Origin of the sequence: Extensimonas perlucida (genome assembly GCF_007655255.1) — a bacterium.
Classification (GTDB): domain Bacteria; phylum Pseudomonadota; class Gammaproteobacteria; order Burkholderiales; family Burkholderiaceae_C; genus Extensimonas; species Extensimonas perlucida.
The window spans coordinates 1-56695 of sequence record NZ_VMYE01000018.1 but is presented as its reverse complement, the minus strand read 5'-3'; the positions used below and the strand labels follow the sequence as shown (position 1 = coordinate 56695).

The window sequence follows — 56695 nt, the reverse complement described above, 5'->3', positions numbered from 1 at the left end:
GGTCCTGGCGCACATGGTGGTCCAGGAGGCACGCATGAAAACCCTGCGCCGCATGATCCACCGCGAGGCCCTCGTGTCCGTCGCGTATGCCACGCTGGTCTTCCTGGCGCTGTTCTTCTTTTTCGACCTGGTCGATGAACTGCGCTCGGTGAACCGCTACAGCACGCAAGGCTACGATTTTGCCCGCGCGCTCCTCGTCACGGCGCTGACCGTGCCCGGCCATTTGTATGAGCTGCTGCCCATCACGGTGCTCATTGGCACCATTTTTGTGATGGCGCGGTTCGCGCAAAGCTCCGAATTCACCATCATGCGCACCAGCGGCATGGGGCCGGGGCAGGCCTTGCGCACGCTGCTGCTGCTGGGCGGATTCTTCGTCGTGCTGACCTTCGTCGTGGGCGACTACGTGGCACCCCAAAGCGATCGCCTGGCCGAGACCCTCAAAATGCGTTTCACCGGGCGCATCAGCTCCAAAGCCATGGGCGCCTGGCTCAAGGAACGCCAGCAGGAAAACTCCTTTGCCGTGAACGTGCGCGCCCTCACACCGGACGGCAAGATGCTGGACGTGCGCATTTTCGAGTTCGACGCCACGGGCCAGCTCGCTTCCCACACGCACGCAGCGTCTGCGCAGTTTGGCGAAGATGGGGCGTCCTGGATGCTGGAGCAGGCGCAGCGCAGCCGCTTTCACCTCGAGGACGAGGCCCACGCCTGGGTCGAGCGCACGCAGGCGGCCAGCCTGGCCTGGCCCACGCACATCAAGGCCGAAATGGTTTCAGCCACCTTGCGCAAGCGCGAGCGCATGACCACGCTCGACCTGTTCGAATACATCCGCCACCTCAAGGCCAATGGCCAGACGGCGCAGCGCTACGAGATCGAACTCGGCCGCAAGGTGTTTTACCCGCTGAGCTGCCTGGTCATGGTGGTGCTGGCGCTGCCGTTTGCGTACCTGCACTTCCGCTCGGGCGGCATTTCGGCGCAGGTGTTCGGCGGCATCATGGCGGGGCTGAGCTTTTTCCTGCTCAACAACCTGTTCAGCCACGTGGGCAACCTGCAAAACCTGTCGCCCTGGATCGCCGCCGCGGCGCCCAGCCTGATTTATTCGCTGCTGTCGCTCGCGGCCTTCGGCTGGCTGGTGTTGCGCCGCTGAAGAGACGCCCATGCCGCACAGTGCCCCGGCCATCGTCCTGTTTGCGCACGGCTCGCGCGATCCGCTCTGGCGTGCGCCCATAGAGGCGGTGGCGGCGTACATCCGCCAGCACCACCCCGAACGCCTGGTGCGCTGCGCCTACCTCGAATGCTGCGCCCCCACGCTGGCCGAGGCAGCATCAGAGTTGATAGCGCAAAGCGCGCAGCATGTCTGCGTCATACCGATGTTTTTGGGTACAGGCAGGCACGCCCGCGAAGACCTTCCGGCCTTGCTCGCGCAGTTGCAGGCGGCCCATCCGGCGGTGCGCTTCACGCTGCAGCCCGCCATCGGTGAAGACCCGCGCGTCACAGCGCTCCTCGCGGCCATCGCCTGCGAGTCGCCGCCATAGACACTCCTTGCATAATGATGCGATTCTTTAGAATCAAAACATCATGAACCTGCATCAATTCCGTTTCGTCCAGGAGGCCGTGCGGCGCAACCTCAACCTGACCGAGGCGGCCAAGGCCCTGCACACCTCGCAGCCGGGCGTCTCCAAGGCCATCATCGAGCTCGAAGAAGAGCTCGGCATCGAGATTTTTGCGCGCCACGGCAAGCGCCTCAAGCGCATCACTGAGCCGGGTCAGCAGGTGCTGCAAAGCATTCAGGTCATCCTGCGCGAGGTCGGCAACCTCAAGCGTATCGGCGACGAATTCAGCGCGCAGGACAGCGGCACGCTGAGCATCGCCACCACGCACACGCAGGCGCGCTACGTGCTGCCCGCGTCGGTGGCGCGCCTGCGCGAGGTCTACCCCAAGGTGAATATCAGCCTGCACCAGGCCACGCCGCAGGAAGTGGCGCGCATGGTGCTCGACGAAGTCGCGGAAATCGGCATCGCCACCGAGTCGCTGGCCGACTACCCCGACCTCGTCACTCTGCCCTGCTACGAATGGACGCACGTGCTGGTGCTGCCGCCCGCGCACCCACTGGGGCACAAAGAGCGCGTGGGCCTCGAAGACATCGCGCACGAGCCGCTCATCACCTACCACCCCTCGTTCACCGGGCGCGGCAAGATCGACCAGGCGTTTGCCACGCGCCAGCTGCAGCCGCGCATCGTGCTCGAAGCCATAGACTCGGACGTGATCAAAACCTACGTGCGCCTGGGCCTGGGCATAGGCATCGTGGCCGAAATGGCCATGAAGGAAGACCCCGTGGGCGACCTCGTGGTGCGTCCGCTCGGCCACCTGTTCGGGCAGAACGTGACGCGCGTGGCCTTCAAGCGCGGCGCCTACCTGCGCAATTTCGTCTATCGCTTTGCCGAACTGCTGAGTCCGCGCCTGAGCCGTGAGCTCATCGCCCGCGCCATGACCGGGCATGTGCACGACTACGAACTCTGACAGCCTCCTATCCATCACCCTCTCCAACACCATGACCGCGCCCATCGCCCGCACGCCCGCGCTGCACAGCAAACTGCCCGAAGTCGGCACCACCATCTTCACCGTGATGTCGGCGCTTGCCGCAGAAGTGGGCGCGGTGAACCTGGGCCAGGGCTTTCCCGATTTCGACTGCGACCCGGCACTCGTCGAGGCCGTGTGCCAGGCCATGCGCGCGGGCCACAACCAATACCCGCCCATGCCCGGCGTGCCCTCCCTGCGCAGCGCCGTAGCTTCCAAAATAGAAGCGCTGCACGGTCGCAAATACAGCGCCGATAGCGAAATCACCATCACCGCCGGGGCCACGCAGGCGATCCTCACGGCGATCCTCGCCTGCGTGCGCCCGGGTGACGAAGTGATCGTGCTCGAGCCCTGTTACGACAGCTACGCGCCCAACATCGCACTCGCGGGCGGCAGCGTGGTGCGCGTGCCGCTCACGCCCGGGAGCTTTCGGCCCGACTTCGACAAAATTGCCGCGGCGCTCTCGCCGCGCACGCGCGCGCTGCTCATCAACAGCCCGCACAACCCCAGCGCCACGGTCTGGAGCGCGCAGGACATGCTCACATTGCAGGAGCTGCTCGCGCCCACCGACGTGCTCTTGATCAGCGACGAGGTCTATGAACACATGGTGTTCGACGGCGCCGAACACCAGAGCGCCGCACGCTTTGCGGGGCTCGCGGCGCGCGCCTTCATCGTCTCGAGCTTCGGCAAGACCTTCCACGTCACAGGCTGGAAGGTCGGCACCGTGGCGGCGCCCGCAGCGCTCACGGCAGAGTTTCGCAAGGTGCACCAGTTCAACGTCTTCACCGTGAACACGCCCATGCAGCACGGCCTGGCCAGCTACCTGCAAAACCCCGCGCCCTACCTGCAGCTGCCCGCGTTCTATCAGGCCAAGCGCGACCTGTTCCGCGCGGGGCTGGCCGGCTCGCGCCTGCGCCTGCTGCCTTGCGCCGGCAGCTACTTTCAGTGCGTGGATATTTCGGCCGTGAGCGACTTGGGCGAGGCCGACTTCTGCCAATGGCTCACGCGCGAAATCGGCGTGGCCGCGATCCCGCTCTCGGCTTTTTATGGAGACGGTTTCGACCAGCGCGTGGTGCGCTTTTGCTTTGCCAAAAAAGACGAAACGCTGCGCACGGCACTGCAGCGGCTGCGCAGGCTGTAGCGCACGGCAGCTTCCCAGCTTACGGCATTTTCGCGCCAGACCTTCGTGCGCCGCGTCACTTCTTACTTCGGATCGAGCCCCATCAGCTTGGCGATGAGGTTGCGCTGCACCTGCGAGGTGCCCGCGGTGATCGTGGTCACGCGCGCATCGCGGAAGTGCCGCTGCATGTCGAATTCCTTGATGTAGCCGTAGCCGCCCATGATCTGCATGCCGTTGTTCGCGGCGCGCACGTAGGCTTCGGAGCCGAACAGCTTGGCCATGGACAGCACCTTGAGCGCGTCCTTGCCCTGCGCGAGCAGCCAGGCCGCGTGCAGCATCAGCAGGCGGCTCGCCTCGACCTCGGTCTGCATGTCGGCAAGCATGTGCGCGATCGCCTGGAAGTTGCCGATCGGCTTGCCGAACTGCTTGCGCTCCTTGGCGTAGGCGAGGGCCTGATCGACCACGTCCTGCGCCGCGCCGCAATAGGCCGCCGTGGTCATGAGGCGCTCGAGCTGCAGGCCCGAGAGCATGTAGTCCCAGCCGCGGTTGGGCTCGCCGACGATGCAGTCGGCCGGAATGCGCACATTGTCGAAAAACACCTCGTAGGTGCCCAGCGAGCGCCGCCCCAGCGTGTCGAGCTTGCGCAGCCGTATGCCCGGCAGCGTGTTGTCCACGAGAAACAGCGAGATGCCCTTGCGGTAGTGCACGCTGTTGTCGGTCTTGGCGTAGAGCGAGATGATGTTGTTCTTGGCGCCCGCGCCGGTGGAAAACACTTTTTGCCCGTTGATCACCCACTCGTCACCCTCGCGCCGCGCAAAGGTGCGCATGGCGCCGGCGTCGGAGCCCGCGTCGGGCTCGGTCATGGAGATCGACATGCGGATCTCGCCCGACATCAGCCGGGGCAGGTAGTGGCGCTTTTGCGCCTCGCTGCCGTTGTGCAGCAGATTGAGCCCGTTGAACACCGAGGTGCCATAGGCGCCCATGAGGTCGTAGCTCTTGCGCCCGAGCTCCTCGGCGATGATGGCGAAGTCGATCACGCTGCCGCCCAGGCCGCCGTACTGCTCGGGAAAGACCATGCTGATCAGGCCCATTTCGACGATCGCGTCATAGACCTCGTAGGGGTAGCGCGCCTCTTCGTCCATCGCGCGCACGTAGGCGGGCGTGGCGACGCGGTCGAGCATCTTGCGCACGCTCTCGCGCAGCATGTTCTGTTCTTCGGTAAAGCTGAAGTCCATCGGGTGTCCTTTCGTGCCGCTGCGGACAGGGCAAAACGCTACTTTTTCAATAGCAAATTTCTGACCATAAAAATGCCGATAAGCGCTTATTCATACAGCACAAGAAGCTCCTGTTTTTGAGTCAAAATCCTTGCATCAATCGCGCCGCTGGTTGAAGCTGCGGCCATAGACGATGGAGGCGATGGTGTTGCGCAGAATCTCCACCGTGCCGCCGCCGAGCGCAAAGCCGCGCGAGTCGCGCACCATGCGCTCGAGCGGGAAGTCGCGCGTAAAGCCATAGTGGCCGTGAATTTGCAACGCCTCGTTGGTCACGCGCTGCACCATCTCGTTCGCATAGAGCTTGGCCTGCGCCGCCGCGAGCGGGTTCGGAAAGCCGTTTTCGAGGTGCGTGGCCGCGTGGTGCACCATGAGCCGCGTGGCGTGGATCTGCGTGGCCATGTCGGCGATCTTCCACTGGATACCTTGGAATTCGCAGATGGGCCGCCCGAACTGGTGGCGCTCCTTGGAGTAGGCGACGGCGAGTTCGAGCGCCTCGTGCGCCACGCCCAGGCACATCGCGGCGTTGCCCACGCGCTCGGGGCCGAAGGAGCTCATGAGCACGCGAAAGCTCTTGGTCGAGTTTTCATCGCCGACCATGAGCACGTTTTCCTTGGGGATGCGCACGTTGTCGAAATACAACTCGGCCTCGGCCACGCCGCGCCCACCCATCTTGCGGTCCGGCTTGCCGACGGAAAAGCCCGGCATGCCTTTTTCGACGATCACCGCGCCTATGCCGTGCGCGCCCTTGGTCTTGCCAAAGCGCGCAAACACGAGGATGTGCGTAGCCAGGTGGCCGCCCGTGCAGAACACCTTGTGGCCATTGAGCCGCCAGCCGTCGCCGTCGGGTGTGGCGGAGGTGATCATGTCGGTGGTGGCCGAGCCTGCGCCGGGCTCGCTCATGCCGATGCCGAACATGTATTCGCCCGACACGCACTTGGGCAGCAGACGCTTTTTTTGCTCCTCGGTGCCCAGAATCTCGATCGCACGCGAGGGGCCGTTGATTGCCACCTGACACACCAGCGCGGTGTTGAAGCACACGCGCGAGATTTCCTCGAGGAACACCGTGGCGTGCAAGATCGACAAACCCGAGCCTCCGTATTGCTCAGGAATGACCAGGCCCAGGTAACCGAGTTTGGCGAGCAGGTCGCGGTTTTCTTGCGGGAATTCTTCTTTTTCGTCCCAGTACGCGGCCTTGGCGGCGAACGCATCGACGGCAAACTTGCGCACGGCCGCGCGGAACTCTTCGAGCTCGCCGGCGGGAATGTGGGGAGATGTCATGGTGTCTTGCTCTGAAAATAGGGACAGCCGGTTGCCACCAAGGAAAAAAGCGCAGTGGCAGTGCCGGCCGTATCTGCGGCGCCCAAAACTTCAGGAGCCAATGAACTTAGGCGGGCGCTTTTCAAGGAAGGCCGCGACGCCCTCTTTGTGGTCGTGGGTCACGAGCAGCTGGTTTTGCACATGCGATTCGAGCTCGAGGAAAGTGTCGAAATTCACCCCCGCCGCGCCCACGAACATGCACTTGGCCATGCCCAGCGCAAGCGTGGCCGACTGCGCCCAGTCGCTCGCGAGCTCCATCGCGCGCGCCTCGAGCCGCTCGTCCTCGACGAGCTCGGTCACGAGGTCGAGCTTCAGCGCCTCCTCGCCCGAGAGCATGCGCCCCGACAGCACCAGCTCCTTCGCGCGCAGCACGCCCACGTACTGGCTCAGCAAAAACACCGAGCCGCCGTCGGGCGCCAAGCCGACCTTTTTGAACACTTGCCCGAACCGCGCTTGCGGCGAGGCGAGGATGTAGTCGCACGCCATGGCCAGGCTCCAGCCCACGCCCACCGCGGGCCCACGCACGGCCGCGAGGATGGGCTTTTCGAGGTGCACCATGGCGCGCAGCATGGAATGCGCCACATGCAGCCGGTGCCGCCCGCCGCGAATGTCCGCCTTGCCCATGGAGCTCACGTCCGAGCCCGCGCAAAACGCATTCCCCGCGCCGGTGAGGACGACAGCGCGCACGGCGTCATCGTCGGCAAAGCCGCGAAAAGCGTCGAGCAGCTGCACCTTCATGTCGTTGGTGAGCGCGTTCTTCTGTGCCGGGTTGTCTATGGTGACCTTGGCGACACCGCCCACGGTTTCTACGCGAATCGTCATTGCTTTCGTCTCCTTGGCATGGCTTTCTCGAACGGCCGGGCACTTTTGCATGCGACAAGCACCCGTGTGCCGGCTTGCCGGCGAGCCCAAGGTGTTGGCTCAGCCGAATTGCGGCTTGCGCTTTTCGCGGAAGGCCGAGACGCCCTCTTTGACGTCCTCGGTCAGGAACAGGAACGGGAAGGCGTCGCTCGCATAGCGCATTTCTTCGCCGCCCAGGCCGCGGTTGTAGAACGACTTGGCCATTTCCACGGCCATGCGCGGTTTGGCCGCGAGCTTTTCGGCGAAGGCCGTGGCTTCTTCGAGCAGCTTTTCGTGCGGCACGGTGCGCAGCGCAATGCCCAGGCGCACGGCCTCGGCCGCGTCTATGGGCTCGCCGAGCATGCTCAGCTCCTTGGCCTTGGGGCGGCCGACGATCTCGTGCAAGCGCACCACGGCAAAGCCCGGCAGCAGGCCGAGCTGGATTTCGGGCACGCCGAACTTGGCGCGCTCCGAGGCGAGGATGAAGTCGCAGGCGATCGCGAGCTCAAAACCACCGCCGAAAGCCATGCCGTTGACGGCCGCGATCAAGGGCTTGCGGCAGCGCTCGGGCGACTGCAAAAAGGGCAAGATGGTGGCGATGAACTGGCGCGTCTGCTCGGGCGTGACGGGAAAGCCGCTGATGTCGGCCCCCGCGCAAAAGGCCTTGTCGCCGCGGCCCGTGATGATGCCGACACGGATTTCATCGTCGGCCTCGATCTTGGCCAGGCTCTCGGTCACGCCCTCGCGGATGCCCGCGGACAAGGCGTTGAGCTTGGAAGGCTCATCGAGGGTGATGTAGGCGATACGCCCCTTTTTTTCGAATTCGACGCTGCCGATGCGCATGGTGTGCTCTCTTTCTATGGAAAGCGCTTTTATAACAAACGTTCGGTAGTTTGTCACGGCACAACGTGGTGTTGCCGTTCGCAAAAACGAAGGGCCGGCAAGCCTTTTCAGCTTGCCGGCCCTCACTGTGGCGGCCGTGGTGGCGTCGCCCCTTCAGTCCGTCGTCGCCTCTTCGGGCTCCGCGGGCTCCGCGCGTGCCGAGCGGTCTTTCTTGGGCAGCGCCGTGATGTCGAGCACCACTTCGTCCTTGTCGTCCAGATCGACCGTGAGGCGCCCGCCCTCGGTCAGGCGGCCGAACAGCAGCTCGTCGGCCAGGGCACGGCGTATCGTGTCCTGGATCAGGCGCTGCATGGGCCGCGCGCCCATGAGCGGATCAAACCCTTTCTTCGCGAGGTACTTGCGCAGCTTGTCGGTGAAGGTGACCTCGACCTTCTTCTCGGCGAGCTGCTGTTCGAGCTGCAGCAGGAACTTATCGACCACGCGCAGGATGACCTGCTCGTCGAGCGGCTTGAAGCTCACGATGGCATCGAGCCGGTTGCGGAACTCGGGCGTGAACAGGCGCTTGATGTCGCCCATTTCGTCGCCGGGCTGGCGCTGCGTCGTGAAGCCTATCGTGGCCTTGTTCATGGTCTCGGCGCCCGCGTTCGTCGTCATGATGATGATGACGTTGCGGAAGTCGGCCTTGCGCCCGTTGTTGTCCGTGAGCGTGCCATGGTCCATCACCTGCAGCAGCACGTTGAAGATGTCCGGGTGCGCCTTTTCGATCTCGTCGAGCAGCAGCACGGCGTGCGGCTTCTTGCTGATGGCCTCGGTGAGCAACCCACCCTGGTCGAAGCCCACGTAGCCCGGCGGCGCGCCGATCAGGCGGCTCACGGCGTGGCGCTCCATGTATTCGGACATGTCGAAGCGGATCAGCTCGATGCCGAGGATGTAGGCCAGCTGGCGTGCGGCCTCGGTCTTGCCCACGCCCGTGGGGCCGCTGAACAGGAACGAGCCGATTGGCTTGTCCGGCTTGCCCAGGCCAGAGCGCGCCATTTTCACGGCGCTGGCGAGCACTTCGAGCGCCTTGTCCTGGCCGAACACCACGCTCTTGAGGTCGCGCTCGAGCGTCTGCAGCTTGCCGCGGTCGTCGTTCGAGACGCTCGCAGGCGGGATGCGCGCGATCTTGGCGACGATCTCTTCGATCTCGGTCTTGCCTATGGTTTTCTTGCGCTTGCTCGGCACGAGGATGCGCTGCGCCGCACCGGCCTCGTCGATCACGTCTATGGCCTTGTCGGGCAGGTGGCGGTCGTTGATGTATTTGGCCGACAGCTCGGCCGCGGCCTGCAGCGCGGTGGCCGAATACTTCACGCTGTGGTGCTCCTCGAAACGAGATTTGAGCCCCTTGAGGATGTCTATGGTTTCGGCCACGCTGGGCTCGACCACGTCGATCTTCTGGAAGCGCCGCGACAAGGCCGCGTCTTTTTCGAAGATGCCGCGGTATTCGCTGAAGGTGGTCGCGCCTATGCACTTGAGCTGGCCGCTCGAGAGCGCCGGCTTGAGCAGGTTGGACGCATCGAGCGTGCCGCCCGAAGCCGCGCCCGCGCCGATCAGCGTGTGTATCTCGTCGATGAACAAAATGCCCTTGGGCTTGTCCTTGAGCGCCTTGAGCACGCCTTTGAGGCGCTGCTCGAAGTCGCCGCGGTACTTGGTGCCCGCGAGCAACGCGCCCATGTCGAGCGCATACACCGTGGCATCGGCGAGGATTTCGGGCACATCGCCCTGCGTGATGCGCCAGGCCAGGCCCTCGGCAATGGCCGTCTTGCCCACGCCCGCCTCGCCCACGAGCAGCGGGTTGTTCTTGCGCCGGCGGCAGAGGATTTGGATGGTGCGCTCGACCTCGTAGTGGCGGCCGATCAGCGGGTCGATCTTGCCCTCTTTGGCGAGCTGGTTGAGGTTTTGCGTGAACTGGTCGAGCGGCGAGGCCTTTTCACTGCGCTCACTGCCTGCGCCCTCTTCTGCCTCATTCGAGCTTTCGGGCTTGGCAGGCTCGGACGGCTCGCCCTTGCGAATGCCGTGCGCGATGTAGTTGACCACGTCCAGGCGCGTCACGCCCTGCTGGTGCAGGTAATAGACGGCGTGCGAATCCTTCTCGCCAAAGATCGCGACGAGCACGTTCGCGCCCGTGACTTCCTTCTTGCCGTTGCCGGTGGACTGCACGTGCATGATCGCGCGCTGGATCACGCGCTGAAAACCCAGCGTGGGCTGCGTATCGACATCGTCGGTGCCGGCCACCTGCGGGGTGTTGTCCTTGATGAAGTTGGAGAGCGCCGCGCGCAGGTCGTCGATGTTGGCGGCGCATGCGCGCAGCACCTCGGCTGCGCTGGGGTTATCGAGCAATGCAAGCAACAGATGCTCCACGGTGATGAACTCGTGGCGCTGCTGACGGGCCTCGACGAAGGCCATATGCAAGCTGACTTCCAGTTCCTGGGCAATCATGTGAACTCCTTTGTGCTTGCGTGGAAGGGATATTTATAAACCGGTATGGATGAGCCCTCAATGCACGGGCTCACTGACACATTGCAAAGGGTGCCCGGCCTTGTTCGCGGCGTCGAGCACCTGATCCACCTTGGTGCCTGCAACGTCGCGCGAATACACGCCGCAAACGCCTTTGCCCTCAAGGTGGATTTTGAGCATGATCTGCGTCGCTGTCTCCAGGTCTTTCCCGAAAAATTCTTGCAACACCACGACGACGAACTCCATGGGCGTGTAGTCGTCGTTGAGCATCACCACCTGGTACATCTTGGGTGGCTCGGTTTTCTGCGGCACTCTTTCGAGCACGACGGCATCACCTTCATCCGGTGTGGGCCGGACGGCGGGCGGCGCGAGAGGTGAGGACGGAGATTGTGTAGCCATGAAAATGATTCTAGCGAGCCGCGAAGATCGCTGCCTCAGACGGGATGTAATGCCGGCAAAGGGGAATTCAAGCTGGGGGTAAGCAAAATTCGGGCCGCGGTCGGCTCTGCGCAACCGCAGCCTGGCAGCGCGGCGCCCCTAAGGTGCGGTCGCAGCGGCGCCAGCGCTATGCCGCTTTTGTCGTCATTCATACACAACCGACGCGGCCCGGCCCTCGGTGTGTGCGCTCCAGGCGGCCAAAGCCGCATCCGACGGAAAGGCGCGAAAGGCGTCACCCAACTGCAGCTCGGCCACGGCCGCGCCCTGTCCATCGGTGCAGCGCAACTCCAGGCGCACGCGCAGGCCGTGCAGCAGCTCGGCCTCGGGCGTAGTCTCGCGGCGCGGCGGAAATTCGCCGAGCAGGCGCCCTACGTCGGGCCGCTGCGCACCCAAAGGCACATGCAGGTATTTGCCGAAGCGGCAGCGCGCCGCAGGCAAGTCCCAGACCTGCTGCACCTTGAGGCGCAGGCCGCCGCTGAAATGGTCTTGCTGCACACGGCCGCTGACGACGATGAATTCATCGTCCTTGAGCTGGTTGCGGCAGGCGCTCAGCAGCGCCTCGTCGGCCGAGGCCTCGATCACGCCCGATTTGTCGTCGAGGCGAAACAGCCCCATCTTGCCGCGCTGGCCGTTGATCACGCGAAAGTCGCTCACGATGCCCGCCAGCAGCTGCGGCTCGCGGCTGTCCTGCAGCTCGGCAATGGCCGTGCGCACGAAGCGGCGCACTTCGGCGGCAACCTCGTCGAACAAGTGGCCCGAGAGGTAAAAGCCCACCGCGGTTTTCTCGTGCAGGAGACGCTCGCGCACGCCCCAGGGCGGCACCGCCACGAGCTCGGGCTCCTGTGTGCTCGAGCCCTGCGCGTCGTCGCCCATGAGGTCGAACAGCCCCCCCTGGTTGGCGTTGGCGAGCGTGGCGGCGGCAAACTCGAATGCGCGGTCTATGGACGCGACGAGCGCGGCGCGGTCGGGATGCAGCGCATCGAAGGCGCCGGCCTTGATCAGCGCCTCGACGGTGCGCTTGTTCAGGCGCGTGCGATCGACGCGCACGCAAAAGTCGAACAAGCTCTTGAACGGCCCCGCGGTCGCCGCTTGCGGCCCGCTGCCGCGCCCCTCGCGCGCCGCGACGATGGCCTCGATCGCCTGCTGCCCCGTGCCTTTGACGGCGCCCAGCCCGTAGCGGATGACCGTGTCGCTGACCGGCTCGAAGCGGTAGCTGCCGCGGTTGATGTCGGGCGGCTCGAAGCGGATGCCGAACTTCTGCGCGTCCTCGAACAACACCTTGAGCTTGTCGGTGTCGTCCATTTCGATGGTCATGTTGGCGCAGAAAAACTCGGCCGTGTAATGCACCTTGAGCCAGGCCGTGTGGTAGGCCAGCAGCGAGTACGCGGCCGCGTGCGACTTGTTGAAGCCATAGCCCGCGAACTTTTCCATGAGGTCGAACACCTCGTCGGCCTTTTGCTCGCTGATGCCGTTCTTGGCTGCGCCCTCGCGAAAAATGGCGCGGTGCTGGGCCATTTCCTCGGGCTTTTTCTTGCCCATGGCGCGGCGCAGCATGTCGGCGCCGCCGAGCGAGTAGCCGCCCAGCACCTGCGCGGTCTGCATCACCTGTTCCTGATAGACCATGATGCCGTAGGTCTCGGCCAGCACCTTTTCGACCAGCGGGTGCGGGTATTCGACGGCCTCCTTGCCATGCTTGCGCGCAACGAAGCTCGGAATCAGGTCCATGGGGCCGGGGCGGTAGAGCGCGTTCAGCGCGATCAGGTCTTCGAGCCGCGTGGGCCGCGCCTCGCGCAACATGCCCTGCATGCCGCGGCTTTCAAACTGGAACACGGCCTCGGTCTTGCCCTCCTGGAACAGCCGGTAGGTCGCAGGGTCGTCGAGCGGGATCTGCTCGAACGAAAAATGCGCCTGCCCCTGGTGGCGCTGCACGATGAATTCGCGCGCAAGTTCCAGAATCGTCAGCGTGGCCAAGCCCAGAAAGTCGAACTTCACGAGGCCGATGGCCTCCACGTCGTCCTTGTCGTACTGGCTCACGGCCGAGTCGCTGCCGGGCTGCTGGTACAGCGGACAAAAGTCGGTGAGCTTGCCCGGCGCGATGAGCACGCCGCCCGCGTGCATGCCCACGTTGCGCGTGAGGCCCTCGAGCTTTTGCGCAAGCGCGAGCAAGGTCTTGACCTCGTCCTCGCGCGCGAGGCGCTCGGCCAGCGCCGGCTCGGCCTCGATCGCCCCGGCGATGGTGATGTGCTGGCCCGGCTTGTTGGGGATCAGCTTGCTGATGCCGTCGCAAAAGGTGTAGCTCATGTCCAGCACCCGGCCCACGTCGCGGATCGCCGCGCGCGCCGCCATGGTGCCGAAGGTGGCGATCTGGCTCACCGCGTCCTTGCCGTACTTTTCCTTGACATAGTCGATCACGCGGTCGCGGTTGGCCTGACAGAAGTCGATGTCGAAGTCGGGCATGGACACGCGCTCGGGGTTCAGGAAGCGCTCGAACAGCAGGTTGTATTGCAACGGGTCGAGGTCCGTGATCTTGAGCGCATACGCCACCAGCGAGCCCGCGCCCGAGCCGCGCCCCGGCCCCACGGGGCAGGCATGGTTCTTGGCCCAGTTGATGAAGTCGCTCACGATCAAAAAGTAGCCCGGAAAGCCCATCTTCAGGATGGTGGCAATCTCGAACTCCAGGCGCTCCACGTAGCGCGGGTGCTGGCGTTCACGCTCCGCAGCATCGGGGTACCGCTGCGCGAGGCGCTGCTCCAGCCCCTCGAACGAGGCGATGCGAAAGTATTCGTCGATCGGCATGCCGCCCGGCGTGGGGTAGTCTGGCAGCTGGGGCTTGCCCAGCACCAGGGTCAGGCTGCAGCGGCGCGCGATCTCCAGCGTGTTTTCGAGCGCCGAGGGCACATCGGCAAACAGCGCCTGCATCTGGGCCTGGGGCTTGAAATACTGCTCGCGCGTAAACCTGCGCACACGCCGTTGGTTGCCCAGAATCTCGCCTTCGGCGATGCACACGCGCGCCTCGTGCGCCTCGTAGTCGTCCTCGGTGGCGAACTGCACCGGGTGCGTGGCCACCACGGGCAGCCCCAGCCGCGCCGCGAGCTGCACCGCCGCCGTGACGTGGGCCTCGTCGTCGTTGCGCCCGGCACGCTGCAGTTCTAGGTAAAAGCGGTGCGCATAGATGCCCGCCAGCCGCAGCGCCAACTGCGCCGCGCCCGCCTCGTCGCCCTTGAGCAGCGCCTGCCCCACGGGCCCAGCCTGCGCGCCCGAGAGCGCAATCAACCCCGCGTTCAGCTCCTGCAGCCAGCCCCAGGTGCACACGCCCTGCGCCTTGACCACGTTGCGCGTCCAGGCGCGCGTGAGCAGCTCGCACAGGTGGAGGTAGCCCTCACGGTTTTGCACCAGCAGCAGCATGCGGCTGGGCGTCGCGCCGGCTTCGCCCTCGACGAAAACCTCGGCGCCCAAAATCGGCTTCACGCCCTTGCCGCGCAGCGCCTTGTAAAACTTGACGGCGCCAAAAAGGTTGTTCAAGTCCGTGACCGCCAGCGCCGGCTGCCCATCCGCAGCCGCCGCCTGGGCCAGATCGTCGATACGCAAGGTGCCGTCAACGACGGAAAATTCAGTGTGCAGGCGCAGGTGGACAAACATGGCCGGCATTGTAGAAAACCGCCCTCCCGCGCAGCCACCAAAATTGGGGTCAGATTCCAATTAAGCGCTGATCGCCGGAGGGATCAAGTGTCTTCGCCCAGATCCACGAGAAGAAGCGGCGTTTGGAAGCTTCATGCGTCCAAAGGCAAAGAGCGGATGTATCGTTTTCTGCCTCAAGGACGGTGCGGGTTTGGCGCAGTCTCAATTGCTGGCCGGCTTCCAAAAAGTAATCGTGCGGATCGCCGGTTTGGGTAACCCAGAGTCGTCCCGACTTTACGGTTAGCACTGCGCCGTCTTGCGGCTTCAGGCACATCGTCTGGCCTGGGTGTATGACGCATTGGATTGCGCGTGTGGACATAGTGGCCTCCATGTGGATAGCGCCACTGTCAATCGAATCACCTCTGGAAAAAAGACACAGAAAACCGCCAGGCTGTGCTGCGCAAGAGGCTTTGTTCGACCCTCTGTATGGCCACAAACTCCGGCAATCTGTATTGGTTGATTGCTGATTTTGTGGCACATAGAACCAGTACATTTACTGCACCATGAACGCCGAGACGCAGCATTCCTCTCTGCCGCTCTATGCGCAGATCGCCCAGCGGATGGCGCACTTGATCGACAGCCGGGCGTTCAAGCCCGGTCAGCGCTTACCGTCGGTGCGTGACCTCGCGGCCACCAACGGTGTGTCCATCTCCACGGCCGTGCAGGCGCTGCGCTGGCTGGAGGAGCGCAAACTCGTCGCGGCAAAACCCAAGGCCGGTTATTTCGTGGCGCCGGCCGGCAAGGCGCCTGCATTGCCGGCGGTCAGCCGTCCGCCGCGGCACAGCCTGCTCGTGGAGCGCCAAAGCCGCGCAGAACTGATTTTCACGGTGACCGACACCACCCATGCGGTCAGTTTTGGTGGCGCTTGCCCCAAAGATCCGACTTTCTTCGATGAAGCCAGGGTGCGCACGGCGATCCAGCGCGCGACGCGCGTGCACCGCTTCACCTTGGTGGAGTACAGCGATTCCCCCGGTACTTCGGCTCTGCGTGAGGCGGTAGCCCAAAGGGCGTTTCACCTCGGATGCCAGCTCAAGGCCGACAACATCGTGGTGACGGCCAGCTGCATTCATGCCGTCAGTTTGTGCCTGCGGGCAGTCACCAAACCAGGTGACATCGTGGCCCTGGAGTCACCGACGCACTTTGGCTTTTTGGACTTGCTGGAATCGCTGAATCTGCGCGCGCTCGAAATTCCCACGCATCCCAAGGAGGGCATTTCACTGGCGGCACTGCAACTGGCCTTGGACACGCAGCCGGTCAAGGCCGTGCTGGTGGTTCCTACCCTTTCCAATCCGCTCGGGTCAGTGATGCGCCACAGCGATAAACAGGCTCTGGTCAAAATGCTGACCGAGAAGCAAGTCCCGCTGATTGAAGACGTAGTCTTCAACGACCTCCTGGCTTCGGATGAACGCCGCAGAGCGGCCAAATCTTTTGATGCCGATGGGGGTGTGATGGTCTGCGGCTCGTTTTCCAAGACGGTTGCGCCCGGTGTCCGTCTGGGCTGGGTCGAAGCAGGTCGGTGGAAAGAGTCTGTGCATCGACTGAAGCGGGTGCATGGCATTGCGACCAATCAGGTGCTCGAATATGCGCTGGCAGACCTGGTAACGCAGGTAGGTTATGAGTCCCGCATGCGCCGCCTGAGCGACCACATGCGCGTGCGTCTGGCAGAGGCGAGAAAGCTCATCGCCGCGAGTTTCCCAAAAGGAACGAGGGTCAGTGCGCCACCTTCCGGGTTCACTTTATGGCTGGAGTTGCCACAACCGTGCAACACCATGGTCTTGTTTCATGCGTGCCGGGAGGAAGGTATCGTTTTCAGCCCTGGCTCCCTGTTCAGCGCCACCGATCGTTTCGATCACTGCCTGCGCCTGAGCTTTGCAGGATGCTGGTCCGACACGGAGCGGCGAGCCTTGTGCCGTATCGGTGAGTTGGCCAGGCAATCTTTTTGACTCGGGAAAACCGGGGTGCGGCAAATTGGAATCTCCTCCAATGCCCCCATCAACCGCGCCCGCGCACCCAAGCCACGAAGCGCAGCCGGTATTCGGGCACCAGCCAGAAGATGGCGCCGGTCACCGCGGCATTGGCCAGGCCGGTGAGCAGGAATAGCTGCGCAATGGAAAAGCCGCTTTGCAGCAGCACCGCGGCGATGAGGGCGCTGGCCACCATGAACAGCGCGTTCAGGATGTTGTTGGCCGCGATGATGCGTGCGCGGTGCGTGGGCGCGCTGCGCAGCTGGATCAGCGCGTACATGGGCACGCTGTAAAGGCCCGCGCTGAGGCTGAGCAGCGCCAGGTCCGCCATCACGCGCCAATGTGCGGCCTGCGCCACGAAGCTGCGCAGCGTGTACGCCGCAGCAGCACCCCCATCCACACCCGCGCCCGCATCAAGGCCCGTCGGCGGCACCAGCCCGCGCGCGGCAAAGTAAAGATCGATGGCAAACACCGTCATGCCGATGGCACCCAGCGGCACGAGGCCGATTTCCACATGCCGGTGCGAGAGCCTTTCGCACAGCAGCGAGCCAAGTCCTATGCCCGCCGAAAACACCAGCAGCAAGAGCGACGCCACCTGCTCGTTGCCGTGCAGCACCTCCTTGGCAAAGGCCGGGAAATTGCTCAAGAACGTGGCGCCGAAGAACCACATCCACGAAATGCCCAGCAGCGCGCGGAACACCACCGCCTGCGCGTGCGCCAGCCGCAGGTTGCGCCAGGTTTCGCTGACCGGATTCCAGCAGATGCGCAGGCCCGGATCGGTCGCCGGCGCCGCAGGGATGCGCTGCGCCGCCGCGCGCCCCACCAGGGCCAGCGCCACGCAGGCCGCGGCCACATACACATGCCCCCGTTGCGGCACTGCCACCAGCATCCCCCCGGCGACGTTGCCAAGCAAAATAGCGACGAAGGTGCCCGCCTCCACCACCCCGTTGCCACCCGTGAGCTCACGCTCGTCGAGCACCTGCGGCAGGTAGGCGTACTTGACCGGGCCGAACAGCGTGGAGTGCAGCCCCATCAAAAACACGCAGGCCAGCAGCACTGGCACCTGTTCCTCCAAAAAGGCCCAGGCCGCCAGCGCCATGATGGCGATCTCGAGGTTCTTGACCAGGCGGATCACCGTGGTCTTGTCGAACTTGTCGGCGAGCTGCCCGCTGGTGGCCGAAAACAGCACGAACGGCAGGATGAACAGCGCCCCTATCACCACCCCCGCGAGCGCAGGCGGCAGCCACGCCACGTGCAACTGGTAGGTCACCAGCACCGTGAGCGCAAACTTGAACAGGTTGTCATTGGCCGCGCCGGCAAACTGCGCCCAGAAAAATGGCGCAAAACGCCGCTCGCGCAGCAGGGCAAACTGGTTGCTCGGGCGGGGTGGGGAAGGGGCTTCGGTCATGGCAATGGCATCGAAATGGTGGGGCAGGATCATTCTCGCGGTGGTGGCACTACACTCCAAGCGCTGCCACGCCACACCCGAATTCGAGCATCGATCATGCCGCTTTTTACCTGTCAAGCCGACCTCAGCCAATCCAGCTTGCTGGAGCCCACCACGTTCGAATCCGAACAGCTGCTGGAGGCGCGTTTACGTGATCTACTAGAGCAACACCTTCCCTGCCTACTACCTGCGCAACCGCTGATGGTGATCGCCGCCGAATATGGCGCCTGGAGCAACGCCAAGCAATCGATCGATTTGCTGGCCATGGACGAAGAAGCCCAGCTGTACGTCGTCGAAATCAAGCGCACCGGCGACGGTGGGCACGCGGAGTTACAGGCCCTGCGATACGCGGCCATGCTCTCCAACCACACCATCGAGCATGTCGTAGATGCGCGACATCATCAGCTTCTGAAAAAGCGCACCGATGCCCGTAGGGATGAGGCACAAGCGGAAATTTTGGAGTTTTTAGGCGAACCGGATATCTCCACTGTCAAGCTGGGCACGACGCCCCAGGTCATCCTGGTGGCACGCGACTTCAGCCCCGAAATCACCACGACCGCAATGTGGCTCATGGAGCGCATGGACGGCTTCAAGATGTATTGCTTCACGGTACAGCTGTACGCCTTGGGCAACGGAAACCATGCGCTATATATCGACTTGCTGATTCCACTGCCACAGCAAGAAGACTACTTGGTGCAGGTGCGCGATCGCAACGCCGCTATGGCACGACAAACCGCCGTTGCATCCGCCCGACGTCAGCGCACCTGCCCCTTGCTCGAGGCCGCAGGCAAACTTCGCACGGGCGACGCACTGTACCTCGTCAAGCCCATCCATAAAAACCTGCCGCCCCTGGCAGAAAGCGAGCGGCAGGCGATTTACCTGGGCGAGGGTAAGGTGCGCTGGAACGGCAGGGAGTTTTCATCCTTGACCGACTTGACGCTGCACTTGCGCAACCAGATCCAGCCTCCAATCAGCGCTATCCCTGGCACGGAATTTTGGGGGCTTCAGAAAGACGGGCCGTCACTCGCTCAACTGGCCAACACATTGACGGTGTAAGCGTCAGGTCCGCCACGCGCGCGCCGCGCCTGCTCCCAAAATTCACACGCCAGTTGCTCACGCCAACGCGAAGCGCCACACGCCTTGTGCGTCGCGCGTGCGGCGCAGCTCTCCCGCGTACCAGAGGCGGTGCAGATGCGCCACGGCCTCGCCCATCGCAAAGGTGGTTTGGTGCAAGTCGAGCTGGCGATGGAACAGCACCGGCAGCAGCTCGTGGGCCGTCACGGGGTGCTCGCGTGCCGTGACGAGCACGTCGGCCAGGCGCGCGCGGTGGTGCTCGTGCAGCTGCGCGATGCGCGTGTGCAGGCCCACGAAGGGCTTGCCGTGCGCGGGCAGCACCAGCGTGTCGGCGGGCAGCGCCTCGAAGCGGTCGATCGAGTCGAGGAACAGTGTGAGCGGGTCGGCCTCGGGCTCGCCCTCATAGACGCTCACGTTGGTGGAGATGCGCGGCAGCATCATGTCGCCGCTGATCAACAGGCCCAGCGCCGCGCAATACAGCGCCATGTGCTCGGGCGCGTGGCCGTAGCCGACGATGCAGCGCCACTCATGCGCGCCTATGCGCAGCACGTTGCCGTCCATGAGGCGCCGGAAGGTCGGCGGCACGGCCGGCACGTGGCTGCTGTAATAACTCTTGCGCTGGCGGATTTTTTCGAGCTCGTCCGGATCGCGCAGGCCGTGGCTCGCAAAAAACTGCGCCGAGCGCTCGGCGCGCACGTCGTCCACCACCGCGGAGTTGTAGAGCCCTGCCTGGTAGTCGGTGGCGCTGATCCACAGCTGGCATTCGTGCACGGGCGTGCTCCAGCGCTCGCACAGCCAGTGCGCGAGGCCGATGTGGTCGGGGTGCATGTGCGTGACGATCACGCGCAGAATCGGCAGCCCCTGCAACTGGCTTGCAAACACCTGCTCCCAATCGGCGCGCGACTCGGCGCGGTCTATGCAGCAATCGACCACACTCCAGCCGTCGCGCCCGTCGATGTGGTCGCGCAGCAGCCAGAGGTTGATGTGGTCAAGCGCATACGGCAGGGACATGCGCAGCCAGAGCACGCCCGGCGCCACTTCGATCGCACCGCCGCGCGGCGGCAGGCGGTCGGCAAGCGGGTAGTGCAAGGCACGTTCGAGTTCGGCAGCAGAGGACATGGGCAGGGACGTGCGGGAATGATGATGGGGCGCCGCGCGCTGGCCGGCGAGGGCGGGCCGCGGCGGTGCAAGGCCATTGTAGAAAGGATGCGCCGAGCGCGCTGTCCCGCACTTGCCAGCGCTCTTCGACGAGGCCGGCGACCACACCCCGGGCCCCCACCATCGAAAAGCCTTTCGGGCCGTGTCAGCCCTTGGCCACCAGCTTGATGATGCTCGAAAAGTCCTGCGCGCCGTAGCCCGCGAGGCTGTGCGCCGCGTACAGGCCGCGCACCAGGCCACCGAGCGGCGTCGCGGCCTTGACGGCGGTGGCGTTTTCCTGTGCGAGGCCCAGGTCTTTGAGCATCAGATCGGTGCCGAAGCCGCCCGCGTAGCCCTTGGAGGCGGGCGCGTTTTCCATCACGCCGGGCCAGGGGTTGTATTTTTCGAGCGCCCAGTTGCCGCCCGAGCTGCGGCGCATGATCTCCGAGAGCACCTTGGGGTCGAGCCCGTTGGCCACGCCGAGCGCGATCGCCTCGCTGGTGCCCGCCATGAGGATGCCCAGCAGCATGTTGTTGCAGATTTTGGCCGTCTGCCCCGCGCCCACGGCGCCGGCGTGGAAGATGTTGCTGCCCATTTTCTCGAGCAGCGGGCGCGCGCGCTCGAGGGCTGCCGCCTCGCCGCCGACCATGAAGGTCAGCGTGCCGGCAATCGCGCCGCCCGTGCCGCCCGAGACGGGCGCGTCGATGAAGTCGATCTGGCGCGCCGCCGCGGCCTCGGCCACCTTGCGCGAGGTGGCTGCGGCGATGGTCGAGCTGTCGATGACCAGCGTGCCCGCGCTCAATGCCGCGAGCAAGCCCGGCGCGCGCCCGTCGCCGAGGAACAGCGCCTCGACATGCGGGCTCGCGGGCAGCATGCTGATGACCACAGCTGCGCCCTGCGCGGCCTCTGCGGCGCTGGGTGCAATCACCAGGCCCTCGGCGGCGAGTTTGTCGCACGCGGGCTTGGAGAGGTCGAAGCCGCGCACGCTGTAGCCGGCCTTGTGCAGATTCAGCGCCATGGGGCCGCCCATGTTGCCCAAACCGATGAATGCGATGTGCATGATGAGGTCTCCTGAGTGCAAGTGGTTAAGTATCAAATATGCCTCCAGCGCTTGATATACCTGCGCAAGCAGCTATCGAAACAAAAGTTTTTTGGCAAGCCTGCCGTCGCGCCGGTCAACGCCGGTCAGCGGATCACCTCGGGCGCGTCGCCTTCGAGCATGCGCCGCGCGATGATCACGCGCATGATCTCGTTCGTGCCTTCGAGGATCTGGTGCACGCGCGCATCACGCACCAGGCGCTCGAGCGGAAAGTCGTTCAGGTAGCCGTAGCCGCCGTGCAGTTGCAGCGCCTCGTTGCACACGGCAAAGCCCGCGTCGGTGGCAAAGCGCTTGGCCATGGCGCAATAGGTGCTCGCGTCGCGCGCGCCGGCGTCGAGCTTGCAGGCCGCCAGGCGCACCATCTGGCGCGCCGCGACGAGTTCGGTCGCCATGTCGGCGAGCTTGAACTGCAGCGCCTGAAAGCTCGCGATCGGCTTGCCGAACTGCCGGCGCTCGTGCAGATAGCGCTGCGCGTGCGTGAGCGCGCCCTGCGCCGCACCGACCGAGCAGGTGGCGATGTTGATGCGCCCGCCGTCCAGGCCCTTCATGGCGATCTTGAAGCCCTCGCCCTCGCGGCCGAGCAAATGGTCCGCCGGAATGCGCACGTTGTCGAAGCTGATGGTGCGCGTGGGCTGGCTGTTCCAGCCCATTTTGTGCTCGCGTTTGCCATAGCTGATGCCCGGCGTGTCGGCCGGCACGGCAAAGGCCGAGATGCCGCCCGCGCCCGACTGCGCGTCGCCCGTGCGCGCCATGAGCACCAGCATGTCGGTGCTGCCCGCGCCCGAGATGAAGGCTTTGCTGCCGTTGATCACCCATTCGTGCCCGATGGCCTCGGCGCGCGTCTTGAGCGCGGCCGCGTCCGAGCCCGCGCCCGGCTCGGTCAGGCAGTACGAGGCGAGCTTTTCGCCGCGCGTGAGCAGCGGCCCCCAATGCTCGCGCACCGCGGGCGTGGCCCAGGTGCCGAGCATCCAGGTGGCCATGTTGTGGATGGTGATGAAGGCCGTGGTCGAAGGATCGACGGCGGCCATTTCCTCGAACACCAGCGTGGCGTCGAGCCGCGGCAGGCCCAGGCCGCCCGCATTCTCGGGTGCGTACAGGCCGCAAAAACCGAGCTCGCCGGCTTTGGCGATGGCCTCGCGCGGAAAAATGCCTTCGGCGTCCCAGCGCGCCGCGTGCGGTGCAAGCTCTGCCTGGGCAAACTGCCGCGCCGTGTCGGCAAAGGCCCGCTGATCGTCACTCAGCTCGAAGTCCATGGGGGTGCGTCTCCTCGTGGTGTGTGCAGTTGCGCAGCGGCAAAAATTCGATGTTTTTGCCACTTCAGGCAGACAGGGCGGGCACTGCAAGCTATCGAACCCATTGCAAGCAAGGCGCTGCCCTTGCTGCGCCCTGCCCTGCCTGCCGCGCTCGTTCAACGCAGGCTGATGGTGGTGTTGACGCCCTGCGCGGTGGTGCTGTCGTCGAACCAGCGCGCCGTGACGGTCTTGGTCTGGGTGTAGAACAGCACGACCTGCTTGCCATAGGGCCCGAGGTCGCCGAGCTTGGACGCGCGCGAGCCGGTGAACGAGAAAATCGGCACGGGCACGGGAATCGGCACGTTGATGCCGACCTGGCCCACGTCGATGTCCTCCTGGAACTTGCGCGCCGCAGCGCCGCTTTGCGTAAAGATCGCGGTGCCGTTGCCGTGCGGGTTCGCGTTGATGAATTCGATGGCTTCGTCGAGACTGTTGGCGCCTGCGATGCAAAGCACGGGGCCAAAAATCTCCTGGTCGTAGATCGACATGCCGGGCTTGACGCCCGAGAAGATGGTCGGGCCCACGAAGTTGCCCTTTTCGTAGCCGGGCACGTGCGGCTTGCGGCCGTCGAGCTCGAGCTTGGCGCCTTCGGCAATCCCTTTCTCGATCAGGCCCTCGACGCGCGCGAGCGCGGCGCAGGACACGACCGGGCCCACATCCGTGCCTTTTTCGGTGCCCGCGCTCACCTTGAGCGTCTTGGCCTTGGCGACGATTTCGGGAATCCACTGCTGCGCCTCGCCCACGAGCACGGCCACCGACACTGCCATGCAGCGCTGCCCGGCGGCACCAAAACCCGCGCCCACGAGCGCATTGAGCGTCTGCTCCTTGTTCGCATCGGGCAGGATGACAGCGTGGTTCTTCGCACCCATCATGCACTGCACGCGCTTGCCGGCCAGGCTCGCGCGGTTATAGACATGCGTGCCCACGCGCGTGGAGCCGACGAAGGAGATCGCCTTGATGTCGGGGTGGTCGCAAATCGCGTTCACCGCGGCCTCGCCGCCGTGCACCACGTTGAGCACGCCGGGCGGAATACCGGCTTCGAGCGCGAGTTCGCACAGGCGTATGGTGACCATGGGGTCTTGCTCGGAGGGCTTGAGCACGAAGGTGTTGCCCGTGGCAATCGCCATGGGGAACATCCACAGCGGGATCATGGCCGGAAAGTTGAACGGCGTGATGCCCGCGCACACGCCCAGCGGCTGCAACAGCGTGTAGGTATCGACGCCGTTGGCGACGTTGTTGGCGAGCTCGCCAAGCTGCAGGTTGCCGATGCCAGCCGCGTGCTCGACCACTTCGAGGCCGCGGAACACGTCGCCCTCGGCGTCCGGCAAGGTCTTGCCCTGCTCTGCGGTGAGGATCGCGGCGAGTTCGGCCATGTGCTCGCGGATCAGCTGCTGCAGCTTGAGGAAGATGCGCGCACGCGCGCCGATCGGCGTCTTGCGCCAGGTTTTGAAGGCTTCCTTGGCCGAGGCCACGGCGGCCTCGATCTCGTCGGGCGTGGCGAAAGGCACGCGCGCGAGCACTTCCTGCGTGGCAGGGTTGACCACGTTGCGCCATTCGGTGCTCTTGGACTCGACGAACTTGCCGCCGATCAGCAGCTTGACGGTAGGGGCCAGCGCGGCCACGTTGCTGGGTGCATTCATGCAAACATCTCCTGGGTGAAACAGAGCCAAAACCTGGCGATCGTAACTGTGCAGAATTGTCGAGACAATAGACAATTGCGCGCAGCAGATTTGCAAAAACGCAAAGCCGCGTTTTTTGCCTCACACGCGCCGCCCGCAACACCGCACCCACCCTACCGCACCCGCACACCATGGACTGGGACAACCTGCGCTACTTTCTGGAACTCGCACGCGCGGGCACGCTGGTGGGCGCAGCGCGGCGCCTGGGCGTCGATCACACCACGGTGGCGCGGCGCATCCAGGCGCTCGAAAAACAAGTCGGCTCGGCGCTGTTCGCGCGCGAGGCCGGCGGCCACCGCCTGAGCGAAGCCGGGCGCCAGCTGCTGCCGCAGGTCGAAGCCATGGAAGCCGCCTTTCTGGCCGTGGAAAACGCCACGCCCGGCGTGCGCCAGGGCCTGCAAGGGCTGGTGCGCATAGGCTGCACCGAGGGCTTCGGCAACCTGGTGCTCGCGCCGCAGCTCGCGCGCTTTGCGCAGGCGCACCCGGGGCTGGTGGTCGATCTGCTCTCGCTGCCGCGCCTCGTGCACCTGTCGCGCCGCGAGGCCGACATCGTGATCTCGCTCGAACGCCCAAGCCGCGGCGCCGTGCTCGTGGTCAAGCTCACCGACTACCGGCTGCAGCTCTACGGCGCGCGCAGCTACCTCGCGCAGCACGCGCCCATCACGCGCACCGAGGATTTGCAGGGCCACCCCTTCATCAGCTACGTGGACGACCTGCTGTTCAGCAAAGAGCTGCAAATCCTCGACGAGCTGCACCGCCCGAGCCGCTACACGCTGCGCAGCACCAGCATCCTCGCGCAGTACGAGGCCGCACGCGCAGGCGCCGGCCTGGCCGTGCTGCCCGCCTTCGTCGCCGCGCAGGACGCGAGCCTGTGCGCCGTGCTGCCCGACGCGGCGCGCTTCACGCGCACCTTCTGGATGTCCATGCCCGCCGAAAACAAGCACGTCGCACGCATGCAGGCGGTGTGGGATTTCGTCCGCCAGACGGTGCAGGCGCAGCAAGAGGCGCTATTGCCTGCGTAGCGCCTTGCGCAGGCTGCATGGGCTCAAACCACCCATTCAACGCATCAAAGCCGCTCCCGGATGTAAGACGGCCGGTCCATATCGACGATCTCCACGCTCAGCTGCACGAGCACGCCCTCAGGGCGCGGCGTGAGGCGGCGCAGCACGCCGGCCACGCGCTCGGCCAGGTCTTGCTTGGCTTCGGGCGTGCGCCCGGCCAGCAGGCGCAACTGTGCGTGCACGAAGGCGCGCTGCGCGGGTTGCGTGCCGACCTGAAAACTGCCTACGCGCACGAGGCGCGACTTGAGGTCGGCTTCGTTCGCGACTTCGGGGCTGGCCACGACGGCGGCGTTGAGCTCTGCCAGGGCTTGCGCCTCGGGGAAGGCGGGCAGATTGGCGGAATATTCGACGATCAGATGAGGCATGGGATCAATCCTTGGGAAACGCAGACGGAAAGACAGGGACAAGGCTCAGCATTCATCGGCGTTGTGCGCCTGCGCAGGCTGCGTGGGCACGTGGTCGCGCAGGCCGGTCTGGCGGTTTGTCGCATCGACGAACACGAGTTGCGGGCGGTGCGCCGCCACCTGTGACTCGGGCACCTGGGCAAACGCGGCGATGATGATCAGGTCGCCCACGGCGGCGCGGCGCGCGGCCGAGCCGTTGACCGAGATGATGCCGCTGCCGCGCTCGCCCTTGATGGCGTAGGTGATGAAGCGCTCGCCGTTGTTGATGTTCCAGATGTGCACCTGTTCGTTTTCGACCAGGTTGGCGGCGTCGAGCAGGTCTTCGTCGATGGCGCAGGAGCCTTCGTAGTGCAGCTCACAGTGGGTGACGGTGGCGCGGTGGATTTTGGACTTGAGCAGGGTGCGGTACATCGCGGGGTTTCCGGGTGGTGGCAATGGATGTGGCGGGTGCAGTGCGTCAGTATGAAACCGGCGGCACGAGGACGGTGGGCGCGGCGGGCGCGGCCAGTTCGGGGTAGTCGCGACTGTAATGCAGGCCGCGGCTTTCGCGCCGCAGCTGGGCCGAGCGCACGATCAGGTCGGCCACCTGCACGAGGTTGCGCAGCTCGAGCAGGTCGCGCGTGACGTGGAAGTGCGCGTAAAACTCCTGAATTTCATCCTGCAGCAGGCTGATGCGGTGCGCGGCGCGATCCAGGCGCTTGTTGGTGCGCACGATGCCCACGTAGTCCCACATGAAGCGGCGCAGCTCGTCCCAGTTGTGCGAGATGACCACGGTTTCGTCAGCGTCGGTGACGCGGCTGTCGTCCCAGCGCGGCAGCGAGGGGATGGGCGTGCGCGGCGCTGCGGCGATGGTCTGCGCGGCGGCGCGCGCAAACACGATGCACTCGAGCAGCGAATTGCTCGCCAGGCGGTTCGCGCCGTGCAGGCCGGTGTAGGCCGTCTCGCCCACGGCGAACAGGCCCGGCAGGTCGGTGCGCGCTGACAGGTCGGTGAGCACGCCGCCGCAGGTGAAATGCGCTGTGGGCACGACGGGAATGGGCTCTTTGGTGATGTCTATGCCGAGCTCGGCGCAGTAGGCGAGGATGTTGGGGAAATGTTCGTGCAAGAACTCGGGGCTTTTGTGCGAGATGTCGAGCAGCACGTAGTCGAGCCCGTGGCGCTTCATCTCGAAGTCGATGGCGCGCGCCACCACGTCGCGCGGGGCAAGCTCGGCGCGCGGGTCGTGCGCGGGCATGAAGCGCCCGCCGCCGGCCTGCGGCGGCAGCAGCAGCACGCCGCCTTCGCCGCGCACGGCCTCGCTGATGAGGAAGGACTTGGCCTTGGGGTGGTACAGGCCCGTGGGGTGGAACTGGATGAATTCCATGTTGGCCACGCGGCAGCCCGCGCGCCAGGCCGCGGCGATGCCGTCGCCCGTGGAGGTGTCGGGGTTGGTGGTGTAGAGATAGACCTTGCCCGCGCCGCCCGTGGCCAGGATGGTCTGCGGCGCGCGGAAGGTGATGACCTCGTCGGTGTCCTCGTCGAGCGCGTACAAGCCCAGGCAGCGGTGCCCCGCGAGGCCGAGCTTGCGGCTCGTGACCAGGTCCACGAGCATGTGGTTTTCGAACAGCGTGATGCCCGGCGTGGCGCGCACCACGTCGATCAGCGTTTTTTGCACCGCGGCGCCCGTGGCGTCGGTGACGTGGGCGATGCGGCGCGCGCTGTGGCCGCCCTCGCGCGTGAGGTGCAGGTGCTCGCCCTCGAGCGTGAACGGCACGCCCAGGCCGCGCAGCCAGGCGATCGCCGAGGGCGCGTTTTCGACCACGAAGCGCGTGGCCGCAAGGTCGCACAGGCCCGCGCCGGCCACCAGCGTGTCCTGGATGTGCGCGGCAAAGCTGTCGTCGTCGGCCAGCACGGCGGCAATGCCGCCCTGCGCCCAGCTGCTCGAGCCGTCGAACACCGAGCGCTTGGTGAGCACGGCCACGCGGTGCGTGGGCGCGAGGTGCAGCGCGGCGGAAAGCCCCGCGAGGCCGCTGCCGACGATCAAAACGTCGAAATCATGGGTAATCATGGAGAAAGAGCGTAGCGCAGAAAAATGGGACTGGCCGTCTGTCGGACTTTGGGAAAGCCTTGCGCCATTGTCAAGCCGGCACGTAGGCCAGACGCACGTATATCGGCGCAAAGGCTTCGGCCTGGGTGATTTCGATCAAGGTCTCCTTGGCCAGTTCGAGCAGCGCGACGAAGGTGACCACGAGCACGGCGCGGCCTTCGGCCGGCTCGAACAAGGATTCGAAGGTGACGAAGCGCCGGCCCTGCAGCGCCTTGAGCACGCGGCTCATGTATGCGCGCACGCTGAGCTGCGCGCGGCTGATTTTGTGGTGCTGCACGAGGCGCGCACGCGCGAGGATGTCGCGCCACGCGGCCTGCAGGTCGGCCACGTGCACGTCGGCAAAGCGCGGTGCCGCGCCGGGCTCGAACCAGGCGCGCGCCGGGAAAAAGTCCCGCCCCTGCTGTGGCAGCTCGCCCAGCTGCGCGGCGGCGCGCTTGATCCGCTCGTATTCGAGCAGGCGGCGCACGAGCTCGGCGCGCGGGTCTTCAGGCTCCTCGCCCTCGGCTTGTTTGCGCGGCGGCAGCAGCATGCGCGACTTGATCTCGATCAGCATGGCCGCCATGAGCAAATACTCGGCCGCAAGCTCCAGGTTGCGGCTGCGCACCTCCTCGACGTAGGCGAGGTACTGGCGCGTGAGCTCGACCATGGGAATGTCGAGAATGTTGAAGTTTTGCTTGCGGATCAGGTACAGCAGCAAGTCCAGCGGCCCCTCGAAGGCTTCGAGGATGACTTCGAGCGCGTCGGGCGGAATGTAGAGGTCAGCCGGCAGCGCAAACAGCGGCTCGCCATACAGGCGCGCAAAGGCCACGGCATCGGCTTCGCCGGCAGATGCCTCGGCGTGCGCATCAAGCAGTGGCCCGGCGGGCATGTGAATTTACTATTTTCATAGCTGCTAGCGTTTGATACATAAGGGCTAGAGGCCAAAAACATGCTCAATGTTCGGGACTAGGCTCGGTCTGATAGACGTAAGGCTTTTGCGGCACGGCCGCGGCGCGGTACTCGCGCCACAGACGTCTATCGACCTTTTTGTCCCACAGCAGGGCGCGGCCCGCGCGCTGCTGCTCCTCGAGCGCGGGCTTTTGCTGCTTGAGCTGTTTGAGGAACTGCGTGGTTTCAGACTCGTAGTCAGGACGGCGGAAAAGCGACATGGCGTGACAACCTTTGGTAGAAGAAGGACGGGAAAAGCTATTTCAGCGCACGCTCAACGCACCCGCATCCCCGGCTCGGCGCCGGGCCAGGGACTCAGCACGTAAATACCCGGATGCGCCTTTTCGTCGGCGTGGCTCGCGGCGAGCACCATGCCCTCGCTGACGCCGAACTTCATCTTGCGCGGCGCGAGGTTGGCCACCACCACGGTGAGCTTGCCGACCAGGTCGGCCGGCTGGTAGGCGCTGGCGATGCCCGAAAACACATTGCGCAGCCGCCCCTCGCCCACGTCGAGCGTGAGGCGCAGCAGCTTGGTCGAGCCCTCGACGGGCGCGCAATCGACGATTTTGGCGATGCGCAAGTCGATCTTGGCAAAGTCGTCGATGGTGATGGTCGGCGCGATCGGCTCGCCGCCAGGCGCTATGCCTGTGCTAGCTGCAGGCGCAGATTCCACCTGCGACGGAGGCGCAAAAAGGGCTTCGAGCTGGGCGCGCTCCACGCGATGCATGAGGTGCTCGTAGGTGCCGATTTGGTGCCCCACGCCCAGCGCCTGCTCAGCGCTCGCGAACGTGAGCGGCGCGATGCGCAAAAAGGCTTCGACCTGCGCCGCGAGCGCGGGCAGCACGGGCTTGAGCACGATGGTCAGCAGGCGGAACGCCTCTATGCAGGTGGTGCACACGTCGTGCAGGCGCTCTTGCAGCGCGGGCTGCTTGGCGAGCTCCCAGGGTTTGTTCTGGTCCACGTACTCGTTCACGCGGTCGGCCAGCAGCATGGTTTCACGCAGCGCCTTGCCGTAGTCGCGCTCGGCGAGCAGCTCGGCAATCGCAGGCACGCTGGTGCGCAAGTGGTCGAGCAGCGCGTCGCCATCGGCCGACACCTCGCCCAGCACGCCATCAAAGCGCTTGGCGATGAAGCCCGCCGCGCGCGCGGCGATGTTCACGTACTTGCCCACCAAATCTGCGTTGACGCGCGCCATGAAGTCGTCGGCATTGAAGTCGATGTCCTCGTTGCGGCAGCTGAGCTTGGCCGCGAGGTAGTAGCGCAGCCACTCGGGGTTCATGCCCAGCTGCAAATACTTGAGCGGATCGAGCCCGGTGCCGCGGCTCTTGCTCATCTTTTCGCCGTTGTTCACGGTCAGAAAACCGTGCACGAACACCTTGGTCGGCGTCTTGCGCCCCGAAAAATGCAGCGTGGCGGGCCAGAACAGCGTGTGAAAGTAAATGATGTCCTTGCCGATGAAGTGGTATTGCTCGACCTCGGGGTCGGCCATGAAGGCGTCGTAGTCCTTGCCGATCTTGCCGAAGTAGTTTTTCAGCGAGGCCAGGTAGCCTATGGGAGCGTCCAGCCAGACGTAAAAGTATTTGCCCGGCGCGTCGGGGATTTCGATGCCGAAGTACGGCGCGTCACGGCTGATGTCCCAGTCGGCGAGGCGGCTCTTGCCTTCCTCGTCGGGCACGAACCATTCGCGGATCTTGTTGAGCACCTCGGGCTGCAGGCGCCCGGGCTCGCTCGTCCAGGCTTCGAGAAAGGCGCTGCAGCGCGGGTCGGAGAGCTTGAAGAAATAATGCTCCGAGCTTTTGAGCACCGGCGTCGCGCCCGAGAGCGCCGAGTACGGGTTTTTGAGCTCGGTCGGCGCATAGACGGCGCCGCAGGCTTCGCAACTGTCACCGTACTGGTCCTGTGCGCCGCACCTGGGGCATTCGCCCTTGATGAAGCGGTCTGGCAGGAACATGCCTTTTTGCGGGTCGAAAAACTGCTCTATCGTCTTGGTGACGATCAGGCCGTTGGCCTTGAGGTCGCGGTAGATCGCCTGGGCAAGTTCGTGGTTTTCAGGACCGTCGGTGCTGTGCCAGTTGTCGAACGCGATGTGAAAGCCGTCGAGGTACTGCTTGCGCCCCGCGGCGATCTCGGCCACGAACTGCTGCGGCGTCTTGCCGGCCTTTTCGGCGGCGATCATGATGGGCGCGCCGTGCGCGTCGTCGGCACCGACGAAATACACCTCATGCCCGTGCATGCGCTGCATGCGCACCCAGATGTCGGCCTGGATGTATTCCATGATGTGGCCGATGTGGAAGTTGCCATTGGCATACGGCAAGGCCGTGGTGACGAACAGTTTGCGGTCAGACATGCAAAAAATGGCTTTCGTGGTTGGGCAAAGCAGGCACTCGATGACCCCCTCGCGCCGGGCAGGGAAACCCTGCATTTTAGGGCCCGCGGCCGCAGCCGCGTGCCGCGCCCTCCCCCTGTCGCACACGCCACCGAGCAACACCATGCGCCGCAGGTGTTTGCGCGCCCGTGGCGCAGAGCGCGGACAATCGCGCCTTCTCTCACCGCATCGTGATCCACCTTGGCATTTTTCGGATTTTTCGCATGACCGTCCGTACTGAAACGCTTTTACAAGCCCTCGCGCAGGTGCGCGACCCCCACACCGACCAGGACTACGTCAGCACGCGCGCGCTGCGCAATCTGCGCGTCGATGGTGGCAATGTGTCCTTCGCGCTCGAACTCGGTTACCCCGCGCAAAGCCTCGTTCCCTCTTTGCAGCAAAGCCTCACGGCCGCCGCGCGCAGCGTGCCCGGCGTGCAGCAGGTGGCCGTGGAGATCACGAGCAAAGTGCAAGCGCACGCCGTGCAGCGCGGCGTGCCGCTGCTGCCCGAGGTGAAAAACATCATCGCCGTGGCCTCGGCCAAGGGCGGCGTGGGCAAGAGCACCACTGCGGCGAACCTTGCGCTCGCGCTGGCGGCCGAAGGCGCGCGCGTGGGCGTGCTCGACGCCGACATCTACGGCCCGAGCCAGCCCATGATGCTGGGCCTCAGCGGCAAGCCGCAAAGCCTGGACGGCAAAACCATGGAGCCGCTGCAAAATCACGGCCTGCAGGTCATGTCCATCGGTTTTCTGGTCGAGCCCGAGCAGGCCATGATCTGGCGCGGCCCCATGGCCACGCAGGCGCTCGAGCAGCTGCTGCGCCAGACGCACTGGCAAGACCTCGATTATCTTGTCGTGGACATGCCACCCGGCACCGGCGACATCCAGCTCACGTTGAGCCAGCGCACGCCGGTCACAGGCGCCGTGATCGTCACCACGCCACAGGACATCGCGCTGCTGGACGCGCGCAAAGGCATCACCATGTTCGAAAAAGTCGGCGTGCCCATCCTCGGCATCGTCGAAAACATGGCCGTGCACGTGTGCAGCCAGTGCGGCCACGCCGAGCACATCTTCGGCGCCGAGGGCGGAAAGAGAATGGCCGCCGAATGCGGCCTGCCCTACCTGGGCGCGCTGCCGCTGGACTTGCGCATCCGCGAGCAGGCCGACCGCGGCCAGCCTACCGTGGTGGCCGACCCGGCCTGCGAGGCCGCGCAAACCTACCGGCACATCGCGCGCAGCGTGGCTGCGCGCATCGCGCTGCAAGGCAAGGACTATTCGGCCAAGTTCCCACCCATCAGCGTGCAGCAGGGCGGCTGACGCCCACCGTCGTCTACAGGCGCCGCCTGCAGTGGGCGCAGAGAGATAATCCTGCCCGTCCTTCTCTTCACACCACCACCCGCCATGACCACGACCACCATCCGCCAGGACGACCTGATCGCATCCATCGCCGGCGCGCTGCAATACATCAGCTACTACCACCCCGCCGACTACATCGAGCACCTCGCGCGCGCCTACGAACGCGAGCAAAGCCCCGCGGCCAAGGACGCGATCGCGCAAATCCTCACCAACAGCCGCATGTGCGCCGTGGGCCACCGCCCGATCTGCCAGGACACGGGCATCGTGAACGTGTTCCTGAAAGTGGGCATGGATGTGCGCTGGGAGGGCTTCACGGGCAGCCTCGACGACGCCATCAACGAGGGCGTGCGCCGCGCCTACAACCACCCTGACAACACACTGCGCGCCAGTGTCGTCGCCGATCCGCAGTTCGAGCGCAAAAACACCAAGGACAACACCCCTGCGGTGATCTTCACCGAGATCGTGCCTGGCAACACCGTCGATGTCACCGTCGCGGCCAAGGGTGGCGGCTCGGAAAACAAGTCCAAGCTCGCCATGCTCAACCCCAACGACGACCTCGTCGAATGGGTGCTCAAGACCGTGCCCACCATGGGCGCCGGCTGGTGCCCGCCCGGCATGCTGGGCATAGGCATAGGCGGCACCGCCGAAAAAGCCGCGCTGCTGGCCAAGCAAAGCCTGATGGACGACCTGAACATGTACGAGTTGCAAGCCAAAGCCGCGTCGGGCGCCAAGCTCGACCGCGTCGAGGAGCTGCGCCTGGAGCTGTACGAAAAGGTCAACGCCCTGGGCATAGGCGCGCAGGGCCTGGGCGGCCTGACCACCGTGCTCGACGTGAAAATCGCCATGTACCCCACGCACGCGGCCAGCAAGCCCGTGGCCATGATCCCCAACTGCGCGGCCACGCGCCACGCACATTTCGTGCTCGATGGCTCGGGGCCGGTCTATCTCGACCCGCCGAGCCTGGACCTCTGGCCCGACGTGCACTGGGCGCCCGACTACAACAAGAGCAAGCGCGTGAACCTCGACACGCTGACCAAGGCCGAGGTCGCCACTTGGAAGGCCGGCGAAACCCTGCTGCTCACGGGCAAGATGCTCACGGGGCGCGACGCCGCACACAAGCGCATCCAGGACATGCTGGCCAAGGGCGAAAAACTGCCGGTCGACTTCACCAACCGCGTGATCTACTACGTCGGCCCCGTCGATCCGGTGCGCGATGAAGTCGTGGGCCCCGCCGGCCCGACCACCGCCACGCGCATGGACAAGTTCACCGAAATGATGCTCGCCCACACCGGCCTGATCGCCATGATAGGCAAGGCCGAGCGCGGCCCCACCGCCATCGAAGCGATCAAAAAGCACCAGAGCGCCTACCTCATGGCCGTGGGCGGCGCGGCTTACCTGGTCTCCAAGGCCATCAAGGGCGCCAAAGTCCTCGGCTTTGCCGACCTGGGCATGGAAGCCATTTATGAATTCGAAGTCGTCGATATGCCGGTGACCGTGGCCGTCGATGCCAGCGGCACCAGCGCGCACATCGTCGGCCCGGCCGAGTGGCAAAAACGCATCGCCACGGGCGAGTTCAAAGGCATTGGCATCGCCCAGGCCTGATTCCCTGACGCCCGCGCCAGCGCGCCACTTCGTGCGGCCATCGCCCATGCCACTTGCCGAGCGTCCCATAGGCGTCTTCGACAGCGGCATCGGCGGCCTCAGCGTGCTGCGCGCGCTGCGCGCCGAGCTGCCGCACGAGCGCTTCGTCTATCTGGCCGACAGCGGCCACGCGCCCTACGGCGAGCGCGACGCGCGCTTCGTCGCCCAGCGCACGCATGCCATCACCGCCTACCTGCGCGCGCAGCACCACATCAAGGCGCTGGTGGTCGCCTGCAACACGGCCACCGCCGCCGCCATCCACGAAGTGCGCAGCAGCCACCCAGACTTGCCGCTCGTGGGCGTGGAGCCCGCACTCAAGCCGGCCGTGCAGCAAAGCCAGACCAAGCGCATCGGCGTGATCGGCACCCGCGGCACCCTGGGCAGCGAGAAATTCCGCGCACTGCACGCCAGCCTGGCCGGACAGGTCGAATTCATCCTGCAGGCCTGCGACGGCCTCGCCCACGCCATAGAGCGCAGCACAGAGCAAGCATTGCATGGGAGCGCAGAAACTCCTGAAGTGAGAGCGCTTTGTGCCCGCTACATCAGCGCTATGGGCCAATTTGGCAATGAAGCCGGCCAGATCGACACGCTGGTGCTAGGCTGCACGCACTACGTCTTTGCGCTGCCCACCTTGCGCGCGCTCGTCGGTCCACAGGTGCAGATCATCGACACCGGCGATCCCGTGGCGCGGCAGACCCGGCGTTTGCTGGCGCAAGTTGCGACACTGGCGCCGGAATTTTTGCCGGGAGACGCAGGTGCCGTGCAATTGCTGACCACAGGCGCGCTGGCGCCGCTGCAAGCCGCGGCGCAGCGCTGGCTGCAACTGCCCGCGCAGCAGTGCGAGCGCATTGCCCTGCCTTGAGAAGGTCTCTTCCGAAGGGAAGTCTCGAAAATCAGTGCAGATGGCGCGGGCGGCGTCCGCCGCCATGGCCACCGCCCGGACCGCGCGGCGGCTTGCTGATCTCTAGCGAATTGACGAGCGCGTCGAAACGCTGCGTGAAGAGCTTGTCGATCTCGGCCACCACGCCACCGAGTTCGGATGCGTCGAAGTGGCGCTCCATCAGGTTCACCACGTCCTGCACGAGCAGGTCGCGCTGCACCTGCATGATGGCCGCAGGCGTGGGGCCGACGAAGAGCATCAGAAAGTCGTCACGCGCCTCGGTACCGTCGTCTTCGTCTTCTTCGTCGAACTCGATGTCGTAAAAGCTCACCTCTATGGCCGCCCCGCTCTCGGCGAGTTCATTGAGGCCCATGCACAGGTCATCGAGCGATTGGCGGAAGTCTTCATCCCCCTCCACCGTCCAGCACATCTGCAGCACATGTTCTTTGGGGTCGAACTGAATGCCAGGCTCTTCTTCGTAAAGGCTGGTAGCGCCATCGGCCAAGGAGCGCGCCCCGGCGTACTTCCACAGCGGCTTGAGCGCCTGTTGCAACTGCTCGAAGCGCACATCGGCCCGCAAAGGCACCTGGCCGTGCACATGGATTTCAAAAGGAGCGTTGTAACTTGACATGATTTTCACCCTGGTGCCCCGAGCCGGAATCGAACCGGCACGCCCCTTATGCAGGTAAGCGGCGGATTTTAAGTCCGCTGTGTCTACCAATTTCACCATCGGGGCCTGGGCTGCAACCATTGGCAATGGCCGCAGCCCAAGAAAAAAGGGAAGCCTGAGCTTCCCTTGCAATGTTGGAGCGGGAAACGAGACAGGCACTAGGGCGCTAAATCCTTGTTTCCCAATCACATTCTTCGCCGCCGTGAGCAGCGAAGGCCTGAATTATAGCCTTGTTCTTCGCCCTCGGCAACAAAACTCATCCAACAACTTCCATCAGCGTCCAAGGACTGCCATTTCATCCCCTGACAACCGACGCAGAATACACGGCTACCAGAGGCCCGCCCCTGCAACGCCGCTCGACACTCAGGTCTCCTTGCGTCAGGAATGGCATCAGCATCGAACGTTGAGACCGCGCTTGGTTTGATGCCGTGCGCACCACAGCCCAAGGCTGTTCGTGATGAAGGCCAAGCGGCGAGCAAGGAAAGATGGGGCGCATGTTCACATCACCTGGTCAGCTGGCGACCGTGTGGGAGCGGCGCGCAACAGCCTCAAACTGGCCACAGCCCAGGATCGCTGGATGCTATGTCGATATATCAGGATGCCAGAACAAGCATCACACGCGCGGTTTTCTCTGCGTCCCTCTGGACGTTGAGCAACGACTGCGCCCCAGCGCGACTTGTGAAACCGTAGGGATATCAGACCATAGCGAATCGGTCTTGATACGCCTGACGCACCCCATGACGCTGGCACCGTGAGCGCCATTGTCGAGCGTGCTTCTTCCTTGTTACTCGACGGGCCGGCAACTGGTCGATTCTTGCACATTGAGCAAGAGAGGGCCACCTGTGGCGGATGCCATGATCTCGTCCGCCCACGTTCCGGGGCATTCGTCCCTGGCATCCGCCACAGGCATAACGACACAACAGCCCTTGGCAGGGCGAGAAAGGAGCCGGTGATGTAGCGCTTCCGAAAGGAGACGAAAACATGCACAAGGAGCCACCATTATCAAAGGTGTTCTATCGTCCCATCGAAGCTGCCATACGGTGGGCTGGGTTGTTGCGGTACAAGGCGTCGATCCTCGCCTCGATCGCATCACCGCGGTGCCTGCCGCAGACATTGGACTGCCCGCGATGGAACGAGTGTCGGCTGTACTCGGAACGCATCTACGACGGCATCCTCAACTCGGAACTGCCCTTTGGCAAGAACGGGATCACGCTCAATGACCCAGAGTTGGTGAGTTCACCCGATCTGACCATCCGCCACGTCGATCTGAAACGCTGGATGCGCACTCACTATCCTGAGCATCGACCCGGATTCCTGTTCAGCCGCAGCGAGCGCATGGCGCATCCCTCCATCACCCTGGAAACAGGACAGGCAATCCTGCTGGAACGGCAGGCTCTGCAGGCCGCGCTGGACCATAGCCGGCGTGAGATGCGCAAACTTCAAGCGCAACACGAAGCCTTGCTCAAGCAGTCCGCGGTGCTGTTGGCATCCAAGCAGTGCGCGATCAGTGATCGAGCGGAGACCACGTACCTGAACATCATCGGTGGCATGCTGACGCTGATGCTGGGTCAATCCCCATCGGGTGTGCCGTACTCCAGCTTCAAGACGCAGGAGGCAATCGTCACCGCATTGCTCGCCCACTATGGCGGCACCATGGGCATCACGGAGCGAACCTTGAACGGCAAGTTCGCCAACGCCAGGAAGAATGTGCGTAGCGCAGCCGCGTGAATTCTTCCATCTTGTATGTGCAGTCTCGGAGATTGCATTTGCAATGTCTTTTTGCAGCCATGTCTATTGAATAGAGGTCACGCCAACAAACGCCACTGAGCGTTCAGGAGTGACCGCCATGTCGCAAGTACCTGTACTGCCACCGCACGAGCGCCGCATCCTGCGGCTCGATGAAGTTGAAGCGAAGTCCGGCTTCAAACGCGCCCACATCTACAACCTGATGAAGAAGCGCCAGTTTCCACAGGCGTTGCGCCTTGGCGTGCGCGCGGTGGGCTGGGATTCGGTCGAGATCGATCAGTGGATCGCCGAACGCCTTAACAACCGCACCTGACTCGCTCCCCCTCGGACTTCCCATCGCCAAACGGAGAGCGCCATGCAGGTCGTATCCATCATTTCAACGAAAGGTGGCGTCGGCAAGACGACCACGGCCGCCAACCTCGGCGGGCTCGCCGCGGACGCGGGGCTGCGCGTGCTGCTGCTCGATCTCGACGTGCAGCCCACCTTGTCCTCCTACTACGATCTGGCTCACCGCGCGCCCGGCGGCATCTATGAGCTGCTGGCGTTCAACGAGCGCGGTCTCGACCAGCTCGTGTCCCGCACCATCATCGCGGGCCTGGACCTGGTGCTCTCGAACGACCACCGGGGTGAACTGAACACCTTGCTGCTGCACGCGCCAGACGGGCGCCTGCGGTTGCGCCACCTGCTGCCGGCGCTGGCGCCGCTCTATGACCTGGTGCTAATCGACACCCAAGGCGCGCGCTCGGTGCTGTTGGAGATGGCGGTGCTCGCCTCCGGCCTGGCGCTGTCACCCGTGACCCCGGAAATCCTTGCGGCCCGCGAACTGCGGCGCGGCACCATGCAGTTGCTGGAGGACATCGCGCCGTATCGGCACCTTGGCATCGAACCGCCACCGCTGCACCTACTCATCAATCGTGTCCACCCCGTGTCCGCCAACGCACGCATGATCCAGCAGGCGCTGCACGACCTATTTCAGGATCACACGGGCATCCGCGTGCTGGGCACCGACGTGCCGGCCATCGAAGCCTATCCGCGCGCTGCAACCCGCGGCATGCCGGTGCATCGCGTCGAGTATCGACAGCCACCAGGCAGAGTTGCGCCCGCTGCGCTCGACACCATGCGCACGCTCGCCGGCGAACTGTTCCCGCAGTGGCAAGACAGATTCGCCCGCGTGTCCGGCCGTCCTCCACGTTCTATTGAAACCGGGAGGTCCCGTGGCGAGCGCACATGAACTGTCCCGTGGCCACAAGCGACTGCGCGCCCTGATCGAGTTTGCGGTGAGCGAAGGCTGGCACGTCAAACGTACTCGGGGTGGACACCTCAAATTCACCAAGACCGGCTGCGCCGCCATCTACACCAGCTCGACAGCGAGCGATTACCGGGCAGACCTCAATGCCCGTGCGCAGATCCGCCGAGCCGAGCGCGAGGCCCGCATGGCCCGGCCCGCCAACGCCGAGGGATGCGGCCATGGCTGAGATGACCTCCCAGGACATGGCCGGCAAGCTGCTTGCCGCCGGGTTCGAGCGCAGTGGGCCATCGGCCACGGCTTTGAGTGACCCCATCGCCGACACGCCGATGGTCGTGACGCTGGACCAGTTGCGGCCCTACGACCACGATCCCCGCAAAAAGCGCAACTCGGCCTACGATGAAATCAAGGCCTCCATCCGCGAGCGCGGCCTGGATGCGGCGCCAGCCATCACACGCCGTCCTGGCGAGGCGCACTACATCATCCGCAACGGCGGCAACACCAGGCTGGCGATCCTGCGCGAACTCTGGACAGAAACGAAGGACGAGCGCTTCTTCCGCATATCGTGCCTGTTCCGGCCGTGGCCTGCGCGCGGGGAGATCGTCGCGCTGACCGGGCACCTCGCCGAGAACGAACTGCGTGGCGGCTTGACGTTCATCGAGCGCGCCCTCGGCGTCGAGAAGGCGCGCGAGTTCTATGAAGCGGAAAGCAGCACGACCTTGAGCCAGTCCGAGCTGGCCCGTCGCTTGGGCGCCGACGGCTTCCCCGTGCAGCAGTCACACATCAGCCGCATGGCCGATGCGGTGCGCTACCTGCTGCCTGCGATCCCGACCGTGCTGTATGGTGGCCTCGGTCGCCACCAGGTCGAGCGGCTGTCGGTCATGCGCAAGGCCAGTGAGCGCACGTGGGAGCACTATGCCAAGGGCCGCTCCCTGCCGCTCGACTTCGACAGTTTCTTCCAAGAAGTGCTGTCGCAGTTCGATACCCAGGCCGACGAGTTCTCGCCGCAGCGTGTGCAGGACGAGTTGATCGGTCAGATGTCCGAGCTGCTGGGCATCGACTACGACGTGCTTGCCCTGGACCTGACCGAATCCGAGAGCCGCCACCGCGCCCTGGTCAGCGACCCAACCCCGCCATCGGCGCCGCCGGCATTGCCTGAGCCTGGGGCCATCGCACGGCCGCCGATTGAACCGGCACCGTCCCCCGCCACAGCAGCACATTCTGCAGGCCACTCTGCCGCCGCGCCGACAAGGCCCCAGGACGATGCGGCCCCGCGTGAGGCATCCGCAGCCACCCCTGCGGCAGCGGCTGGCGATCTACTTGACGAGCACATCGTCTCTCCGGCACCCACGACGCAGCGGCTCCAGTCCATCCAGCGCATGGTCGCCGACCAGTTGGGCGATGCGCTTCCGCCCGACTTCTCGGCCAACGTGCTGCAGTCGATTCCCGTGCAGGCCGGTGGCCTCTATCCCATCTCGGACATCTGGCATATCGACCCAGGTCTCGACGCACCCGGCCGCCTGCGCGTCCACATCGCGCAGTTCGCGCGCGAGATCGCGGGCGAGGTCGACCTGGACGCGTGTGTCGAGGATCGTTCAGATGGCATCGGGTTCGCGTGTCGTGCCCCGACCCAGGTTTCGTCGCCGCTCGCACGTGCCGTGCTCGCGCTGCTGGTTTCCCTGGCCGGTCAGCAGTCGGCCGACGTGGGCTTGGACGGCGGGCACTTCGTCACCGACCTGCCAGCGCTGTTGCACGGCCAAGGCCAACGTCATGCCGACGGGGCCCGGCGATTGAGCGACACCGCGCTGGTCAAGCTGTTTCGTCTGCTGCGGCTGGCCCGGCGCCTGCTGGATCTGGAAGCCGGCGCTCTCGGTCCTGGGACCTGAGCGAGGGAGGCCCGCATGTCCGCACCTAACCCACTCAACCAGGCCGTCATCGCGCAGGCGCTCTACGATCTGCGCAACGGGCAACTGCGCCGCTGCAAGGCGATGGGATTCGGTGAGGAAGAATTGGATGCGCTCAAGCATCCGGCGCTGATCAGCGTACTGGCCAATGCCAGCGTCTCGTGGTGCTCTGTCTCGGTGAACCGGGAAGTGCTCCGGCGATTGCTCAAACAGGCGCAGGACGTGGAGAAGGAGATCGCCACCGTCGATCGCATGTTGCGCCTGGGGGCCAGTACGGAAATGGCGAGCCGTTTTTATGGGCTGACGCACCAGGAAGTCGCGCTACGGCGTGAAGTTCTCGGCCTGCCCAAACGCAAGGGGCGCCATCCGGTTCTGGACGAGGAGCAGGACACCGAGCTGTGGCGACGCTGGAAGGCCGTGACCAGCAGCAGGAATGTCGAGCTGGAGGATGAGACCTCGGTTCTTGATGCGGCAATGGACCTCGCCGAAGGCATGGAACTGCCGCTGTCGGTGGTCTGGGCTGCGATCAAGAACTGGATCGATCAGGGATTGGGTTGAGTCATGGCCGTGGACGACGCTGCACCACGAGCACCACGCCAAGGCCCGGTCGCCCTCGCTGATCTGTTCGACAGCGCGCTGAAAGACCTTGCACCGAAACCTCGCCCGCCCGCGTCCGCGCCAGCTCCCGCATCCGCAACATCTCCTGTCTCCGCAACCGGCGACGGTTTTCTGTTCAGCGGCAATCGGCACGAGAGCGTGCCGCGACGGCTGTTCCTGGACCGACGCCTGACGCCGCTGGAACGCAATGCCTGGCAAGTCTTTCGGATGATGCTCAACGAGGATGGGGTCACGGCGTTTCCGACGTATGAGCAACTTCGCCCGTGGCTCGCGTCAATGCCCTGCGCCGGACAGGCCTCTCACGAGACCGTGGCACGGGCGCTGACGCTGTTGCGCCTGACTCGCTGGTTGAGTCTCGTGCGCCGCAGGCGTGACCCCAAGACCGGGCGCATCCTCGGCAACCTCTACGTCCTGCACGATGAGCCCCTGACGCCTTTCGAGGCGATGCAGCTCGACCCGGACTACTTGGAGCTCGTCAGCCAAGCCCTGGGCCATTCGGCCAAGGCCGTCCAGGTCGTGGGCTTGCACACCCTCAAGGAAATCGCCGAAGACCCGTTGTTGTCTGGCCGCACGTTGCCCTCGCGGCTGCAGGTCCTTGCCGAACGCCTCGCGAGCCAGGGCATTGGGTCGCAGGAGAGTTATCCACAGAAGGATAGGGTTCACGATTCCGAAGAAGGGGCGCCGAGCCTTCTTCGGAATTCTGATGACCCCTCTTCGGATTCCGAAGCAGGGCCGAAACCCGCGTCAGACGGCGCTCTTCGGAATCCGAAGCAGGACCGTACTGTACGTAGTAGTCGTATGAATGAAGTACGTACTACCGCGCGTGAGCGTGGGCAGGCGCGTGCGATGCCAGGAGTTCGCCTGCCTGATCGCTTTCTCGGCTTGAAGGAAGAGCAGCAGGCCGCCGCCATCGTGGCATTGCAGCAGGTCGATGCTCCGCTACGCCAGGCCGTGCTGGACGAATGGGCGGATCGCTGTCGCGGCAGCACCATCCGCAACCCGGCAGGCTACCTGTTCGGCATCATCCAGCGCGCCATCCGTGGCGAGTTCAACGCCTGGGCCAAGCAAGCCGGGTCAGCACCGCCACCTGCCCCTGCACGAGATGCACCGCCTGAACCACCGCGCAATGTGGTTCCACCCGAGGTGGCCCGGCAGCACATTGACCGGCTGCGCGACCTTCTGCGCAGTAGCTGAGCGCGACGAGCGACAAGGGCGTGAAGCAGACGTCGATGGCCGTCAGTAGAGCTATCCCCAGGGGATAGATGTACTACAAGCTGTAACGCCGACAGGCACGGCATGGCACTTCGGTCCAGGGGGGCCGTAATGGCGTCGGTTGCATGAGCGCACGCACCATTTGCGCGAGCAGCGCTCCATGGCTTTCGATGGAGCTATCCCCTGGGGATAGCTCGTGTCACAGGCCACCGCTGCCACGACAACCGGGTCCCGGTTCATTTCGGTTTGTTGACTGACTGCCTTCCGTTGCGTGCCGATCCTGACCGCTCCTTTTCCCAAGCGAGCGGACGCCATGGCAACCAACGAACCTCTGCAACTCAATCTCGGCTCTTTGCGCAGCGCGATGTCGCTGACGCTTCACACCCACCACGCCTCGCGCATCTGGCATGGCCGCGCCGCCGCCGAGGGGCGACCCGGCATCGTCGGCCTGAACGGCTACATCGCCGTGATGAACAAGATGAAGCGCGGCTCGGAGCAGGACGACCCGTACAGCGACTGGTGGATGTTGCGCATCGAGGAAAAGCTCGACCAGACCAGGACCACGTTGCAATCGCTGCGCGAGCAGGTTGACCAGGCACTGGCCGGCGTGCCTGCGGCGTTGAGCCTGGGTGAGAACCTCAACGTGCAGCCGGTGAAGCTCCCCTTGTTCGTGAACGCGCAGCTCGGCTTTGCCGCCGTCTATCTGCTGGCCGACTACGACGACATCGCCCGCAAGCTGATCCTCGCCCACCACACCGCGCTGATCGATCGCTCGACGTTGGAGCGCTGGCTCAACGAAGGTGCCCACGCGCTGCGCAGCCTGTTCAGCCTGGCCCAGCAATACCGCTACTCGGGCTGCACCCGCGACGACTTCGCGGCCAAGAACGCCGCAGCTCGGGCAGCATTGGAGAAGTTCGGCGAACTGCCGCAGGACGTGCTCGAAGGCATGCGCCGCTCGAAGTTTGCGCCGCCCGTCGTGCGCCGTGGTCTGCAACAGCGTGGTGATAGCGCTGCCGCAGCCGCATCTCCCACCGACGAAGGCGCTGCCGCCGATTCGGCCGAGGCCAAGTCCACAGCCGCCGGCGAGGACGAACCGGCATGAGCGACCCGAACCGCGAACCGCGCTACTTCCGTCGTCTGGAACAGCCAGCCTTCATGCGGCTGGAACACGCGGCCTCTCTAAAAGGCCTTTTAAAGCCTTTTAAAGGTAAAGGGGACTTCGAGGCCTGGGCCAGCCAGTGCTTCGCCATGCGCGACGAGTTGATTGCCCTGGCGCAGCGACAGGTGCTGCCACAGGCGTGCGGGCATCCCTTCCACCTGCTTCCCGTCGAGCTGGCCCAGCAGACCACTGGCGCAGGCACGACCTTTCTTCGCTGGCGCAAGCACGATCGATCGGCCATGGGCGTGGCGTTGTGGCAGGAGCTGATGGCGAGCCCCAGCACGCCGGTCAACCTGCTGCACGACCTGCACGAGATCGAACTGCAGCGCGTCATGCTGAACATGCAGATCAGCCTGCTGCACACCCTGGGCAGGCAAGCACAGGAATGCGCCAGCAAGGCCGCGCAGGCGGACAACACCTACCTGCGCCGGCTCGCGTCCGTTCCTGCCGCAGTGCGCGATCGGTGATTGCGCCTGCCATCCGAGCACGCGCCCGAGCCCAACGAGGCACGGGTATTTCAACCACCACGGAGATTCCAACATGAGCACACAATTCATCGGCGAGGGCAACATCGGATCGCCTCCCGAGTACCGCGAATTCCCCAATGGCAACGACGATCCTCGCCGGTTGCTCCGGCTGAACGTGTACTTCGACAACCCCGTCCCCACCAAGGGCGGCGAGTTCGAGGACCGCGGCGGCTTCTGGGCGCCGGTGGAACTCTGGCACCACGACGCCGACCGCTGGCAGCAGCTCTACCAGAAGGGCATGCGGGTGCTGGTCGTCGGCCGCATGGAGCGCGACCCCTGGACGGACAACGAAGATCAGCCGCGTGAGACTTGGCAGGTCAACGCGCGCAGTGTCGGCATCCTGCCGTACCGCATCGAGTCTGTGGCCCTCAGCCCGAAGCCACAGGAGGCAGAGCCGAAGCCCCAGGCCACCCAGGAATCGACGGCGCCGAAAGAGACCAAGCGCAGGAAGTGATCGGGCATGGAGGGCGGCTGCCGCAGTGCTTCGCCGCCCTCCATGCGCTGCGAATTATCCCCAGGGGATAGCTCCACCAACGTCCACCGAGTTCCACGCGCGCTCCCGGAAATCGCGGCTCTCGGCCCGCACACTTCCGGCCACGCACCTTCCCCGCACTCGCCATTTCATCGGCGTGAAAGCGGTCGCTGCCGCATGCGGCTTGTTTGCTGCTGCCAGGGGCTGCGCTCGGCATCCTCGATCCCAGCAACTCCATGAACAACAGGAATCGGGATGGACGGATATGCGGCTGTTCTTGTGCGAGAAGCCCTCCCAGGGCAAAGACATTGGCCGGATTCTCGGCGCCACGCAGCGCGGTGAAGGCTGCCTCAACGGTTCCGGCGTCACGGTCACCTGGTGCATCGGCCATCTCGTGGAGGCGGCGCCGCCCGAGGCCTACGACGAGCAGCTCAAACGATGGTCCGTTGAGCAGTTGCCCATCATTCCCCAGCACTGGCGGGTCGAGGTCAAACCGAAGACCGCCACGCAATTCAAGGTCGTCAAGGCGCTCTTGGCGAAGGCGACTCACCTGGTTATCGCCACCGATGCCGACCGCGAGGGCGAATTGATCGCCCGCGAGATCGTGGAGCTTTGCGGCTACCGCGGCCCCATCGAACGCCTGTGGCTGTCGGCGCTCAACGATGCGTCCATTCGGGCGGCACTGGGCAAGCTGCGGCCTTCGGCCGAGACGCTTTCGATGTACCACTCGGCGCTGGCGCGCTCCCGTGCGGATTGGCTCGTGGGCATGAACCTGAGCCGGCTGTTCACGGTGCTGGGGCGACAGGCGGGTTACGACGGCGTGCTGTCGGTCGGCCGCGTACAGACCCCGACGCTCAAGCTCGTTGTGGACCGCGACCGCGAGATCGCGCGCTTCGTGTCCGTACCATACTGGGCCATCGCCGTGTCCCTGTTCGCAGGCGGTTCGACTTTCGCCGCGCAATGGGTTCCACCCGATGCGTGCACCGACGACGCAGGCCGCTGCCTGCGGCAGCCGGTCGCACAGCAGACCATGCAGCAGATCCGCGCTGCGGGCAGTGCCCACGTCGTGTCGGTGGAGACTGAGCGTGTCCGCGAAGGCCCGCCGCTGCCGTTCGACCTGGGCACCTTGCAGGAAGTGTGTTCCAAGCAGCTTGGGCTGGACGTGCAGGAAACCTTGGAGATTGCCCAAGCCCTGTACGAGACGCACAAGGCCACGACGTACCCCCGCTCGGACTCCGGCTACCTGCCCGAGAGCATGTTTGCCGAAGTGCCCACCGTTCTCGACAGCCTGCTCAAGACCGATCCCTCGCTGCGCTCGATCATGGGCCAGCTCGACCGCTCGCAGCGCTCGCGCGCCTGGAACGATGGCAAGGTCACGGCGCACCACGGCATCATCCCGACGCTCGAACCGGCGAAGCTCTCCGCCATGAGCGAGAAGGAACTGGCCGTGTACAGGCTCATCCGGTCGCATTACCTGGCGCAGTTCCTCCCTCACCACGAGTTCGACCGCACTGTGGCCAAGTTTTCGTGCGGGGGGCAGAACCTGGCGGCCACGGGCAAGCAGGTTGTCATCCCGGGTTGGCGCCAGGTGCTCGCCGAGCCGCAGGCCGAAGACGGTGATGGCGAGGGCGATACTGCGGTCCGCGCCCAGGTGCTGCCCGCGCTGCCGAAACTGTATGAGGGCCTGGCATGCCAGGTGGCCGACGTCGATCTCAAGGCACTCAAGACGCTGCCGCCCAAACCGTACACGCAAGGCGAGTTGGTCAAGTCCATGAAAGGCGTCGCCAAGCTGGTGTCCGATCCCCGCCTGAAGCAGAAGCTCAAGGATACGGTTGGCATCGGCACCGAAGCGACGCGGGCCAACATCATCGGCGGCCTGATCGCTCGCGGCTACCTCGTGAAGAAGGGGCGCGCCATCCGCGCCTCGGATGCGGCTTTCACTTTGATCGATGCCGTGCCTGCGGCGATTGCCGACCCTGGCACCACCGCCGTCTGGGAACAGGCGCTCGACATGATCGAGGCCGGACAGCTCACCCTGGACGTGTTCATCGGCAAGCAGGCCGCGTGGATTTCGCAGTTGATTGCGCAGTACGGCAGCGCCTCCCTGTCCATCAAGGTTCCCCAAGGGCCGGCATGCCCGCAGTGCGGCGCACCCACGCGCCAGCGCAGCGGCAAGAGCGGCCCGTTCTGGTCGTGCAGCCGCTACCCGGACTGCAAAGGCACGCTGCCAGTCGAATCCGGCAGCTCCAAGCGCGGCGCCTCGCGCCCGCGCCGTAGCGGCCGCAAAGGCTCCTGACCGCCCCCGTTCCCCGTGAGCCGTGCCCGCCTTCGGCGGCGTGGCCCCTGTCCCGCACTCCGCCGCATGCCCTGCGGGACGCCCAGCGCGCAACGCCTTCTTGATCCGTGTGCGCGTCCCGCCCAGCCGTCCCCGGCCGCGGGACCTGAAGGTAGCTTCTCTGCGAGCCGCACCACGCGCGTTCTGTTGATCTGCGTTTCTTCCGCCCTCTGCGAAGGGTCTCCCGGTGGCTTGCCAGGCTGCACGAGCCACCGGGAGACCCTTCGTGGTCAGCGGTAATCGGTGCCGGTGCCCGCCGGTGCAAAAACGGGCTCCCTTTGTGCGCGGATGTGCGCCAGACGATGCCGGCCCCAGCCACGACATGGGCCGGGTGTGATTGCTTGATGAGCAGACGGTTCTAGCGACGACCGGGCCTGCCAATCAGCCCACGGGTGGTTCCTCTTTTCTCCCGAGCCGAAGGCCGTTGGGCCTTCGGCGCCATTCTCCTGCCCATCAACGTCCCGGCCCGGCCATTGGCCTGGGCCACACGAACAGGAGAGACGACATGCACCCTCAACCTTGCGCACCGCTGCTGTACGGCAGACGGAGGTCGAGAACGGCATGCCCGCCTATCGCGCGGCCATCGCCAATGGTACGCTCGGCTGCAGCCGAGGCCGTAGCCCAAAGGCTGGACTACCTCTTTTGCAGAGGTAAACCTCGGGATGAACTGGGCGAAAACATGCCTTATGTGCCCGCCTTACGGCGAGCTGTTTCCGATGCTTCGCGCAGGATTTCCCGCCCCCCATTCGCTGCGATTGCGGCCACGATGACGCCCAGCACCAGATCCGGGATGTTCGACCCGAACCCCATCACCAGCACCCCGGACAGCACAATCGCACCATTGACGATGGAGTCGTTGCTGGTAAAGATCGCTGACGCCTTGAAGTTCACATCTTCCCCGCGATGGCGGCGCAGTAGTCTGAGGCACACTAGGTTCAAAGCCGCGTTCAGCGCGGCCATGGCCATCATGGCTGGGCCGACAGGCTCTTCCCCTCCAGCGAAGCGGCGTAGGACTTCCAACAGCAGCAGCGCGGCCAGGCCGATTAGCAAGAAACCCGACAAGCGGGCCGCGCCCACCTTGACCGTTCCCGCACGACCGACGGCATACAGGCTAACCGCATAGACCGACGCATCGGCGAGGTTGTCCAACCCGGCGCCCATCAGCGCCGTAGAGCCAGCCCAGATGCCAAGGGCAATGCCGGCGGCGGACTGCGTCAGGTTGATCAGCAACACAGTCAGAAGAATCTTTCGGTCCTTCGCATCGCTCGCATCTAGGCGGCCCAACTCGTCGTTTTCGTGATTTCTGTGGTTTTCAGCCATGCATTGTTCCTTCCAAATCGATGGATGCTGAAGCCTGTAGCGGCTGGAGAGTCAAGGCGCAGATGCAACGAACTTGCCACAGGGTCTTCCCGGACGCCCTTGACTCTACCGTAGCTAGAAGGTTTTCCAATCCAGTCAGAGCTTTAGGACAGAACAGATGAGCACCAATGCGCCCCCTTCATTGCGACTGTCATCCGGTATGGCTGCTATCCACTGATCCGTGGCGCCACTGCGGTTGTGCTCTTCGGCGAGCTCGCGACCGGCCGGCCGTCTTTTCCGACGGAGCTACTCACAGTGATCGTCGCGCTCGCTTGTGCCGCCTTGCTAGAGGGCGGGCGGCCTTTCCACTCCCCGTTGAGCCAGTAGCGGCGTTCCAAGCTGTGGTTGGCCGTCGGCGCATGGCTCGGCTTCTTGGTCGTGCATCTGGCCTTCCAGCACTCCAATCTGGGATACCGGGTCGGGCCGTTGGGATTGTTGATCGGGGTGGCTGAAGCCCATCGCTGGCATCACAAGCGTGAGCACGAAGACGCCCAAGTCAACTACGGCGATTTCTGGATGCCCGGGGGCCACTTGTTCAGCGCTTTCCGGTCGCAAAAGCACACGCTGGGCGCCAAAGAGTGACACTCAAGAAAGATGGACTTTCCAATGGACTACGGCCCGCAGCTTGTCTATCCCTTCCGGAGCCGGCCAGCAGCGGCAAACGCTTGCGCTGCTGGCTATACGATCTTGCCCACGTCGCATTCTTGCGCGAGTCGGGCCTTGCGGCTTCTTGCGAAGCGATCGCGAGTTGCGTGGCGTGCCCATGAGTCGGGCCGCGTCGTGGCGCACTGCTACCTTGGCCTGCACCTGCACCTGCGCAGCCACGCCGCGATGCTCGGTCTGGCCTGGAGAACCCGTAAGGTGGCGGAGATTGCGGCGCGCAGGTCGTCCGGCTCGCGCTGGCTCCTGTGGGCCACGCCCTCGGTCGCACGCCGTCTCAAAACGTCAGAATCGCGCGCTTTCGCATGATGGAGCGCGGCACGTGGCTCTCAGAACTGGACCCGATCACTTCCAGCACCGATGACACGCTCGAGCTTCAGGCGGGCTCGGCCAAGCTGTTGAGAATGCCGCACTCGCGCGAGGTTCGGGCGCTATCGCAGGAGCGTCGCAGATCCATTAACTCGCGCTCCAAGGCGCGCAATTCCTTCATCTTGGTCCGCACTTGCGCGATATGAGCGTCGACCAGCGCGTTCACCTCGCCGCAGCCCAACTCTGGCCGATCCCGTAAGTTCAGCAGTTGACGGATCTCATCCAGCGTCATGTCCTTCGCCCGGCAGCGGCGGATGAACAGCAAGCGCTGCAAATGGACTTCGTCATAGAGCCTGAAGTTGCCCTCGCTACGTGCAGGCTCGGGCAGCAAGCCTTCTGACTCGTAAAAGCGCACGGTCTGCACCAAGCAATCTGCCTTCTTGCCCAGTTCACCGATCCGCATCATGGTTGCTTCCTATAAAAAACTTGACTCTATATCTACTAGAGGTTTTCTAATGATGGCATCCGGGGAAAACCTTGTCAATGAAGAGCGATCTATGAACAAAGAACCTTCCAGCCCATGCGCCTGCTCCGGCGGCAATGGCCAACAGACGGCGTGCGCCAGTGAGCAGGCCAGCACTGAAACCACCGTTTTCCACGTGAGCAACATGGATTGCCGCAATGAGGAAGCACTGGTGCGGCGAACGCTGGAGGGCATGCCCGGTGTCGAGCGGCTCCTGTTCGATCTTCCGCAGCGTTTGTTGACCATTTCGCACCGCGAAGTCTCGGCCGATGCCTTGGAGCAAGCGCTGAATTCGGTGGGCATGAAGGCTCAGGCTGTCCGAGACGCCGCCGTGTCGACCACCTACCGCATCGAGAACATGGACTGCCCGAGCGAGGAGAAACTCATCCGCTCGCACCTCGGGGCAGTCGAGGGAATTCAGGACCTCGACTTCGACCTCGCTGAGCGCACCCTGTCGGTGAAACACCTCGCTCAGGCACGCGCGCAGATGGAGCAGGTCCTGGCCTCGATCGGCATGCGCGCCAAGGAGCAGACCTTCGGCCACACGGGGCCGATCGAAGCCGCGGCTGTGATCCCATCCTCGGCCCTGCAGCAGCAACCAACCGCTGCCGTTTCCGCGCCGCCGATCGGCGAGCGGGTGACGTACCGGATCGAGAACATGGATTGCCCGACGGAAGAAGCGCTGATCCGCGACCGGCTGGGCAAGCTGCCGGGTGTGACCGCGCTCGACTTCAATCTGATGCAGCGTGTGCTGGGAGTCCAGCACACGCTGGCGACCTCAGCGCCGATCGAGAAGGCGCTTGCTTCCATTGGAATGCAGGCTGCGCGGCAGGACATGCAGACAGCCACCACGGTACTTCGCATCGCGAAGATGGACTGTCCGACCGAGGAAAGTCTGATCCGCGGCAAGCTGCAAGGCATGCCGGGCGTGCAGGGAATGGATTTCAACCTGATGCAGCGCACGCTCACGGTTCGGCACACACCCGACGCGATCAAGCCGGCAGTCGAAGCCATCGAATCGCTGGGCATGGAAGCCGAGGTCCAGAGGACTGATGAGCCGCGCGATGCCCCGGTGGCCGCGCACAAGACCAATTGGTGGCCGATGGCGGTTTCGGGCGTTGCGGCGGTGGCCGCCGAAGGCGTGTACTGGGTCAACGACGGCAATCATTGGGCCGTGATCGTGCTGGCACTGGTTTCGATCTTCACCGGCGGCCTCAGCACCTACAAGAAGGGCTGGATCGCGCTGAAGAACCTCAACCTGAACATGAACGCCCTGATGGCCATCGCGGTCACCGGCGGCATGGCGATCGGCCACTGGCCGGAGGCCGCCATGGTCATGTTCCTGTTCGCGTTGGCGGAAGTGATCGAGGCGAAGTCGCTGGACCGCGCCCGCAACGCCATTCGGGGGCTGATGGACTTGGCGCCCGAGACCGCGACCGTGCGGCAGGCCGATGGCTCATGGACAGAGCTGCCGGCCAAGGAGGTCGCAAAGGGCGCGGTGGTCCGCGTGCGTCCTGGCGAGCGCATCGCACTGGACGGCCTGATCACCTCGGGTCGATCGGCCATCAACCAGGCGCCCATCACCGGCGAGAGCCTGCCCGTCGAGAAGGCCGAAGGTGACCAGGTCTTCGCCGGAACCATCAATGAGACCGGCTCTTTCGAATACAAGGTGACCGCAGGCGCCAGCGACTCGACGCTCGCGCGCATCATCCATGCCGTGGAGTCCGCGCAGGGCAGCCGTGCGCCCACGCAGCGCTTCGTCGACCAGTTCGCCCGCGTCTACACGCCGGCGGTGTTCGCGGTGTCCGTGCTGGTTGCCGTCGTGCCGCCGCTCGCCTTCGGCGGCGCATGGTTTGACTGGGTCTACAAGGCCCTGGTACTGCTGGTGATCGCCTGCCCCTGCGCTCTGGTCATCTCCACGCCGGTCACCATCGTCAGCGGCTTGGCCGCTGCCGCCCGACGCGGCATCCTGATCAAGGGTGGCGTCTACCTGGAGGGCGGGCGCAAGCTCAAGGCGTTGGCCCTGGACAAGACCGGCACACTCACACATGGCAAGCCCGAGCAGACCGACTTCGTGCCGCTGATCGGCGAGGCGCAGGAAGTTGCCGCCTGGGCCGCAAGCCTCGCGGCACGCTCGGACCATCCTGTGTCTCAGGCCATCGCCCGCAAGGCGAACCGTGACGGCATCGCGCTGCACGAGGTCGACGACTTCGCGGCGCTGCCTGGCCGCGGCGTGCGCGGCCGCGTCGCCGGGCGCATGTTGCACATGGGCAACCACAGGCTCGCCCAGGAGCTGGGCCTGAGCGAAGCGACGCTCCAGGCTCGGCTGGAGACCCTGGAGCGCCAAGGCAAGACAGCGATCCTGCTGATGGACGATGCGACCGTGCTCGGCATTTTTGCAGTGGCCGACACCGTGAAGGAAACCAGCCGTGAGGCGGTGGCCGACCTGCAGGTGCTGGGTGTGCGCACGCTGATGCTGACGGGGGACAACCAGCACACGGCCGCGGCCATCGCTGCCCAGGTCGGAATCTCTGAAGCCCGTGGTGACCAACTGCCCGAAGACAAGCTCAAGACCATCGAAAGCCTGGTCGGCGGCGAGGGCCAGGTGGGCATGGTGGGCGACGGCATCAACGATTCGCCCGCGCTCGCCCGTGCCGACATCGGCTTCGCCATGGGCGCGGCCGGCACCGACACCGCGATCGAAACAGCCGACGTCGCCCTGATGGACGACGACCTGCGCAAGATCCCCGCCTTCATCCGGCTGTCGCGTAGCACTGCGGCGATCCTCACGCAGAACATCGTTCTGGCCCTTGGCATCAAGGCGGTGTTCCTTGCGTTGACGTTCACAGGGCATGCCACCATGTGGATGGCTGTGTTCGCTGACATGGGGGCAAGTCTTTTGGTTGTCGTCAATGGGCTGCGCCTCCTGAAGTTCAAGGCGGCATGAACAATGGATGAACCATCTCTTCGCAAGACGCAGTGGTACTCACTCGCGATCGTTATATTCGCCGGCGATCAGGCAGCTAAGAGCTACATTGACGCGACAACTCCCTTGGGTTGGTCGCACGAGGTGGCGTCATTCTTCAACCTAGTTCACGCTCTCAATCCCGGCGCGGCGTTCAGCTTCCTTGCTGGCGCGGGCGGCTGGCAGCGGTGGTTTTTTCTGGCGATCGCGTTCGCAATATCGGCATGGCTCGCATGGCTGCTCTCCCGGCCGCTGCGCAAAACGGAAGGCCTTTCGTACAGCCTCATTCTGGGCGGCGCATTGGGCAACGCGTTCGACCGCGCCACGCGCGGGCACGTTATCGACTACATCGACTTTCACCTGCACGGCTGGCACTGGCCCGCCTTCAACATCGCTGACATGGCCATCGTGGGCGGGGCGATCGCGCTGGTGGCCCAGTCGTTCATGAGCGTGGAGAACCCGGCCGCCACAAAGGAGTCCCAGTGACATTGGGACGATCCGGAAATTCGCAATGCACACGGTGCAGGACACCAATCTGAAGAGAACGGCCCCCAGCATGAGCGGCCGCGGCTTGGCCCTCATGCTAGCGCCCACCGCCGCTTTTGCTGCAACGCCCTGTTGCGATGGCGGCGATTGCTGCAACGACGTCGCAATGCCTTGCTGTGAATAAACAGCACGCAAGCCAGTTGACCTGGCAATTATGAAAGTCCATCACGGCGATGCTGGCCTTTTTCGTTCCAATGAGCCGTCACGGAGAGGTGATGATGAAGCTATGCCGGGATCCTGCAAGCTTTAGGACGGTCTTCTTTACCGCATAGCGATATGCTGATGTCACCCGTTCGCCTCGCCTGGCAAGTACAAGTAGTTCGTCGCGGTTTTCTGGCCGTGTCCGCCCGCTTCGCTGGCCCTTTTGCCCCAAACAAGCGCAATCATGCCTGCGTTACCACCAAAGTTCGCCCCCGCCAGTTGCTGTTCCTAAAGGGCATCAAGCTCAACGCCATCGCCGACCGGCCAGCGTATTTCGCATCGCTGCGTGCCCGTCGGGGCCAGCCCATCGTCATCCTCGCAGAGCTGGGACCGGACGAGGCATTCGCCCTGTGGAAGCAGCATGTACTGGGCGACAGGCCTCGCTGACCCAGTTTCGCCTCATCCTCCTGACAGCCCCGCACTTATTGCGGGGCTTTCTTTTTTCCGCGTTCGCCAATCGGGGCTGTTGCAAATGCCGATTTCCGGCTGACGCGGCTCGCCTCGCGCATGAAGCTGCCCGCATGTGTCGCTGATTCGTCAGCACCATGCCAGCAGCCAGAGTTTCCAGGCTGCCGCGGATTCTTTCCGCGCTACCCGCCAGTCCGTATCGCATCAAGTCTGCGGACGTGCGTCCCCTGACGCCGATGCTTTTTATCCACCGCGTGCGGGAGCTGCCATCCCGTGAGGGACAAGGCCTCGCTTTTTCAAGGAGCCTACCCATGTCCCACAAAGCCTCTTTCGGCCAGTTGGCCTTGACCTATTGCGGCAAGTTCCTGCCGCTCGAAGTCCTGCAAAGCGCCGCCGGCCACTACATCGGCACGCGCGATACCGAAGGTCCCGTTTCGCGGGAATCGCACGAATACTTCCGCAGCCATGCGGCGGCTCAACGTGCCCTCGAAAGAGGCGGCTGGTCCCAGCTCGCCATTCCCTGATCCAACTGGAGGAATCACGCCATGAATCAACTGCTGCCGCAGGACGTCGTCGATCAGATCATGCGGGAAGAGCAGCATTTCGCTGCCGCGCCCCAAGCCTTCTTCGAGGCCTGGAAGCGTGGTGCCGAGATTGCTGGTCCCGAGTGGTTCGGCGACGGCACCCGTGAAGGTCTGAACCAGGCCAAGAGCAAGTGGGATCTGCGTCCCAACATGCTGCTGCTCAATGATGCCCTCGGCGTCCTGAGCAGCGGCGAACGCATGTTCCTGTCCGCCATGGTCAGCTTCTACAACGCGCGCGAGGGCGGTGCCATGCTCAAGCGCTGCCACTTCGACGGGCTGTCGGACTTCGACGGCCTCGATCTGCAACGCCGCAAGGTCATCGCCGACTTGATGGTGAACTACAGCGGCTGGTGAGCCCGTTTCGGGCACACCCCCGTCTTTTCGTTCCCCACGAGGGACATGCGTCCACACGGCCATGTCCCTCGATTTCCTTTCCGTAGCCCAGCGTAAAGCGGCTGAATCAAAGCCAACGATCAGCGCCGACTGACGCATTTTCCCTTTTCAACCCACTGGGTCCAATTCCCGGTGGCGGGAATTGGCTCCATTATTCAATCTGGAGCGTTCCCATGTCTCAGAATCCCAATCCCTTTGTTCGCGGCTACTGGAACTTGAAAATCGTCCGCACGCTGTCCATCAGCTACGAGGACGGAAGCCCGCATGTCTGGCGAAATATCCACCCGAGCCAGCAACATCTTTCCGACCAGGAACTGATTTCATCTTCCTGCATCGTCACCAGCGATTTCGCGGTGGTCACGAACGGCTCTGAACCTATAAGCGCCGAGGTGCTGGCCGAATGCGATGCCGATGAGGGCGTTAACGGCGAAGGCGTGATCGGTGCCGTGGTCTATGCCATTCATGGCGAGGACTTCGACGATCGCCTGATCCACGTCGGTGACAGCTATTCGGTCGAGGCCGCGCGGGAAATCGTGCAGCGCCTGAGTTTCGAGACCGGCTACTACAGCCGCTGCTGGGAAATCAGCAGCGCGCACATCAGCCAGGAAACCGGCCAGTACCTCGCCAATCTGGCGGACCTCGCCACGCCGGAGGCCTTTTTGTTCATCGCCTTTCGGGTTCCGTACAGCCCGGCGATCGGCGTCAAGCTGATCTCAACGCCCTGGACGGACCAGAACCTGGAGCACGCCGATGGCATCACCGCCGAGCAGCTTCGGCAGGAGCACCGCAGCAAGGGCATGCCAGACGACCTCGCGAACATCCTGGAACTGGCTGGCCAGGCCGATGTGCGCATCCTCATCCTCGACGCCGACGCGCCCGTGTTGCCGGGCTTGCCGCTGGCCGAGTCCTAGCAAACACACCACGAGCCCACCTTCCTCTTTGCCCTCCATGCCAGCCCGTCTCCTTTCTAGGAGCCGGGCTGGTCCAATTTCATAGGAGCACTTTATGTTCCCCGACCTCATCTCGCCCGCACGCGACTTCGAGCATCAGCTTGGAGCCTGCGTCAACGCCATGGGCCAGGACGACGCCATCGGCCAGATCTTGGTATTCGAGCGCTTGAGTGGCACGCTGCACATGCGCCATATCGCCAGCGCCGATCTGGCCGACACCGACATTGACGACTACGAAATGGTCGTTTTCGACGGTGGCAACACCGGCGGCGACACGTGGAAGCACGTGTTCTTTCCACGTCAGCGCGAACACTACTTCGTGTACCAAGCCTGACCCAACCAGCCCCTTTCGAGGGGCTTTTTCGTTTGGCCGGCCGTTCATCGGCAATCCTGACCTTGTCGAGCGACTGCGCGGCAACCAGCCATTGGCGGCTGCTGACAGCAGCGTCTATTACGGCGGCGGCGCCAACGGGTACACGGATTTCCCCACTTTTTCCGGCTGATCATTTTCGGAATTCCCGAAATACAGAACCCGGATAAATGGGAACTCGGGTGGCGGTAACTGTAGCGGTAACCAGAAACCATCACGGTTTGCTGGCACAGCCAGCTGCCGCCCGCGTTTGTACGCTGCCGGCGAGAGAAGCAGACACGCATACCAAGCAGATAAGCCGTTGAGCGCGAATCTTCCTCTTGAGAAGCGGCTGCTGCTGTCCGGGAAGCGTCCCTGGCATTGCGCAGCAAGCGCTCTATTAATAGCTTTTAACTGTCATCATCAACTTGCCCGATGATTGAGTCTTTTCCAAATCAGGTATGAGCCTGAAGCCCCCGCAAAAAGCAGCGAGGCGCAACGAGTCGAATCGTTGTAGACGTCGGCAGTGTATTGGAGATTTTTCTCACCATCGTGGAGGGCTGTGGGC

52 protein-coding genes, 1 tRNA gene and 1 pseudogene (1 of these 54 cut by a window edge) are annotated in these 56695 nt (G+C 64.5%); 31 read left to right on the top strand and 23 right to left on the bottom strand.

The window, feature by feature from the left end:
- The 5 genes in view from lptF to FK527_RS13435 are tightly spaced (at most 43 nt apart) and all read left to right on the top strand, a layout consistent with a single transcriptional unit that may run on beyond the window.
- On the top strand, positions 1-38 hold the 3' end of the coding sequence (gene lptF / locus FK527_RS13455) for an LPS export ABC transporter permease LptF (RefSeq protein ID WP_144734832.1). The gene continues 1054 nt to the left of window position 1, outside the view; only the last 38 of its 1092 coding nucleotides appear in the window; its start codon lies off the left edge, out of view; its stop codon occupies positions 36-38.
- A complete protein-coding gene (lptG, locus tag FK527_RS13450) occupies positions 35-1144 on the top strand; it encodes an LPS export ABC transporter permease LptG (protein WP_144734829.1) in 1110 nt (369 codons plus the stop codon). The genes lptF and lptG overlap by 4 nt, the downstream gene beginning before the upstream one ends.
- 10 nt (positions 1145-1154) lie before the next feature.
- The gene (locus tag FK527_RS13445; protein WP_144734826.1) at positions 1155-1532 is read left to right on the top strand and encodes a sirohydrochlorin chelatase; all 378 of its coding nucleotides are present in this window, start codon (positions 1155-1157) and stop codon (positions 1530-1532) included.
- A 43-nt stretch (positions 1533-1575) separates the two neighbouring features.
- The gene (locus FK527_RS13440) at positions 1576-2517 is read left to right on the top strand and encodes a CysB family HTH-type transcriptional regulator (protein WP_144734823.1); all 942 of its coding nucleotides are present in this window, start codon (positions 1576-1578) and stop codon (positions 2515-2517) included.
- Positions 2518-2548: 31 nt separating this feature from the next.
- Positions 2549-3715: a pyridoxal phosphate-dependent aminotransferase gene (locus FK527_RS13435; protein ID WP_144734820.1), complete on the top strand. Its 1167-nt coding sequence runs from the start codon at positions 2549-2551 to the stop codon at positions 3713-3715.
- A 62-nt stretch (positions 3716-3777) separates the two neighbouring features.
- Here FK527_RS13435 and FK527_RS13430 read toward each other — a convergent pair whose 3' ends face one another.
- From FK527_RS13430 to FK527_RS17270, 8 genes are all read right to left on the bottom strand, one after another.
- Entirely contained in the window at positions 3778-4929 is a 1152-nt protein-coding gene (locus FK527_RS13430; protein ID WP_144734817.1) for an acyl-CoA dehydrogenase family protein, read from the bottom strand.
- 135 nt (positions 4930-5064) lie between these two features.
- Positions 5065-6246 (bottom strand): acyl-CoA dehydrogenase family protein, encoded by a 1182-nt coding sequence (locus tag FK527_RS13425; RefSeq protein ID WP_144734814.1) that lies wholly within the window; start codon positions 6244-6246, stop codon positions 5065-5067.
- Positions 6247-6336: 90 nt separating this feature from the next.
- Positions 6337-7107, bottom strand: a complete 771-nt coding sequence (locus tag FK527_RS13420) for an enoyl-CoA hydratase/isomerase family protein (protein ID WP_144734811.1) — start codon at positions 7105-7107, stop codon at positions 6337-6339.
- Between the two features lie 99 nt (positions 7108-7206).
- On the bottom strand, positions 7207-7968 hold the full coding sequence (locus tag FK527_RS13415) for an enoyl-CoA hydratase/isomerase family protein (protein ID WP_186298442.1): 762 nt from the start codon (positions 7966-7968) through the stop codon (positions 7207-7209).
- Between the two features lie 153 nt (positions 7969-8121).
- Positions 8122-10446, bottom strand: a complete 2325-nt coding sequence (gene clpA / locus FK527_RS13410; RefSeq protein ID WP_144734808.1) for an ATP-dependent Clp protease ATP-binding subunit ClpA — start codon at positions 10444-10446, stop codon at positions 8122-8124.
- 57 nt (positions 10447-10503) lie between these two features.
- Positions 10504-10863: an ATP-dependent Clp protease adapter ClpS gene (clpS, locus tag FK527_RS13405; RefSeq protein ID WP_144734805.1), complete on the bottom strand. Its 360-nt coding sequence runs from the start codon at positions 10861-10863 to the stop codon at positions 10504-10506.
- A 183-nt stretch (positions 10864-11046) separates the two neighbouring features.
- Positions 11047-14541 (bottom strand): DNA polymerase III subunit alpha, encoded by a 3495-nt coding sequence (gene dnaE / locus FK527_RS13400; protein ID WP_144734802.1) that lies wholly within the window; start codon positions 14539-14541, stop codon positions 11047-11049.
- Positions 14542-14590: 49 nt separating this feature from the next.
- Entirely contained in the window at positions 14591-14899 is a 309-nt protein-coding gene (locus FK527_RS17270; RefSeq protein WP_186298441.1) for a DUF2917 domain-containing protein, read from the bottom strand.
- A gap of 184 nt (positions 14900-15083) precedes the next feature.
- Here FK527_RS17270 and FK527_RS13390 point away from each other — a divergent pair, with 184 nt between their 5' ends.
- Entirely contained in the window at positions 15084-16523 is a 1440-nt protein-coding gene (locus tag FK527_RS13390; protein ID WP_144734796.1) for an aminotransferase-like domain-containing protein, read from the top strand.
- A 55-nt stretch (positions 16524-16578) separates the two neighbouring features.
- On the opposite strand, the pseudogene FK527_RS13385 reads toward FK527_RS13390, so the two are convergent.
- Positions 16579-17952: pseudogene (locus tag FK527_RS13385) on the bottom strand (MFS transporter); the annotation flags it as partial.
- 96 nt (positions 17953-18048) lie between these two features.
- Here FK527_RS13385 and FK527_RS13380 point away from each other — a divergent pair.
- Positions 18049-19047, top strand: coding sequence for a PDDEXK family nuclease (locus FK527_RS13380; RefSeq protein ID WP_144734790.1), 999 nt, complete (start codon positions 18049-18051; stop codon positions 19045-19047).
- A 57-nt stretch (positions 19048-19104) separates the two neighbouring features.
- On the opposite strand, the gene FK527_RS13375 is transcribed toward FK527_RS13380, so the two are convergent.
- From FK527_RS13375 to FK527_RS13360, 4 genes are all read right to left on the bottom strand, one after another.
- Complete coding sequence (locus FK527_RS13375) at positions 19105-20184, bottom strand: MBL fold metallo-hydrolase (protein ID WP_144734787.1); 1080 nt, start codon at positions 20182-20184, stop codon at positions 19105-19107.
- A gap of 184 nt (positions 20185-20368) precedes the next feature.
- Positions 20369-21262: a 3-hydroxyisobutyrate dehydrogenase gene (mmsB, locus tag FK527_RS13370; protein WP_144734784.1), complete on the bottom strand. Its 894-nt coding sequence runs from the start codon at positions 21260-21262 to the stop codon at positions 20369-20371.
- A 125-nt stretch (positions 21263-21387) separates the two neighbouring features.
- Positions 21388-22554: an acyl-CoA dehydrogenase family protein gene (locus FK527_RS13365; protein ID WP_144734782.1), complete on the bottom strand. Its 1167-nt coding sequence runs from the start codon at positions 22552-22554 to the stop codon at positions 21388-21390.
- Between the two features lie 155 nt (positions 22555-22709).
- On the bottom strand, positions 22710-24233 hold the full coding sequence (locus FK527_RS13360; RefSeq protein WP_144734779.1) for a CoA-acylating methylmalonate-semialdehyde dehydrogenase: 1524 nt from the start codon (positions 24231-24233) through the stop codon (positions 22710-22712).
- A gap of 170 nt (positions 24234-24403) precedes the next feature.
- Between FK527_RS13360 and FK527_RS13355 the strand changes: the two genes are divergently transcribed.
- The gene (locus FK527_RS13355; protein ID WP_114483144.1) at positions 24404-25294 is read left to right on the top strand and encodes a LysR family transcriptional regulator; all 891 of its coding nucleotides are present in this window, start codon (positions 24404-24406) and stop codon (positions 25292-25294) included.
- A gap of 44 nt (positions 25295-25338) precedes the next feature.
- Here FK527_RS13355 and FK527_RS13350 read toward each other — a convergent pair whose 3' ends face one another.
- The 6 genes from FK527_RS13350 to metG all read right to left on the bottom strand — a co-directional run bounded on the left by FK527_RS13350 (position 25339) and on the right by metG (position 31097).
- A complete protein-coding gene (locus FK527_RS13350) occupies positions 25339-25698 on the bottom strand; it encodes a 5-carboxymethyl-2-hydroxymuconate Delta-isomerase (RefSeq protein ID WP_114483143.1) in 360 nt (119 codons plus the stop codon).
- Between the two features lie 45 nt (positions 25699-25743).
- Positions 25744-26148: an aspartate 1-decarboxylase gene (gene panD, locus FK527_RS13345; protein ID WP_144734776.1), complete on the bottom strand. Its 405-nt coding sequence runs from the start codon at positions 26146-26148 to the stop codon at positions 25744-25746.
- 46 nt (positions 26149-26194) lie between these two features.
- Positions 26195-27784 carry an L-aspartate oxidase gene (gene nadB, locus FK527_RS13340; protein ID WP_144734773.1) on the bottom strand — a complete coding sequence of 530 codons (1590 nt, stop codon included), beginning with the start codon at positions 27782-27784 and terminating at the stop codon, positions 26195-26197.
- 70 nt (positions 27785-27854) lie between these two features.
- Positions 27855-28691 (bottom strand): segregation and condensation protein A, encoded by an 837-nt coding sequence (locus FK527_RS13335; protein ID WP_144734770.1) that lies wholly within the window; start codon positions 28689-28691, stop codon positions 27855-27857.
- A 64-nt stretch (positions 28692-28755) separates the two neighbouring features.
- On the bottom strand, positions 28756-28971 hold the full coding sequence (locus tag FK527_RS13330; protein WP_144734767.1) for a DUF3460 family protein: 216 nt from the start codon (positions 28969-28971) through the stop codon (positions 28756-28758).
- A gap of 53 nt (positions 28972-29024) precedes the next feature.
- On the bottom strand, positions 29025-31097 hold the full coding sequence (metG, locus tag FK527_RS13325; protein WP_144734764.1) for a methionine--tRNA ligase: 2073 nt from the start codon (positions 31095-31097) through the stop codon (positions 29025-29027).
- A 242-nt stretch (positions 31098-31339) separates the two neighbouring features.
- On the opposite strand from metG, the gene apbC reads away from it, so the two are divergent.
- The 3 genes from apbC to murI all read left to right on the top strand — a co-directional run bounded on the left by apbC (position 31340) and on the right by murI (position 34973).
- Positions 31340-32431: an iron-sulfur cluster carrier protein ApbC gene (gene apbC, locus FK527_RS13320; RefSeq protein ID WP_144734761.1), complete on the top strand. Its 1092-nt coding sequence runs from the start codon at positions 31340-31342 to the stop codon at positions 32429-32431.
- 84 nt (positions 32432-32515) lie between these two features.
- Complete coding sequence (locus FK527_RS13315; RefSeq protein WP_144734758.1) at positions 32516-34072, top strand: fumarate hydratase; 1557 nt, start codon at positions 32516-32518, stop codon at positions 34070-34072.
- A 46-nt stretch (positions 34073-34118) separates the two neighbouring features.
- A complete protein-coding gene (gene murI, locus FK527_RS13310) occupies positions 34119-34973 on the top strand; it encodes a glutamate racemase (RefSeq protein WP_144734755.1) in 855 nt (284 codons plus the stop codon).
- A 31-nt stretch (positions 34974-35004) separates the two neighbouring features.
- Here murI and FK527_RS13305 read toward each other — a convergent pair whose 3' ends face one another.
- On the bottom strand, positions 35005-35622 hold the full coding sequence (locus FK527_RS13305; protein ID WP_144734752.1) for a DUF6806 family protein: 618 nt from the start codon (positions 35620-35622) through the stop codon (positions 35005-35007).
- An 11-nt stretch (positions 35623-35633) separates the two neighbouring features.
- A tRNA-Leu gene (locus FK527_RS13300) sits at positions 35634-35727 on the bottom strand.
- A 915-nt stretch (positions 35728-36642) separates the two neighbouring features.
- Between FK527_RS13300 and FK527_RS13295 the strand changes: the two genes are divergently transcribed.
- The 11 genes from FK527_RS13295 (at position 36643) to FK527_RS13245 (ending at position 46841) form a co-directional block, all read left to right on the top strand.
- Positions 36643-37389: a hypothetical protein gene (locus tag FK527_RS13295; protein ID WP_012112309.1), complete on the top strand. Its 747-nt coding sequence runs from the start codon at positions 36643-36645 to the stop codon at positions 37387-37389.
- Between the two features lie 118 nt (positions 37390-37507).
- Complete coding sequence (locus tag FK527_RS13290) at positions 37508-37720, top strand: AlpA family transcriptional regulator (protein WP_012112310.1); 213 nt, start codon at positions 37508-37510, stop codon at positions 37718-37720.
- A gap of 42 nt (positions 37721-37762) precedes the next feature.
- On the top strand, positions 37763-38638 hold the full coding sequence (locus tag FK527_RS13285) for a ParA family protein (RefSeq protein WP_012112311.1): 876 nt from the start codon (positions 37763-37765) through the stop codon (positions 38636-38638).
- On the top strand, positions 38622-38882 hold the full coding sequence (locus FK527_RS13280; protein WP_012112312.1) for a hypothetical protein: 261 nt from the start codon (positions 38622-38624) through the stop codon (positions 38880-38882). Before FK527_RS13285 ends, FK527_RS13280 begins: the two co-directional genes overlap by 17 nt.
- On the top strand, positions 38875-40539 hold the full coding sequence (locus FK527_RS13275) for a ParB family protein (protein WP_012112313.1): 1665 nt from the start codon (positions 38875-38877) through the stop codon (positions 40537-40539). The genes FK527_RS13280 and FK527_RS13275 overlap by 8 nt, the downstream gene beginning before the upstream one ends.
- Before the next feature lie 15 nt (positions 40540-40554).
- Positions 40555-41115, top strand: a complete 561-nt coding sequence (locus FK527_RS13270; RefSeq protein ID WP_012112314.1) for a DUF2857 domain-containing protein — start codon at positions 40555-40557, stop codon at positions 41113-41115.
- Between the two features lie 3 nt (positions 41116-41118).
- Positions 41119-42369 carry an STY4528 family pathogenicity island replication protein gene (locus FK527_RS13265; protein ID WP_012112315.1) on the top strand — a complete coding sequence of 417 codons (1251 nt, stop codon included), beginning with the start codon at positions 41119-41121 and terminating at the stop codon, positions 42367-42369.
- A 331-nt stretch (positions 42370-42700) separates the two neighbouring features.
- Positions 42701-43489, top strand: coding sequence for a PFL_4669 family integrating conjugative element protein (locus FK527_RS13260; RefSeq protein WP_012112316.1), 789 nt, complete (start codon positions 42701-42703; stop codon positions 43487-43489).
- Positions 43486-44013, top strand: coding sequence for a DUF3158 family protein (locus FK527_RS13255; protein WP_003098978.1), 528 nt, complete (start codon positions 43486-43488; stop codon positions 44011-44013). Before FK527_RS13260 ends, FK527_RS13255 begins: the two co-directional genes overlap by 4 nt.
- Positions 44014-44086: 73 nt before the next feature.
- Positions 44087-44527, top strand: a complete 441-nt coding sequence (locus tag FK527_RS13250; RefSeq protein WP_003098976.1) for a single-stranded DNA-binding protein — start codon at positions 44087-44089, stop codon at positions 44525-44527.
- Positions 44528-44810: 283 nt separating this feature from the next.
- Positions 44811-46841, top strand: coding sequence for a DNA topoisomerase III (locus tag FK527_RS13245; protein WP_003116834.1), 2031 nt, complete (start codon positions 44811-44813; stop codon positions 46839-46841).
- A gap of 723 nt (positions 46842-47564) precedes the next feature.
- Here FK527_RS13245 and FK527_RS13240 read toward each other — a convergent pair.
- Positions 47565-48200 (bottom strand): cation efflux transmembrane domain-containing protein, encoded by a 636-nt coding sequence (locus FK527_RS13240; RefSeq protein WP_021195296.1) that lies wholly within the window; start codon positions 48198-48200, stop codon positions 47565-47567.
- 384 nt (positions 48201-48584) lie between these two features.
- Here FK527_RS13240 and FK527_RS17610 point away from each other — a divergent pair, with 384 nt between their 5' ends.
- Together FK527_RS17610 and FK527_RS17605 are read left to right on the top strand one after the other, a co-directional pair.
- Positions 48585-48821, top strand: coding sequence for a sterol desaturase family protein (locus tag FK527_RS17610; protein ID WP_003098970.1), 237 nt, complete (start codon positions 48585-48587; stop codon positions 48819-48821).
- A 12-nt stretch (positions 48822-48833) separates the two neighbouring features.
- On the top strand, positions 48834-49208 hold the full coding sequence (locus FK527_RS17605) for a DUF3703 domain-containing protein (protein WP_011516992.1): 375 nt from the start codon (positions 48834-48836) through the stop codon (positions 49206-49208).
- A gap of 67 nt (positions 49209-49275) precedes the next feature.
- Here the strand turns inward: FK527_RS17605 and cadR are convergent, their stop codons facing one another.
- A complete protein-coding gene (cadR, locus tag FK527_RS13230) occupies positions 49276-49674 on the bottom strand; it encodes a Cd(II)/Pb(II)-responsive transcriptional regulator (protein ID WP_003098965.1) in 399 nt (132 codons plus the stop codon).
- Positions 49675-49765: 91 nt separating this feature from the next.
- On the opposite strand from cadR, the gene FK527_RS13225 reads away from it, so the two are divergent.
- The 7 genes from FK527_RS13225 (at position 49766) to FK527_RS13195 (ending at position 56112) form a co-directional block, all read left to right on the top strand.
- Positions 49766-52678, top strand: a complete 2913-nt coding sequence (locus FK527_RS13225) for a heavy metal translocating P-type ATPase (protein ID WP_186298440.1) — start codon at positions 49766-49768, stop codon at positions 52676-52678.
- 3 nt (positions 52679-52681) lie between these two features.
- Positions 52682-53182 (top strand): signal peptidase II, encoded by a 501-nt coding sequence (gene lspA / locus FK527_RS13220; protein WP_003098955.1) that lies wholly within the window; start codon positions 52682-52684, stop codon positions 53180-53182.
- Between the two features lie 336 nt (positions 53183-53518).
- Positions 53519-53830, top strand: coding sequence for a hypothetical protein (locus tag FK527_RS17805; RefSeq protein ID WP_003108988.1), 312 nt, complete (start codon positions 53519-53521; stop codon positions 53828-53830).
- 332 nt (positions 53831-54162) lie between these two features.
- Positions 54163-54375: a hypothetical protein gene (locus tag FK527_RS13210; protein ID WP_003158617.1), complete on the top strand. Its 213-nt coding sequence runs from the start codon at positions 54163-54165 to the stop codon at positions 54373-54375.
- A 21-nt stretch (positions 54376-54396) separates the two neighbouring features.
- Positions 54397-54789, top strand: coding sequence for a hypothetical protein (locus FK527_RS13205; protein ID WP_033981906.1), 393 nt, complete (start codon positions 54397-54399; stop codon positions 54787-54789).
- A 212-nt stretch (positions 54790-55001) separates the two neighbouring features.
- A complete protein-coding gene (locus tag FK527_RS13200; RefSeq protein ID WP_003158619.1) occupies positions 55002-55739 on the top strand; it encodes a DUF5983 family protein in 738 nt (245 codons plus the stop codon).
- A 94-nt stretch (positions 55740-55833) separates the two neighbouring features.
- Positions 55834-56112: a hypothetical protein gene (locus FK527_RS13195; RefSeq protein ID WP_003158620.1), complete on the top strand. Its 279-nt coding sequence runs from the start codon at positions 55834-55836 to the stop codon at positions 56110-56112.
- The last annotated feature ends 583 nt before the right edge of the window (positions 56113-56695 follow it).

Bases quoted from the DNA above. Each gene is read 5' to 3' on its own strand.
- FK527_RS13330 (WP_144734767.1), bottom strand. From the start codon at position 28,971: ATGTCGCTTTTCCGCCGTCCTGACTACGAGTCTGAAACCACGCAGTTC.
- FK527_RS13195 (WP_003158620.1), top strand. From the start codon at position 55,834: ATGTTCCCCGACCTCATCTCGCCCGCACGCGACTTCGAGCATCAGCTT.
- FK527_RS13250 (WP_003098976.1), top strand. From the start codon at position 44,087: ATGAGCACACAATTCATCGGCGAGGGCAACATCGGATCGCCTCCCGAG.
- apbC (WP_144734761.1), top strand. From the start codon at position 31,340: ATGACCGTCCGTACTGAAACGCTTTTACAAGCCCTCGCGCAGGTGCGC.
- clpS (WP_144734805.1), bottom strand. From the start codon at position 10,863: ATGGCTACACAATCTCCGTCCTCACCTCTCGCGCCGCCCGCCGTCCGG.
- FK527_RS13200 (WP_003158619.1), top strand. From the start codon at position 55,002: ATGTCTCAGAATCCCAATCCCTTTGTTCGCGGCTACTGGAACTTGAAA.
- murI (WP_144734755.1), top strand. From the start codon at position 34,119: ATGCCACTTGCCGAGCGTCCCATAGGCGTCTTCGACAGCGGCATCGGC.
- FK527_RS13285 (WP_012112311.1), top strand. From the start codon at position 37,763: ATGCAGGTCGTATCCATCATTTCAACGAAAGGTGGCGTCGGCAAGACG.
- lspA (WP_003098955.1), top strand. From the start codon at position 52,682: ATGGATGAACCATCTCTTCGCAAGACGCAGTGGTACTCACTCGCGATC.
- FK527_RS13265 (WP_012112315.1), top strand. From the start codon at position 41,119: ATGGCCGTGGACGACGCTGCACCACGAGCACCACGCCAAGGCCCGGTC.
- FK527_RS13275 (WP_012112313.1), top strand. From the start codon at position 38,875: ATGGCTGAGATGACCTCCCAGGACATGGCCGGCAAGCTGCTTGCCGCC.
- FK527_RS13445 (WP_144734826.1), top strand. From the start codon at position 1,155: ATGCCGCACAGTGCCCCGGCCATCGTCCTGTTTGCGCACGGCTCGCGC.
- FK527_RS17605 (WP_011516992.1), top strand. From the start codon at position 48,834: ATGGACTTTCCAATGGACTACGGCCCGCAGCTTGTCTATCCCTTCCGG.
- dnaE (WP_144734802.1), bottom strand. From the start codon at position 14,541: ATGTTTGTCCACCTGCGCCTGCACACTGAATTTTCCGTCGTTGACGGC.
- FK527_RS13335 (WP_144734770.1), bottom strand. From the start codon at position 28,691: ATGCCCGCCGGGCCACTGCTTGATGCGCACGCCGAGGCATCTGCCGGC.
- FK527_RS13205 (WP_033981906.1), top strand. From the start codon at position 54,397: ATGAATCAACTGCTGCCGCAGGACGTCGTCGATCAGATCATGCGGGAA.
- FK527_RS13380 (WP_144734790.1), top strand. From the start codon at position 18,049: ATGCCGCTTTTTACCTGTCAAGCCGACCTCAGCCAATCCAGCTTGCTG.
- metG (WP_144734764.1), bottom strand. From the start codon at position 31,097: ATGTCTGACCGCAAACTGTTCGTCACCACGGCCTTGCCGTATGCCAAT.
- FK527_RS13415 (WP_186298442.1), bottom strand. From the start codon at position 7,968: ATGCGCATCGGCAGCGTCGAATTCGAAAAAAAGGGGCGTATCGCCTAC.
- FK527_RS13270 (WP_012112314.1), top strand. From the start codon at position 40,555: ATGTCCGCACCTAACCCACTCAACCAGGCCGTCATCGCGCAGGCGCTC.
- panD (WP_144734776.1), bottom strand. From the start codon at position 26,148: ATGTACCGCACCCTGCTCAAGTCCAAAATCCACCGCGCCACCGTCACC.
- FK527_RS17805 (WP_003108988.1), top strand. From the start codon at position 53,519: ATGCTGATGTCACCCGTTCGCCTCGCCTGGCAAGTACAAGTAGTTCGT.
- FK527_RS13315 (WP_144734758.1), top strand. From the start codon at position 32,516: ATGACCACGACCACCATCCGCCAGGACGACCTGATCGCATCCATCGCC.
- FK527_RS13390 (WP_144734796.1), top strand. From the start codon at position 15,084: ATGAACGCCGAGACGCAGCATTCCTCTCTGCCGCTCTATGCGCAGATC.
- FK527_RS13440 (WP_144734823.1), top strand. From the start codon at position 1,576: ATGAACCTGCATCAATTCCGTTTCGTCCAGGAGGCCGTGCGGCGCAAC.
- FK527_RS13430 (WP_144734817.1), bottom strand. From the start codon at position 4,929: ATGGACTTCAGCTTTACCGAAGAACAGAACATGCTGCGCGAGAGCGTG.
- mmsB (WP_144734784.1), bottom strand. From the start codon at position 21,262: ATGCACATCGCATTCATCGGTTTGGGCAACATGGGCGGCCCCATGGCG.
- FK527_RS13355 (WP_114483144.1), top strand. From the start codon at position 24,404: ATGGACTGGGACAACCTGCGCTACTTTCTGGAACTCGCACGCGCGGGC.
- FK527_RS13255 (WP_003098978.1), top strand. From the start codon at position 43,486: ATGAGCGACCCGAACCGCGAACCGCGCTACTTCCGTCGTCTGGAACAG.
- FK527_RS13350 (WP_114483143.1), bottom strand. From the start codon at position 25,698: ATGCCTCATCTGATCGTCGAATATTCCGCCAATCTGCCCGCCTTCCCC.
- FK527_RS13360 (WP_144734779.1), bottom strand. From the start codon at position 24,233: ATGAATGCACCCAGCAACGTGGCCGCGCTGGCCCCTACCGTCAAGCTG.
- FK527_RS13375 (WP_144734787.1), bottom strand. From the start codon at position 20,184: ATGTCCTCTGCTGCCGAACTCGAACGTGCCTTGCACTACCCGCTTGCC.
- FK527_RS13305 (WP_144734752.1), bottom strand. From the start codon at position 35,622: ATGTCAAGTTACAACGCTCCTTTTGAAATCCATGTGCACGGCCAGGTG.
- FK527_RS13435 (WP_144734820.1), top strand. From the start codon at position 2,549: ATGACCGCGCCCATCGCCCGCACGCCCGCGCTGCACAGCAAACTGCCC.
- FK527_RS13260 (WP_012112316.1), top strand. From the start codon at position 42,701: ATGGCAACCAACGAACCTCTGCAACTCAATCTCGGCTCTTTGCGCAGC.
- lptG (WP_144734829.1), top strand. From the start codon at position 35: ATGAAAACCCTGCGCCGCATGATCCACCGCGAGGCCCTCGTGTCCGTC.
- FK527_RS13290 (WP_012112310.1), top strand. From the start codon at position 37,508: ATGTCGCAAGTACCTGTACTGCCACCGCACGAGCGCCGCATCCTGCGG.
- nadB (WP_144734773.1), bottom strand. From the start codon at position 27,784: ATGATTACCCATGATTTCGACGTTTTGATCGTCGGCAGCGGCCTCGCG.
- FK527_RS17270 (WP_186298441.1), bottom strand. From the start codon at position 14,899: ATGTCCACACGCGCAATCCAATGCGTCATACACCCAGGCCAGACGATG.
- FK527_RS13365 (WP_144734782.1), bottom strand. From the start codon at position 22,554: ATGGACTTCGAGCTGAGTGACGATCAGCGGGCCTTTGCCGACACGGCG.
- FK527_RS13210 (WP_003158617.1), top strand. From the start codon at position 54,163: ATGTCCCACAAAGCCTCTTTCGGCCAGTTGGCCTTGACCTATTGCGGC.
- FK527_RS13225 (WP_186298440.1), top strand. From the start codon at position 49,766: ATGAACAAAGAACCTTCCAGCCCATGCGCCTGCTCCGGCGGCAATGGC.
- FK527_RS13245 (WP_003116834.1), top strand. From the start codon at position 44,811: ATGCGGCTGTTCTTGTGCGAGAAGCCCTCCCAGGGCAAAGACATTGGC.
- clpA (WP_144734808.1), bottom strand. From the start codon at position 10,446: ATGATTGCCCAGGAACTGGAAGTCAGCTTGCATATGGCCTTCGTCGAG.
- FK527_RS13420 (WP_144734811.1), bottom strand. From the start codon at position 7,107: ATGACGATTCGCGTAGAAACCGTGGGCGGTGTCGCCAAGGTCACCATA.
- FK527_RS13240 (WP_021195296.1), bottom strand. From the start codon at position 48,200: ATGGCTGAAAACCACAGAAATCACGAAAACGACGAGTTGGGCCGCCTA.
- FK527_RS13425 (WP_144734814.1), bottom strand. From the start codon at position 6,246: ATGACATCTCCCCACATTCCCGCCGGCGAGCTCGAAGAGTTCCGCGCG.
- FK527_RS13295 (WP_012112309.1), top strand. From the start codon at position 36,643: ATGCACAAGGAGCCACCATTATCAAAGGTGTTCTATCGTCCCATCGAA.
- cadR (WP_003098965.1), bottom strand. From the start codon at position 49,674: ATGATGCGGATCGGTGAACTGGGCAAGAAGGCAGATTGCTTGGTGCAG.